Source organism: Micromonospora sp. NPDC023644 (genome assembly GCF_040640115.1).
Classification (GTDB): Bacteria; Actinomycetota; Actinomycetes; order Mycobacteriales; family Micromonosporaceae; genus Micromonospora.
Genome location: NZ_JBFABA010000031.1, coordinates 1 through 57064, shown reverse-complemented (window position 1 = coordinate 57064; position 57064 = coordinate 1). Strand labels below are relative to the sequence as shown.

48 protein-coding genes and 4 pseudogenes (1 of these 52 cut by a window edge) are annotated in these 57064 nt (G+C 73.6%); 29 read left to right on the top strand and 23 right to left on the bottom strand.

Annotated features, from left to right (window positions below):
* Positions 1–2111, top strand: partial view of a pullulanase-type alpha-1,6-glucosidase gene (pulA, locus tag AB0G08_RS20815; protein ID WP_358090321.1) — the end only. It extends 3382 nt beyond the left edge of the window; 2111 of the gene's 5493 nt are visible here — the last part of the coding sequence; the start codon falls outside the window, past its left edge; its stop codon occupies positions 2109–2111.
* A 98-nt stretch (positions 2112–2209) separates the two neighbouring features.
* Here the strand turns inward: pulA and AB0G08_RS20810 are convergent, their stop codons facing one another.
* From AB0G08_RS20810 to AB0G08_RS20800, 3 genes are all read right to left on the bottom strand, one after another.
* The gene (locus AB0G08_RS20810; RefSeq protein WP_358090318.1) at positions 2210–3778 is read right to left on the bottom strand and encodes a hypothetical protein; all 1569 of its coding nucleotides are present in this window, start codon (positions 3776–3778) and stop codon (positions 2210–2212) included.
* A 427-nt stretch (positions 3779–4205) separates the two neighbouring features.
* A complete protein-coding gene (locus AB0G08_RS20805) occupies positions 4206–5792 on the bottom strand; it encodes a hypothetical protein (protein WP_358090315.1) in 1587 nt (528 codons plus the stop codon).
* Positions 5793–6089: 297 nt separating this feature from the next.
* A complete protein-coding gene (locus tag AB0G08_RS20800) occupies positions 6090–7571 on the bottom strand; it encodes an aminopeptidase P family protein (protein ID WP_358090313.1) in 1482 nt (493 codons plus the stop codon).
* A gap of 227 nt (positions 7572–7798) precedes the next feature.
* Here AB0G08_RS20800 and asnB point away from each other — a divergent pair, with 227 nt between their 5' ends.
* The gene (asnB, locus tag AB0G08_RS20795; protein ID WP_358090310.1) at positions 7799–9760 is read left to right on the top strand and encodes an asparagine synthase (glutamine-hydrolyzing); all 1962 of its coding nucleotides are present in this window, start codon (positions 7799–7801) and stop codon (positions 9758–9760) included.
* 156 nt (positions 9761–9916) lie between these two features.
* Here asnB and AB0G08_RS20790 read toward each other — a convergent pair whose 3' ends face one another.
* Positions 9917–11044 carry a lytic polysaccharide monooxygenase gene (locus AB0G08_RS20790; protein ID WP_358090307.1) on the bottom strand — a complete coding sequence of 376 codons (1128 nt, stop codon included), beginning with the start codon at positions 11042–11044 and terminating at the stop codon, positions 9917–9919.
* A 275-nt stretch (positions 11045–11319) separates the two neighbouring features.
* Positions 11320–11694 carry a nuclear transport factor 2 family protein gene (locus tag AB0G08_RS20785; protein WP_358090304.1) on the bottom strand — a complete coding sequence of 125 codons (375 nt, stop codon included), beginning with the start codon at positions 11692–11694 and terminating at the stop codon, positions 11320–11322.
* A 65-nt stretch (positions 11695–11759) separates the two neighbouring features.
* Here AB0G08_RS20785 and AB0G08_RS20780 point away from each other — a divergent pair, with 65 nt between their 5' ends.
* Positions 11760–12695, top strand: coding sequence for a PfkB family carbohydrate kinase (locus AB0G08_RS20780; RefSeq protein ID WP_358090301.1), 936 nt, complete (start codon positions 11760–11762; stop codon positions 12693–12695).
* Here the strand turns inward: AB0G08_RS20780 and AB0G08_RS20775 are convergent.
* The 3 genes from AB0G08_RS20775 to AB0G08_RS20765 form a co-directional block, all read right to left on the bottom strand.
* Positions 12692–13624, bottom strand: a complete 933-nt coding sequence (locus tag AB0G08_RS20775) for a MerR family transcriptional regulator (RefSeq protein WP_358090298.1) — start codon at positions 13622–13624, stop codon at positions 12692–12694. The genes AB0G08_RS20780 and AB0G08_RS20775 overlap by 4 nt on opposite strands.
* A gap of 130 nt (positions 13625–13754) precedes the next feature.
* The gene (locus AB0G08_RS20770) at positions 13755–14582 is read right to left on the bottom strand and encodes an MBL fold metallo-hydrolase (protein ID WP_358090295.1); all 828 of its coding nucleotides are present in this window, start codon (positions 14580–14582) and stop codon (positions 13755–13757) included.
* Positions 14582–14983 (bottom strand): hotdog domain-containing protein, encoded by a 402-nt coding sequence (locus AB0G08_RS20765; RefSeq protein ID WP_358090292.1) that lies wholly within the window; start codon positions 14981–14983, stop codon positions 14582–14584. Before AB0G08_RS20765 ends, AB0G08_RS20770 begins: the two co-directional genes overlap by 1 nt.
* Before the next feature lie 100 nt (positions 14984–15083).
* On the opposite strand from AB0G08_RS20765, the gene AB0G08_RS20760 reads away from it, so the two are divergent.
* On the top strand, positions 15084–16115 hold the full coding sequence (locus AB0G08_RS20760) for a phosphatase PAP2 family protein (RefSeq protein ID WP_358090289.1): 1032 nt from the start codon (positions 15084–15086) through the stop codon (positions 16113–16115).
* 15 nt (positions 16116–16130) lie between these two features.
* Here the strand turns inward: AB0G08_RS20760 and AB0G08_RS20755 are convergent, their stop codons facing one another.
* The 3 genes from AB0G08_RS20755 to AB0G08_RS20745 form a co-directional block, all read right to left on the bottom strand.
* On the bottom strand, positions 16131–17456 hold the full coding sequence (locus AB0G08_RS20755) for a PH domain-containing protein (protein WP_358090344.1): 1326 nt from the start codon (positions 17454–17456) through the stop codon (positions 16131–16133).
* A 269-nt stretch (positions 17457–17725) separates the two neighbouring features.
* Positions 17726–18265 (bottom strand): PH domain-containing protein, encoded by a 540-nt coding sequence (locus tag AB0G08_RS20750; protein WP_358090287.1) that lies wholly within the window; start codon positions 18263–18265, stop codon positions 17726–17728.
* 22 nt (positions 18266–18287) lie between these two features.
* A complete protein-coding gene (locus AB0G08_RS20745) occupies positions 18288–18518 on the bottom strand; it encodes a hypothetical protein (RefSeq protein ID WP_358090284.1) in 231 nt (76 codons plus the stop codon).
* A 279-nt stretch (positions 18519–18797) separates the two neighbouring features.
* Here AB0G08_RS20745 and AB0G08_RS20740 point away from each other — a divergent pair, with 279 nt between their 5' ends.
* The 10 genes from AB0G08_RS20740 (at position 18798) to AB0G08_RS20695 (ending at position 28359) form a co-directional block, all read left to right on the top strand.
* Positions 18798–19904 (top strand): MoxR family ATPase, encoded by a 1107-nt coding sequence (locus tag AB0G08_RS20740; RefSeq protein WP_358090281.1) that lies wholly within the window; start codon positions 18798–18800, stop codon positions 19902–19904.
* The gene (locus AB0G08_RS20735; protein WP_358090278.1) at positions 19883–20884 is read left to right on the top strand and encodes a DUF58 domain-containing protein; all 1002 of its coding nucleotides are present in this window, start codon (positions 19883–19885) and stop codon (positions 20882–20884) included. Before AB0G08_RS20740 ends, AB0G08_RS20735 begins: the two co-directional genes overlap by 22 nt.
* On the top strand, positions 20881–21831 hold the full coding sequence (locus tag AB0G08_RS20730) for a VWA domain-containing protein (protein ID WP_358090275.1): 951 nt from the start codon (positions 20881–20883) through the stop codon (positions 21829–21831). The genes AB0G08_RS20735 and AB0G08_RS20730 overlap by 4 nt, the downstream gene beginning before the upstream one ends.
* 702 nt (positions 21832–22533) lie before the next feature.
* Positions 22534–23238, top strand: a complete 705-nt coding sequence (locus AB0G08_RS20725; RefSeq protein ID WP_358090273.1) for a beta-ketoacyl-ACP reductase — start codon at positions 22534–22536, stop codon at positions 23236–23238.
* Positions 23239–23273: 35 nt separating this feature from the next.
* A complete protein-coding gene (gene fabI / locus AB0G08_RS20720; RefSeq protein ID WP_358090270.1) occupies positions 23274–24041 on the top strand; it encodes an enoyl-ACP reductase FabI in 768 nt (255 codons plus the stop codon).
* A 111-nt stretch (positions 24042–24152) separates the two neighbouring features.
* Positions 24153–25217, top strand: a complete 1065-nt coding sequence (locus AB0G08_RS20715) for a ferrochelatase (RefSeq protein WP_358090267.1) — start codon at positions 24153–24155, stop codon at positions 25215–25217.
* A gap of 192 nt (positions 25218–25409) precedes the next feature.
* Positions 25410–25952 (top strand): hypothetical protein, encoded by a 543-nt coding sequence (locus tag AB0G08_RS20710; protein WP_358090264.1) that lies wholly within the window; start codon positions 25410–25412, stop codon positions 25950–25952.
* Positions 25945–26502, top strand: a complete 558-nt coding sequence (locus tag AB0G08_RS20705) for a hypothetical protein (RefSeq protein WP_358090261.1) — start codon at positions 25945–25947, stop codon at positions 26500–26502. Before AB0G08_RS20710 ends, AB0G08_RS20705 begins: the two co-directional genes overlap by 8 nt.
* A gap of 16 nt (positions 26503–26518) precedes the next feature.
* Positions 26519–27745, top strand: a complete 1227-nt coding sequence (locus AB0G08_RS20700; RefSeq protein ID WP_358090258.1) for an MAB_1171c family putative transporter — start codon at positions 26519–26521, stop codon at positions 27743–27745.
* Positions 27742–28359 (top strand): hypothetical protein, encoded by a 618-nt coding sequence (locus AB0G08_RS20695; RefSeq protein WP_358090255.1) that lies wholly within the window; start codon positions 27742–27744, stop codon positions 28357–28359. The genes AB0G08_RS20700 and AB0G08_RS20695 overlap by 4 nt, the downstream gene beginning before the upstream one ends.
* A gap of 153 nt (positions 28360–28512) precedes the next feature.
* On the opposite strand, the gene AB0G08_RS20690 is transcribed toward AB0G08_RS20695, so the two are convergent.
* Positions 28513–29307: a hypothetical protein gene (locus tag AB0G08_RS20690; RefSeq protein WP_132238744.1), complete on the bottom strand. Its 795-nt coding sequence runs from the start codon at positions 29305–29307 to the stop codon at positions 28513–28515.
* Positions 29308–29560: 253 nt separating this feature from the next.
* Here AB0G08_RS20690 and AB0G08_RS20685 point away from each other — a divergent pair, with 253 nt between their 5' ends.
* Positions 29561–30373: a DUF3097 domain-containing protein gene (locus tag AB0G08_RS20685; protein ID WP_357878835.1), complete on the top strand. Its 813-nt coding sequence runs from the start codon at positions 29561–29563 to the stop codon at positions 30371–30373.
* A 163-nt stretch (positions 30374–30536) separates the two neighbouring features.
* On the opposite strand, the gene AB0G08_RS20680 is transcribed toward AB0G08_RS20685, so the two are convergent.
* Positions 30537–31853 carry a serine hydrolase domain-containing protein gene (locus AB0G08_RS20680; protein ID WP_358090252.1) on the bottom strand — a complete coding sequence of 439 codons (1317 nt, stop codon included), beginning with the start codon at positions 31851–31853 and terminating at the stop codon, positions 30537–30539.
* 110 nt (positions 31854–31963) lie between these two features.
* Between AB0G08_RS20680 and AB0G08_RS20675 the strand changes: the two genes are divergently transcribed.
* From AB0G08_RS20675 to AB0G08_RS20660, 4 genes are all read left to right on the top strand, one after another.
* Entirely contained in the window at positions 31964–32437 is a 474-nt protein-coding gene (locus AB0G08_RS20675) for an NfeD family protein (protein ID WP_358090249.1), read from the top strand.
* A gap of 4 nt (positions 32438–32441) precedes the next feature.
* On the top strand, positions 32442–33548 hold the full coding sequence (locus AB0G08_RS20670; protein ID WP_358090246.1) for an SPFH domain-containing protein: 1107 nt from the start codon (positions 32442–32444) through the stop codon (positions 33546–33548).
* Positions 33549–33696: 148 nt separating this feature from the next.
* Positions 33697–34491: a hypothetical protein gene (locus tag AB0G08_RS20665; RefSeq protein WP_358090243.1), complete on the top strand. Its 795-nt coding sequence runs from the start codon at positions 33697–33699 to the stop codon at positions 34489–34491.
* Between the two features lie 243 nt (positions 34492–34734).
* On the top strand, positions 34735–36969 hold the full coding sequence (locus AB0G08_RS20660; protein WP_358090240.1) for a transglycosylase domain-containing protein: 2235 nt from the start codon (positions 34735–34737) through the stop codon (positions 36967–36969).
* Between the two features lie 555 nt (positions 36970–37524).
* Here AB0G08_RS20660 and AB0G08_RS20655 read toward each other — a convergent pair.
* Positions 37525–38127 carry a thymidylate kinase gene (locus AB0G08_RS20655; protein ID WP_358090237.1) on the bottom strand — a complete coding sequence of 201 codons (603 nt, stop codon included), beginning with the start codon at positions 38125–38127 and terminating at the stop codon, positions 37525–37527.
* 142 nt (positions 38128–38269) lie between these two features.
* Here AB0G08_RS20655 and AB0G08_RS20650 point away from each other — a divergent pair, with 142 nt between their 5' ends.
* Positions 38270–38833 (top strand): dihydrofolate reductase family protein, encoded by a 564-nt coding sequence (locus tag AB0G08_RS20650; protein WP_358090235.1) that lies wholly within the window; start codon positions 38270–38272, stop codon positions 38831–38833.
* 80 nt (positions 38834–38913) lie between these two features.
* Here AB0G08_RS20650 and AB0G08_RS20645 read toward each other — a convergent pair.
* A pseudogene (locus tag AB0G08_RS20645) lies at positions 38914–39243 on the bottom strand (thiamine pyrophosphate-requiring protein); the annotation flags it as partial.
* A 255-nt stretch (positions 39244–39498) separates the two neighbouring features.
* On the opposite strand from AB0G08_RS20645, the gene AB0G08_RS20640 reads away from it, so the two are divergent.
* Genes AB0G08_RS20640 through argG form a run of 3 tightly spaced genes read left to right on the top strand, consistent with a single transcriptional unit; the run spans position 39499 to position 43031 of the window.
* Positions 39499–40335: an RNA methyltransferase gene (locus AB0G08_RS20640; protein WP_358090341.1), complete on the top strand. Its 837-nt coding sequence runs from the start codon at positions 39499–39501 to the stop codon at positions 40333–40335.
* 7 nt (positions 40336–40342) lie between these two features.
* Positions 40343–41521: an epoxide hydrolase gene (locus AB0G08_RS20635; protein WP_358090338.1), complete on the top strand. Its 1179-nt coding sequence runs from the start codon at positions 40343–40345 to the stop codon at positions 41519–41521.
* A 58-nt stretch (positions 41522–41579) separates the two neighbouring features.
* On the top strand, positions 41580–43031 hold the full coding sequence (argG, locus tag AB0G08_RS20630; protein ID WP_358090233.1) for an argininosuccinate synthase: 1452 nt from the start codon (positions 41580–41582) through the stop codon (positions 43029–43031).
* 26 nt (positions 43032–43057) lie between these two features.
* On the opposite strand, the gene AB0G08_RS20625 is transcribed toward argG, so the two are convergent.
* Complete coding sequence (locus tag AB0G08_RS20625) at positions 43058–43831, bottom strand: MerR family transcriptional regulator (protein WP_358090231.1); 774 nt, start codon at positions 43829–43831, stop codon at positions 43058–43060.
* Positions 43832–43836: 5 nt separating this feature from the next.
* The gene (locus AB0G08_RS20620) at positions 43837–44640 is read right to left on the bottom strand and encodes an alpha/beta hydrolase (RefSeq protein ID WP_358090228.1); all 804 of its coding nucleotides are present in this window, start codon (positions 44638–44640) and stop codon (positions 43837–43839) included.
* Positions 44641–44826: 186 nt separating this feature from the next.
* Between AB0G08_RS20620 and AB0G08_RS20615 the strand changes: the two are divergent.
* Positions 44827–46119: pseudogene (locus tag AB0G08_RS20615) on the top strand (PucR family transcriptional regulator ligand-binding domain-containing protein); the annotation flags it as partial.
* A 153-nt stretch (positions 46120–46272) separates the two neighbouring features.
* Positions 46273–46776 (top strand): annotated as a pseudogene (locus AB0G08_RS20610) (helix-turn-helix domain-containing protein); the annotation flags it as partial.
* Between the two features lie 132 nt (positions 46777–46908).
* Here AB0G08_RS20610 and AB0G08_RS20605 read toward each other — a convergent pair.
* On the bottom strand, positions 46909–48258 hold the full coding sequence (locus AB0G08_RS20605) for a hypothetical protein (protein ID WP_358090225.1): 1350 nt from the start codon (positions 48256–48258) through the stop codon (positions 46909–46911).
* Positions 48259–48347: 89 nt separating this feature from the next.
* On the opposite strand from AB0G08_RS20605, the gene murD reads away from it, so the two are divergent.
* Positions 48348–49694 carry a UDP-N-acetylmuramoyl-L-alanine--D-glutamate ligase gene (murD, locus tag AB0G08_RS20600; protein ID WP_358090222.1) on the top strand — a complete coding sequence of 449 codons (1347 nt, stop codon included), beginning with the start codon at positions 48348–48350 and terminating at the stop codon, positions 49692–49694.
* 1 nt (position 49695) lies between these two features.
* Here the strand turns inward: murD and AB0G08_RS20595 are convergent, their stop codons facing one another.
* From AB0G08_RS20595 to AB0G08_RS20585, 3 genes are all read right to left on the bottom strand, one after another.
* On the bottom strand, positions 49696–50226 hold the full coding sequence (locus AB0G08_RS20595; RefSeq protein WP_358090220.1) for a DUF6114 domain-containing protein: 531 nt from the start codon (positions 50224–50226) through the stop codon (positions 49696–49698).
* 1 nt (position 50227) lies between these two features.
* Positions 50228–50857: a DUF6230 family protein gene (locus tag AB0G08_RS20590; RefSeq protein WP_358090217.1), complete on the bottom strand. Its 630-nt coding sequence runs from the start codon at positions 50855–50857 to the stop codon at positions 50228–50230.
* Positions 50858–51032: 175 nt separating this feature from the next.
* Positions 51033–51818, bottom strand: coding sequence for a TetR/AcrR family transcriptional regulator (locus tag AB0G08_RS20585; RefSeq protein WP_358090213.1), 786 nt, complete (start codon positions 51816–51818; stop codon positions 51033–51035).
* Positions 51819–52179: 361 nt separating this feature from the next.
* Between AB0G08_RS20585 and AB0G08_RS20580 the strand changes: the two genes are divergently transcribed.
* Positions 52180–52857, top strand: a complete 678-nt coding sequence (locus AB0G08_RS20580) for a Tat pathway signal sequence domain protein (RefSeq protein WP_358090211.1) — start codon at positions 52180–52182, stop codon at positions 52855–52857.
* Here the strand turns inward: AB0G08_RS20580 and AB0G08_RS20575 are convergent.
* On the bottom strand, positions 52845–53897 hold the full coding sequence (locus AB0G08_RS20575; protein ID WP_358090209.1) for a hypothetical protein: 1053 nt from the start codon (positions 53895–53897) through the stop codon (positions 52845–52847). The two genes, AB0G08_RS20580 and AB0G08_RS20575, sit on opposite strands and share 13 nt — an antisense overlap.
* A 162-nt stretch (positions 53898–54059) precedes the next feature.
* Here AB0G08_RS20575 and AB0G08_RS20570 point away from each other — a divergent pair, with 162 nt between their 5' ends.
* On the top strand, positions 54060–55367 hold the full coding sequence (locus tag AB0G08_RS20570) for an aminotransferase class III-fold pyridoxal phosphate-dependent enzyme (protein ID WP_358090206.1): 1308 nt from the start codon (positions 54060–54062) through the stop codon (positions 55365–55367).
* Positions 55368–55384: 17 nt separating this feature from the next.
* The gene (locus AB0G08_RS20565) at positions 55385–56875 is read left to right on the top strand and encodes a CoA-acylating methylmalonate-semialdehyde dehydrogenase (RefSeq protein WP_358090335.1); all 1491 of its coding nucleotides are present in this window, start codon (positions 55385–55387) and stop codon (positions 56873–56875) included.
* Here AB0G08_RS20565 and AB0G08_RS20560 read toward each other — a convergent pair.
* A pseudogene (locus tag AB0G08_RS20560) lies at positions 56847–57064 on the bottom strand (acyltransferase); the annotation flags it as partial. The gene AB0G08_RS20565 and the pseudogene AB0G08_RS20560 overlap by 29 nt on opposite strands.

Genomic DNA, 57064 nt, shown 5'->3' with positions numbered 1-57064 from the left:
ACCGCACCGGCGTCTGGTCGGTGCGCGGCGCCCGCGACTGGACCGGCAGGTACTACCGGTACCAGGTCGAGGCGTGGCAGCCGGCGGTGCAGAAGGTGGTCGCCGCCGCCGTGACCGACCCGTACTCGCTGGCGCTGGCGCCCGACTCCACGCACAGCCAGATCGTGGACCTCGCCGACCCGGCGTTCGCGCCGGCCGGTTGGGCGTCGCTGCGCAAGCCGGCGGCGGTGCCGTCGACGAAGGTGCAGATCTCCGAGCTCTCCGTGCGGGACTTCTCGATCGCCGACAGCACGGTGCCGGCCGAGCGGCGGGGCACCTACCTCGCCTTCACCGACCCGGGCACCGCCGGCATGAAGCACCTGAAGGCGCTCGGCGACGCCGGGGTGACCCACCTGCACCTGCTGCCCGCGTTCGACTTCGCCACGATCCCCGAGCGACGCGCCGACCAGCGGCAGCCGGCCTGCGACCTGGCCGCGCTGCCGCCGGACTCCGAGCAGCAGCAGAAGTGCGTCGCGGCCGTGGCGGACACCGACGGCTACAACTGGGGGTACGACCCGCTGCACTACACCGTGCCGGAGGGCGGCTACGCCGTCGACCCGGCCGGGGCGCGGCGCACCACCGAGTTCCGGCAGATGGTGGCCGGCGTCAACGGCTCCGGGCTGCGCGTGGTGATGGACGTCGTCTACAACCACACCTCGGCGGCGGGCGCCGACCCGAAGTCGGTGCTCGACCAGATCGTGCCCGGCTACTACCACCGGTTGCTCGACGACGGCAGCGTCGCCAACTCGACCTGCTGCGCCAACACCGCCCCCGAGCACGCCATGATGGGCAAGCTCGTGGTGGACTCGCTGGTCACCTGGGCCCGCGCGTACAAGGTGGACGGTTTCCGGTTCGACCTGATGGGCCACCACCCGAAGGCGAACATCCTGGCCGTGCGCGAGGCGCTCGACGCGCTGACCGTCGCCCGCGACGGCGTGGACGGCAAGAAGATCCTGCTCTACGGGGAGGGCTGGAACTTCGGCGAGGTCGCCGACGACGCCCGGTTCGTGCAGGCCACCCAGGCCAACATGGCCGGCACCGGGATCGGCACCTTCAACGACCGGCTCCGCGACGCGGTGCGCGGGGGCGGGCCGTTCGACGCCAACCCCCGGGTGCAGGGCTTCGCCTCCGGCCTGTTCACCGACCCCAACGGCGACGCCGTGAACGGGTCCACGGCCGAGCAGCGGGCCCGCCTGCTGCACCAGCACGACCTGATCAAGGTGGGGCTCACCGGCAACCTGCGCGGGTACCGGTTCACGGACTCGTCGGGCCGGCGGGTGACCGGAGCGCAGGTCGACTACAACGGCTCGCCCGCCGGCTACACCGCCGCGCCGGGGGAGGCGGTCACCTACGTCGACGCGCACGACAACGAGATCCTGTACGACGCGCTGGCGTACAAGCTGCCGCAGGAGACCCCGGCGGCGGACCGGGCCCGGATGCAGGTGCTGGCGCTGAGCACGGTGGTGATGGGGCAGGGGCCCGGGTTCGTCACCACCGGCACCGAGCGGCTGCGCTCGAAGTCGCTGGACCGCAACTCGTACAACTCCGGCGACTGGTTCAACCAGATCCGCTGGGACTGCGCCCAGGGCAACGGCTTCGGCGCCGGCCTGCCGCCCGAGCAGGACAACCGGGACAAGTGGCCGTACGCCAAGCCGCTGCTGGCCGACCCGGCGCTGGTGCCGGACTGCGCGGCGATCAACCTGGCCGACGCCCGCTACGCCGAGCTGCTGAAGATCCGGGGCTCCTCGCCGGTCTTCGGGCTGACCACGGCGGAGCAGGTGCAGAAGCGGGTCGCCTTCCCGCTCTCCGGCGCGGCGGAGACCCCCGGCGTGCTCACCATGACGCTGGACGGCCGAGGCCTCGACGGGCGGTGGAAGTCGGTGACGGTGGTCTTCAACGCCACCGCCGAGACGGCGGAGCAGCGGCTGACCGGGCTGCGCGGGGCGGACGTCGCGCTGCACCCGGTGCTGCGGACCTCGGCCGACGAGACGCTGCGTACGGCCTCGTTCGACCGGGCCAGCGGCACGTTCACCGTGCCGGCCCGCAGCGTGGCGGTCTTCGTCCAGCAGTAGGTGTCACACGTGTCCGGCCCCCTTCCGCCCAGCGGAAGGGGGCCGGACCGTCCCTGGCGTCAGCCGACGCCGTTGCGGCCGATGTCGCGTGACTGTCGTCAGTTGGCGCAGCCGGGGACGTTGGTGCAGTTGCGGGGTTCGTTCTTCTTGATGATGGTCTTGTTGTCGAGGTTGACGGTGGCGTTGTTGGCGTTGAAGATGCCGCCCGCGCCGGCGGTTTCGGCGGCGAAGTTGCCGACGATCTTGCTGTCGCGGATGGTGAGGACGGCGTTGTTGTCGTTGTAGATGGCGCCGCCCTGTTCGGCGTGGTTGCCCTTGAACTCGCTGTCGTAGAGGTTCAGGGTGTCGCCGTTGAACAGGCCGCCGCCGTTGTCGCCGGCGGTGTTGTCGGCGAAGAGGGTGTGCTTGATGGTGGCGATGTTGTCGCTGTCGTGGAAGACGCCGCCGCCGTCGTCGGTGGCCTTGTTTCCGGCGATGATGACGTATTCCAGCAGCATGGTGGAGTCGCCGTCGTTGTGGATGCCGCCGCCGTTGTCGCAGGCGGTGTTGTGGGCGATCTTGGTGCGGGTGACGGTGAGGCGGGCGTCGTCTTCGCTGTGGATGCCGCCGCCGTCGTTGCTGGACTTGTTGTTGGTGATCTGGCTGTAGGCGATGGTGGTGATGCCGTTGTCGCGGTTGGCGATGCCGCCGCCGTCGCCGCCGCTGTTGCCGGTGCCGGTGGCGGTGTTGTTGTCGATGCGGGAGTCGTGGACGGTCAGTTCGCCTTCGTTGTAGATGGCGCCGCCGTTGCCGCCGTTCTCGCCGTTGCCGCGGGCGTGGTTGTCGGCGAGGGTGCTGTCGTGGATCTCGACCTCGCCGAGGTTGTAGATGGCGCCGCCGTTGCCGCCGTTGCCGGTGCCGGTGGCCCGGTTGTCGACCAGCTTGGTGTGCTTGAGGGTGGCTTCGCCGCCCTCCTGCACGAGCAGGGCGCCGCCGTTGGCGCGGCTGGGCAGCTGCGGTGGGGCGGTCACCTGGCCGCCCTTGAGGGTGAGGTCCTTGAGGGTCAGCTCACCGCCGGAGGCGACCTCGAAGAACCGGAACAACTCGCTGCCGTCGTGGAAGAACGTCGAGTTGTTGCCCAGGATGGTGATGCGCTGGTCGATGACGGGGAAGGCGTTGTTGGCGGTCTGCTCGGTGAACTTGTAGGTGCAGTCCTTGGCCAGCTTGAACGCTCCGCCGTTGTCCTCGTTGGCCCGGTTGACCGCCTCGATGAGCACGTCGGTGTCACACGGCAGTTCCCTGGCGTCCTTGCCGTCGCGACCGTCCTTGCCATCCTTGCCGTCGCGACCGTCCTGGCCCTTCTTGCCCTGCCAGTCCTTGCCGTCCTTGCCCTGCCAGTCCTTGTCCTGCCAGCCGTCCTGGCCACCGCGGGCGTCCTGCCCCTCCTGGCCCTTGCCGGTCTCGCCCGCACGGTCGTCGCGGCCGGCGGCGTCGTCCCTGGCGACCTGCTCGGCCGTGGACCACTTCAGGTCGGCGAGCTGGTCGACCCCGACGGCGCCCGCGCTCGCGGCGGTGACGCCGGCGAGGCTGACCACGCCGGTCAACCCGGCGACGCCGGTGGCGAGCCACAGCTTGCGCCGGCTCTTCGGCGCGGTGTTCTCGGCGTTCTTGCGAAGGTAGTTGGACATCGGAGCTCTCTGCTCTCTCCTCGTACCAGACAGGGCGGCTCCGCCACCGCGGGCTGCCCTGGCTACAAATCGGTTGTAGCTACTGAGGCCCACCGTATGAGAATCTTTTTCTCTTCACGGTCATATCCGAAAGGAACCCACGTTAGGGGTAACACGGTCCACGGGGGGACGGTCCGGACGCCGAGGAGTGCGGCCCGCAGTCGTGCCGAACCGGCGGCTTGCGCCACGCGTCGCCTCAACCGGTCCGGAAACCCACCACGGGGCGACACCGTGCCAGCAGCGGGTCGCCTCGACCGGTCCGGAAACCCGCCACAGGCCGGCGCCGTGCCAGCAGCCTCCGGGGCGGGATCGTCCCGGACCGGCGCCCGCACGGAAGGGATCCCTTCCCCCGGGCCCGGGGGAAGGGATCCCTTCGTTATGTGGTGGTTCAGTTGGCGCAGCCGGGGACGTTGGTGCAGTTGCGGGGTTCGTTCTTCTTGATGATGGTCTTGTTGTCGAGGTTGACGGTGGCGTTGTTGGCGTTGAAGATGCCGCCCGCGCCGGCGGTTTCGGCGGCGAAGTTGCCGACGATCTTGCTGTCGCGGATGGTGAGGACGGCGTTGTTGTCGTTGTAGATGGCGCCGCCCTGTTCGGCGTGGTTGCCCTTGAACTCGCTGTCGTAGAGGTTCAGGGTGTCGCCGTTGAACAGGCCGCCGCCGTTGTCGCCGGCGGTGTTGTCGGCGAAGAGGGTGTGCTTGATGGTGGCGATGTTGTCGCTGTCGTGGAAGACGCCGCCGCCGTCGTCGGTGGCCTTGTTTCCGGCGATGATGACGTATTCCAGCAGCATGGTGGAGTCGCCGTCGTTGTGGATGCCGCCGCCGTTGTCGCAGGCGGTGTTGTGGGCGATCTTGGTGCGGGTGACGGTGAGGCGGGCGTCGTCTTCGCTGTGGATGCCGCCGCCGTCGTTGCTGGACTTGTTGTTGGTGATCTGGCTGTAGGCGATGGTGGTGATGCCGTTGTCGCGGTTGGCGATGCCGCCGCCGTCGCCGCCGCTGTTGCCGGTGCCGGTGGCGGTGTTGTTGTCGATGCGGGAGTCGTGGACGGTCAGTTCGCCTTCGTTGTAGATGGCGCCGCCGTTGCCGCCGTTCTCGCCGTTGCCGCGGGCGTGGTTGTCGGCGAGGGTGCTGTCGTGGATCTCGACCTCGCCGAGGTTGTAGATGGCGCCGCCGTTGCCGCCGTTGCCGGTGCCGGTGGCCCGGTTGTCGACCAGCTTGGTGTGCTTGAGGGTGGCTTCGCCGCCCTCCTGCACGAGCAGGGCGCCGCCGTTGGCGCGGCTGGGCAGCTGCGGTGGGGCGGTCACCTGGCCGCCCTTGAGGGTGAGGTCCTTGAGGGTCAGCTCACCGCCGGAGGCGACCTCGAAGAACCGGAACAACTCGCTGCCGTCGTGGAAGAACGTCGAGTTGTTGCCCAGGATGGTGATGCGCTGGTCGATGACGGGGAAGGCGTTGTTGGCGGTCTGCTCGGTGAACTTGTAGGTGCAGTCCTTGGCCAGCTTGAACGCTCCGCCGTTGTCCTCGTTGGCCCGGTTGACCGCCTCGATGAGCACGTCGGTGTCACACGGCAGTTCCCTGGCGTCCTTGCCGTCGCGACCGTCCTTGCCATCCTTGCCGTCGCGACCGTCCTGGCCCTTCTTGCCCTGCCAGTCCTTGCCGTCCTTGCCCTGCCAGTCCTTGTCCTGCCAGCCGTCCTGGCCACCGCGGGCGTCCTGGCCGCCCTTCTTGTCGTCTTCCTCGCCGGAGCCCGGGTCGGCCGTTTCGGCGTCGCTGACGTGCTGCTTCGGGGCTGACGACTGCGCGTCCGAGAGCCGGTCCGCGCCGCCGGACTTGTCGTCGCGAGCGGCCAGGCCGCCCAGTGCCGCCAGGCCGACCACGCCGGTCAGTCCGGCGACGCCCGCAGCCACCCAGAGTTTGCGCCGCCCTCGGGTCGGTGCGCCCGTGGGGGCGCCACCGTCGGGAGTCGTTACGTCATTGGACATCAGAGCCTTCCGCCCTTTCCTGCTGCCAGACGGGGTCGCACCACCCGAAGCGGCGCGACCAGCTACAAATGGGTTTGTAGCCTCTGATAGCCACCGTATGAGAAGGTTCCTCGCGAGAGGCGCGAATCCGAGAAAAGCCCGCATTCCCCTCACATGGGATGCGACGCGTCAACCCGGCGGGTCCGGGCAGGAAGGGCGTGCGCGGCGCTGACGCCGACGGGCCCCGCCGCCGGTCGCGTCGACGTCGGAACGTCGCGACCGGCGGCGGGGCCCGTCGGGTGGTCGTACCCCCTCAGATCAGCCCGGCAGGCGCGGACCGGCCTCCCGCTGCTCGGCCAGCCAGGTCTCCACCTCGTCGGCGGCCCGCGGCAGCCCGGCGGAGAGGTTCACCGCGCCGGTCGCGGTGACCAGGATGTCGTCCTCGATCCGGATGCCGATCCCGCGCAGCTCCTCGGGGACCAGCTCGTCCTCCGGCTGGAAGTAGAGCCCGGGCTCGACGGTGAGCACGTAGCCCTCGCCCAGCGTGCCGTCCCGGTACTTCTCCTTGCGGGCGTTCGCGCAGTCGTGCACGTCGATGCCGAGCATGTGGCTGGTGCCGTGCAGCGTCCAGCGCCGGTAGACCGTCGACTCCCCGTCCATCGCCTCGTCGACGCTCACCGGCAGCAGGCCCAGGTCGGACAGCGCCTGGGCGAGCACCCGCATCGCGGTGAGGTGGACCTCGCGGAACGCCACGCCGGGCCGGATGGCGTTGATGCCGGCCTGCTGCGCGGCGTGGACGGCCTCGTAGACCTCGCGCTGGAGCGGGGTGAAGCGGCCGTCGACCGGCAGCACCCGCGTGACGTCGGCGGTGTAGAGGTGGCGGTTCTCCACGCCCATGTCCATCAGCAGCAGCTCGCCCGGCCGGGTGGTGCCGTGGTTGTGCACCCAGTGCAGGATCGTGGCGTGCTCGCCCGCGCCGACGATCGAGCCGTAGCCGACGTCGTTGCCGTCGTGCCGGGCGCGCAGCGCGAAGATCCCCTCCAGCAGGCGCTCCGACACGCCCCGGTCCGCGGGCAGGGCCCGGGCCACGTCCTCGAACCCCCGCACGGTCGCGTCGACCGCCTCCTGGAGCTGGGCGATCTCCCACTCGTCCTTGACCAGCTTCAGTTCCGAGATGGCGATCGCCAGCTCCCGGTCGCGGGCCGGCTGGCCCCCGGCGCGGTGGCCGTCGTACGGGCGCACGGCCGCGTCCACCCGCGCGTCGAAGCCACGCAGCACCCGGGTACGCCCCGGCGCGAGGTCGGCCAGCGTCGCGTCCAGCTCGGTCAGGTCCGCCGTGGGCAGGCCCAGCTCGGTCGACTTCTCGGCCAGGGTGTGCCGCCGGCCGACCCACAGCTCGCCGTGCCGGCTGCGGAAGAACTCGTCGGTCAGCCGCGACGACCGGGGCCGCATGTACAGCGTGGCGTCGTGGCCCGACCCGTTCGGCCGCAGCACGAGCACACCGTCCGGGTCGTGGTCGCCGGTCAGGTAGGCGAAGTCGCTGCCCGGCCGGAACGGGTGGTCGGTGTCGTTGGCGCGTACCTTCTCGCCGCCGGTCGGGATCACCAGGGTCTCGCCCGGGAAGGCCGCCGAGAGCGCGGCCCGCCGCTTGGCGTGGTTCGGCACCTCGGGCCGCGGGCCGACCGGCAGGGTGGTGTCCCGCCAGCCCTGCCGCATGAACGCCAGGAACGCCTCGGGGAAGTCCGGGTCGTGCGACTCGGTGCCGTCCGCCGGCCTGCTGTCGGTACGTCCCTCGGTCATGCCTGCTCCCTCCGCGTCGTTGCAGGTCAGACGGTACCGCGCGCCGTCGGGGCCCGGCCGGGCCGGGACCGCCGGGAGCGCCGTGGGCGACGGATGCCGCCCGTCCGCGGCGCCCGCCGCCCCTCGCCGGGTCCCGACGCGGGCCGGGCCGGCCGCGGAGCGTCGCGGCGGGGTAGAGCCCAGCGGTGCCGCGACGCCCGCTCGGGCCGCGTGGAAAGATGACCACCATGTGCGGACTCCTGGCCTTCTTCAGCGCGCGCGGCGACGCCGCCGCCCACCGCGACAACATCGCCGGGGCGTTGGAATGCCTGCACCACCGCGGACCGGACGAAACCGGTGTCGAGGTGGTCGGCGACGCCTCCGGCCGGTACGCGGACGGGGTGTTCGCGCACAAGCGGCTGGCGATCATCGACGTGGCCTCCAGCCAAGAGCCCCTGTCCTACGCGAACGGGCGCTACCTGCTCACCTTCAACGGCGAGATCTACAACTACATCGAGCTGCGCGAGGAGCTGATCCGGACCTTCGGCGCGCAGTTCGCCACCGCCGGTGACGGTGAGGTGATCGTCGCCGGCTACCACTTCTGGGGCGAGCAGGTGCTCACCCGGCTGCGCGGCATGTTCGCCTTCGTCATCTGGGACCGCCAGGAGCGCCGCGCGTTCGGCGGCCGGGACTACTTCGGCATCAAGCCGCTGCACTACCTGGAGACCGCCGACGGCCTCTACCTGGCCTCGGAGAAGAAGGCGCTGCTGCCCTTCGCGCACTCCTACTACCAGGGCGACGCCGGCATCGACACGGCCAACCTCAGCCACTACCTGACGTTGCAGTACGTGCCCGAGCCCGGCACCCTGCACAAGGGCATCAGCCGGATCGGCTCCGGCGAGTACCTGACCTGGGCCCCGGGCGCGCGGATCGACGTGCGCCGGTGGTACCGGCCGGTGTTCCGCCCGACCCCGGTCGACGACGAGCAGCGGCTCTACCACGAGATCCGGGAGACGCTGCGGGAGAGCGTCCGGATGCACATGCGCTCCGACGTGCCGGTCGGCTCGTTCCTCTCCAGCGGCATCGACTCGACCGCCGTGGTGGCGCTGGCCCGGGAGTTCAACCCGAACATCCTCACCTTCACCGTCGGCTACGACGTCCCGGGCTACTCGGAGATCGACGTCGCCCAGGACTCGGCCCGGCACCTCGACGTCACCACCATCCCGACCAAGATCGGGCCGTACGACATGATCGAGGCGCTGCCGAAGATCATCTGGCACCTGGACGACCCGGTGGCCGACCCGGCCCTGGTGCCCCTCTACTTCGTGGCCAAGAAGGCCGCCGAGCACGTCACCGTGGTGCTCTCCGGCGAGGGCGCCGACGAGTTCTTCGGCGGCTACACGATCTACCGCGAGCCGCTGTCGTTGAGCTCGGTCAACGGGCTGCCGGACGGGGTGCAGAAGGGGCTGCGGGCGGTCTCCAAGGCCATTCCGCAGGGGGTGAAGGGCAAGAGCTTCCTGGAGCGCGGCACCACCCCGATCGAGCAGCGCTACTACGGCAACGCCCGGATGTTCACCGAGGAGGAGAAGCAGCACCTGCTGCGCCGCTACGACCCCTCGGTCCGCTACACCGACGTCACCGCGCCCATCTACGCCGAGTGCACGGAACTCGACGACGTCACCAAGATGCAGTACGTCGACCTCTACACCTGGCTGCGCGGCGACATCCTGGTCAAGGCCGACCGCATCTCGATGGCCCACTCGCTCGAGGTGCGGGTGCCCTTCCTGGACCGGGCGGTCTTCGACGTGGCGTCGAGGATCCCGGTGGACCTCAAGCTCCCGCCGCGCTCCGACGCCACCAAGTACGCGATGCGCCAGGCGCTCCAGGGCGTGGTGCCGCCGGCCATCGTCAACCGCAGGAAGCTGGGCTTCCCGACCCCCACCCGGGTCTGGCTGCGCGGCGAGATGTACGAGTGGGCCCGGCACGTGCTCTCCACCTCCGGCGCCGGTGACCTGCTTGACCTGTCGTACGCGATGCGGCTGCTGGAGGAGCACAAGCGGGAGGAGGCCGACCACTCCCGCAAGGTGTGGACGGTGCTGATCTTCTGCATCTGGCACGCCATCTTCGTCGCCAAGACCCTCGACCCGGGCATCCAGCGCAACCAGTCCGCCCTGCTCACCAAGCCCGTGGTCGGCTCCATGGTCCGCTGACCCACCCGGACCCCGGCCGTGCCCCACCCCGGGGCCCGGCCGGCGACCGCTTCGTAGATCAAGAGGTTTGCGTCCCCGGAGCCCTTCCCGGAGGACGCAAACCTCTTGATCATTTCAGGGCCGGGCACCCGGGGCCGGGCAGCGGGGGCGGGTGGGTCAGCGGCCGGAGCAGGTGACCGTGGGCAGGGTGTTGGTGCCGTTGGTGGTGGCGACGAAGCCGAAGGTCGTGGTGCCCTCCGGGGTGATCGTGCCGTTGTACGGCGCGTTGGTCACGGTGACCGAGGAACCGGAACCGCTCAGCGTGCCGCTCCACAGGCTGTTGATGGTCTGCCCGCTGGGCCAGATCCAGTTGGCCGTCCAGCCCGACCAGGTCGACGCGCTGTGATTCATGATCATGACTTCGCCCTGGAAGCCGCCGTTCCAGGAGCCGACCACCTTGTAGACCGCCATGCAGTCACCGCCGTGCGGCGGCGGCGTGGTCGGGTTCGGCGGGGGAGTCGTCGGGTTCGGCGGTGGGGTGCTCGGGTTGGGCGGCGGGGTCGTCGGGTTGGACGTCGGCGGGGGCAGCGTGCCGCCCGGGCCGACGCCGGTCACCTCGCCGTTGCCGCCGTCGAAGGTGACGTCCGAGCAGCCGAAGAAGTTCTCCTGGCTGTCGGAGCGGACCCAGCGGGAGTAGATGAGGTGCCGGCCGCTCTTGTTGGTGGGCAGGTTGCCGCTGAAGTAGTAGTGCCCGTCGTTGGTGCCGCTCGAGCCGCGCTGCGGCGGGTTGTTCACCGTCAGGAACGGCTCCTCCAGGTCGCTCCAGGCCAGCGGCCGGTCCGGGCTCCAGCTGTCCTTCGTGACGTAGAAGTAGAACGTGCCCGGGTGGTGGGCCCAGTTGCTGTAGCGGAACTCCATCCGGGCGCCGGCCGTCAGGTGGGTCAGCGGCCAGTCGGTGCGGGCCAGGTCGTAGCCGGCGAAGCCGGGATTGCCGCCGCTGCACAGCTTGCCGTCCGGGATGAAGCCGACGGTCCGGCCGCCGGCGTCGGAGCGCAGCACGCTGAACCAGTTGTAGAGCGAGTTGGTCCCGCTCTGGGCCACGGCGGCGGAGCAGGCGGGATTGTTCGGCTTGATCTCGCCGGTGCTGGTGAGGCCGTCCTTCCAGCAGAGGTAGGTGCGGCTGCCGGGGGTCATCGGGGTGCCGTGCGCGGCGGCGGGGTCGGGCCCCGCCGTCAGGGCGACGGCGCCCACGAGAAGGGTCGCGGCCGCGGTGAGCAACGCGGCCGTACGCGATCGGTGGGACACGGGTTCTCCTCACTCGCGGGACGCGGGCGCCCCACGGGCAACGCGCGGGGACGGCAGCACCGGCCGCCCCGCTGAAACGCGGATACGACGGTCGCGGCGGACGTGCCCCGGCGTGGATGGCCGGCGTACGTGCGCCGTCGGCGGCCCGACTCGCGGGCCGCTGCCCTCGCGTGGATGTGAACCCGGCGCCGGTGGCGCGGCAGCCCCCGCACCTCCCGGCAAGCGCCATCCCACCACGCGACGCCGACGTCGCGCAATAGCCGTTGCTCGATGTGTCAGTAGCGCTCGGCGAGGTGCTCGCGGCCGGGCGGCGGCGCGTAGGGCTCCGGCCAGAACTCGGTGACCTCGCGGACGAGACCGGCCTCGTCGAGGTCGAAGAAGCTGGTGGCCGCGAGCTGCGCGCCCTGGTGGGCGCAGGTGATCCAGGTGGCGGCGTGCCGGCCCGAGGCGACCGCCCGCGTCACCGTCAGGTGCCAGCCGTCGGGGTACTCCCGGTTGAACCGCACGACCGCGGACCGGCCGGTGATCCGCTCGCGGGTCTGCGGCAGGTGGTAGACCACGTCGTCGGCGAGCAGCCGGCCGAAGGCGTCCCAGTCCCGCGCCTCGCACGCCGCCCAGTAGGCCAATACGGTGGCTTCAGCGCTCGTCATGGCGCGTACTGTGCCAGCCTGGTGCGACAAGATCGGTCGGCGCGCGGCGTGGACGGAGGACCGGAATGGGATACGCGGTGGTGCTCGGCGAGGCGCTGCTCGACCTACTCGACACCGAGCGCGACGGCGAGCCGGTCTACCGGCAGGCCGTCGGCGGCGGGCCGCTGAACGTGGCGGTCGCCGTCGCCCGGCTCGGCGGCGCGGTGCAGTTCGTCGGCTCGCTCGGCGACGACGTCCTGGCCGGGCGGATCCGCGACTTCCTGACCCGGGCGGGCGTCGGCCTGGCCGGGGCGGTCACCGTCCCCGCCCCGACCGCGCTGGCGGTGGCCACCTTCGCCGGCCCGGAACCCGACTTCCGGTTCTACGGCGAGCCGCCCTCCTACGGCCTGCTCGGCCCCGACGACCTCGACGCCGGGCTGGTGGCGGGCGCCGACGTCGTCTACTGCGGGTCGATCGTGCTGCTCCACCCGCCGGTGCTCGCCGCCGCGCGCCGGGCCTGGGGGCTCGCCTCCGGGCTGCGGGTCTTCGACCCGAACGTCCGCCCCCGGCTGCTCGACGGCCCGGCCGCCCTCGCCGGGCTGCGCGAGGTGGTGGCCGAGTTCGCCGCCGGCGCCCACCTCGTCAAGCTGAGCGCCGCCGACGCGAAGCTGCTCTATCCGGGCGAACCCGAGGAGGGCGTGGCGGCGTACCTGCGGGAGCTCGGCGCCGGCACCGTGGTGCTCACCCTCGGCGCCGCCGGCGCGGTGCTCGCCGCCGCCGGTGCCGATCCGGTACGCGTACCCGCGCCGAAGGTCGACGCGGTGGACGCCACCGGCGCCGGCGACTCGGTGATGGGCGCGCTCGTGGCGGACCTGCTGGTGGACGGCGCGCCCACCGACCCGGCGGGCTGGCCGGAGCGGGTGGCGTTCGCGCTGCGGGTCGCCGGCCTGGTCTGCGAGTCGCCCGGTGGCGCGACCGCCATGCCCACCCGCGCCGAGGTCCTCGCCCGCTTCGCCCGCTAGGCCGGTGTGCGGGCCCGCAGGGCCCGGACGGACCAGTCGAGCGTCGGCGCCAGGCTGTCGGGTGCCGGCCAGCCGTTGACCACGGACAGCAGGCGCAGATAACGCTCCCTGCGCGGATCGCTCGCGGATTCCAGCCGGGCCAGCAGCCGGCGCCGGAGGTCGACGTCGTCGGGGCGACCGCAGAGGTCCGCGTACCCGGACATGACGGTGGCGACGACCGGGTCGGCCTGGGGCGAGGCCGGATCGATCCCAGCGCGCCGGACCGGCTCGGTCTGGTCACGGACCATCGCGACGGGGTCGCGGCGTACGCCCTCGACGCGGTTGGCGTGGTCGGCCGCGTGCTGCTCGGCCACCCGTCGCATGCTCGCCCGGAAGTCCTGGTCCCGGGACAGCTCGGCCAGCTCCACCCAGGCTGCGACCTGCTCGGCGTCGGCGTCGTCGGGCAGTTCGGGAGTCAGCGAGCGCATGATCCCGGGGAACCCGGGGTCGTCGAGCCCGCCGAAGGCCGCGTCGAGGAACTCGGCGACCAGGAGGTGCCGTTCGTGTTCGGAAAGTCTCGCGAGCTGGTGCATGAGGTCCATCTCCTCGGGGTCGGAACCCCGCCGGGCCACCGCCGTCCACACCGCGCGCCGCAGGCGCAGCGTCCGGATCTGCGCCCCCAGCGCCTCGGCATGCACTGCGGCGACCTCGGTGAGGGATATCTCCCGGTCCACGATCCTGCGGACGGTGGCGAGGTCGAGCCCCAGCTCGCGCAGCGTCCGTACCAGGTCCAGACGTGCGACGGCGTCGGCGCCGTAGCGGCGGTGGCCGGTCGGGCCACGGTCGGTCGGCGGCACGATGCCCCGGTCGGAGTAGAACCGGATGGTCTTGACCGTCAGGCCGGTGCGTCGGGCCAGCTCCCCGATCGAGTAGAGCGTGTCGCCGTTCATGCCCTCACCCTCGCGCCTCCCCCTGGTGGAGCCGCAAGGGGTGGCCATCGGGTCGGTCGGTCAGCCGTACGCCGTGGACCCGGCGTCGACGTGGCCCGCACCGGGTCGTAGCCGACCCACCCGTCCTTCGTCAGGCGGTGCCGTCGAGTTCGGCGTAGCCGCGGCGGGCCGCGTGCAGGGCGGGGCGGACGCCGAAGGGCGCCTCGGCGGCCACCCGCTCGGGCGGCGCGCCGCCCGCGTGCCCGGCGCGGATGAGCCGCGCCAGCTCGACGAGCTGGGCGTGCTGCGCGCGGACGAACCCGACGTCCACCGGCTCGCCGTGCCCCGGCACGACCACGGTCGCCGGGGTGGTCGTCCGCAGCAGCTCCGCCACCGCGTCGGGCCACTGCAACGGGTACGACTCCTCGAAGGCGGGCGGGCCGCTCTGTTCCACCAGGTCCCCCGCGACCAGCACGTCGGCGTCCGGCACGTGCACCACCAGGTCGCCGGCGGTGTGCCCCCGGCCGGGATGGCGCAGCACCACCCGCCGGCCGCCCACGTCGAGCACGGTCTCGCCGCGCACGGTGTGCGTCGGCGCGAGCAGCACGGTGGCGGCCACCTCCCCGGCCAGCGCGGGATGCTCGTCGCGCAGCTCCGCGTACGCCTCCCGGCGCAGCCGGTCCGGCTCGCGCATCGCCTCGGCGGCGATCTCGTGCGCGTACACCGGGCGGGGCGGGTCGGCGGCGAGGGTCGCGTTGCCGAAGCAGTGGTCGAAGTGGTGGTGGGTGTTCACCAGCGTCCACGGGGCGGTGGTGACCGCCCGGGCGGCGTCCGCCAGCGCGGCGGCCTGCCCGGCGGTGGAGAGCGTGTCGACGATCAGCGCGGCCCCGTCGCCGACGACGAGGGTGACGTTGACGTGCAGCAACGGCTCGCGCAGCACGTGCACCCGGTCGGCGACCTCCACGAAGCGGGCGGCCACTACGACCGCGCGGCGCGTGCCACGAAGCGCTGCCGGTCGACCAGCACCCGCTCCACCCGGCCCTCGGCGACCGTCTCGTCGCCGTCGCTGACGCTCACCTCGAAGCGCAGCCGCCGCCCCTCGACGGCGGTCAGCCGCGCCTGCGCCACCACCGTCCGCCCCACCGGGGTGGCCGCGAGGTGGTCGAGCTCGACCCGGGTGCCGACGGTCGTCGACCCGTCGGGCATGCGGGTGGCGGTGGCCGCCACCGTGGCCGCCTCGGCGAGGGCGAGCACCCGGGGCGTGCCCAGGACGGGCACGTCCCCGGAGCCGACCGCCTGGGCGGTGTCGGTGTCGGTGACGGTCAGCTCCACCCGGGCGCTCAGGCCCGGGGTCAGCGCGGACTCCGGCTGCTCCTGCATGGCCAGAGCCTAGACGAGGCGGCGCCGGGCGGCGGGCCGCCCGCGAGGGACCGGTGGTCGGCGTCGGTCGATGCCGCGCGCGCCGTTAACCTTGACCGCGATGTCTGTCGCGACCGACCCCCAGCCCCCCGCCCGGACCGAGCCGCCCGCCTCGCCCGACGGCGGGCGTCGCCGTGTGGTCGCGATGACGGTGTGGGGGGTCGCCTTCGTCGCCGGCTGGCTCGGCATCGGCCTGCCGACCGACCCGGCGTACGCGTTCCTGTGGATCTGGGCGGCGACGGTCGCCTGGAACAGCAGCCGGCCGTGGCGCAGCCACCTGCGCTTCGCGCGGGACTGGGTGCCGGTGGTGCTGCTGCTCGCCGTCTACAACCTCTCCCGGGGCTTCGCCGACAACGGCGCCACCCCGCACGCGTACGAGCTGATCGTCGCCGACCGGGTGATGTTCGGCTGGGCCACCGGCGGGCAGGTGCCGACGACCTGGCTCCAGGAGCACCTCTACCGGCCCGAGGTGCACTGGTGGGACGTCGCCGTCAGCTGGGTCTACTTCTCCCACTTCGTGGTGGCGCTGGCCGCCGCGGCGGTGCTCTGGCTACGCGACCGGGGGCGGTGGGCGGCCTTCATGCGCCGCTGGGGCTTCCTGTGCGCCACCGGCCTGATCACCTACTTCCTCTACCCGGCCGCCCCGCCCTGGTGGGCGGCGCAGAACGGGCTGCTGGAGGAGGTCGCCCGCATCTCCACGCGCGGGTGGAAGGCGTTCGGCATGCACGGCGCCGGCAACCTGCTCAACGCCGGGCAGATCGCCTCCAACCCGGTGGCCGCGATGCCCTCGCTGCACACCGCGTTCGCGCTCTTCGTGGTGTTGTTCTTCCTGCGGCAGACCCGCCGCCGCTGGTGGCCGCTGCTGCTGGCGTACCCGCTGGCGATGACGTTCACCCTGGTCTACTCGGGCGAGCACTACGTCATCGACGTGCTGGTCGGCTGGGCGTACGTCGGGATGACCTTGCTCGCGGTCGGCCTGGCGGAGCGCTGGTGGGCGGCCCGCAGGGCCCGCCGGGCCCCGGCGGAGCCCGACCCCACGCCGACCGACCCGCCGGCGTCGGCCGAGCCGCCGCCGGTGACCGCGGCCCACTGACCGGTCCGGGCGGGGTCAGCCCGCCTGGCGGGCGGCGTGCGCGCGGGCCGTCAGCTCCGCCGCCAGGGCCCACGCCTCGGCGACGTCCCGGTCCCGGGCGGCCGCGCCAGCGCCGCCGGCGGTGTCGGCGTGCACCGTCGCCAGCCGCAGCCGCCGCTGCGCCGGCCCCTGCACGACCCGCACGCTCTGGATCCGGGCGTACGGCACCAGCGCCAGCTGCCGGGTGAGCAGGCCGGACCGGACGGCGAAGACCCGGGCGTCGAGCCCGGCGCCGAGCACGCCCCGGCTCAGCGGGTTGAGCCAGCGGGCCCGCGTCGGCGGCGGGCTCAACGGCAGCGCGGCCAGCCGCACCCCGGGCAGCACCTCGGCCACGATCGCCTCGCCGGTCGCCAGGTCGCCGACGGGGAGCAGGCGGTCCGGCCGGTTGCGCTCGTCGGCCTCGCCGGCGGAGTAGCCGGCCACCTCCAGCCGCAGCCGCAGCCAGCCCTTGACCCGCCACAGCAGCGGCCAGGTCACCCCGACGGCCTGCACCCGGTCCAGCGGCACGGTCTGCGCGCGGGTCTCCAGCAGCCCGTTGCGGATCCGCAGCGTGCCCTCGTCCCGGGCGAGCCGGAAGTTCCAGTCGTCGAGCACCCGCCGCACCGGTTGCAGCAGCACGCCCGCCATGGCGGTGAGGGTGCTCGCCACCGCGATGAACGACCAGGAGTCCTCGGAGAGGAACTGCGCCACCACGAACGCGACGCCGAACGGGATCATGAACGCCTGCGGGGTCAGCAGCTGGCTGACCAGCAGGTCGTTGTTCCGCACGGCGTGCAGCGGCCGGCCGGGCGGTGGCGCCGGCGTGCCCGTCGGGCCCGCGGCCACCTCGGCCGGCGACGGCGCGCCCGGCTCGGCCGCGACCCGCCCGGCGAGGGCGAGCAGCCGCCGGCGCAGCGCGGTCGCCTCGGCGACGCTCAGGTAGGCCAGCGGCGCCTCCGTCTTGCCCCCGCCCACCACCTCCAGCCGCAGCTCGGCCAGGCCGGTGAGCTGGGCGAGCAGCGGGCGGACCACCTCGACGGCCTGGAGCCGCTCCAGCGGGATCGCCCGGGTGCGCCGCCAGATCAGCCCCTCGTACACCCGCAGCTCGCGGCCGACCACGTGGTAGCCGGTGTAGTACCAGCTCACCACGGCCAGCACGGTGGCGCCCAGGGCCAGCACGACCGCCATCAGGGCGAACCAGCCGAAGCCGACCCGCGACAGCGTCGACCAGGACAGGCCGGCGATCACCACGACCAGGGACTTGGCGCCGTGCAGGGCGGGGCTGAGCGGGTGCAGCCGCTGCCGCGGCTCCGCGCCCCCCAGCGGCCCGGGGGTAGCGGTGGCTTCCGCCGCGACGGGCCGGGCCGTCTCCGGCGGGGCGCCGTGTCCCGCGACGGGGCCGGTCGTTACCGGTGGAACGCCGTGCTCCGCGACGGGCCGGCCCGTCTCCGGCGGCACGCCGTGCTCCGCGACGGGCCGGGCCGTCTCCGGCGGCACGCCGTGCTCCGCGACGGGGCCGGCCGTTACCGGTGGGGCACCGGGCTCCGCCGGAGCCGGGCCGGGACGGTCCGTGCCCCGGCCGGCCGGGTCGCTCACAGTCCCTCCGCCCGGTCCTCGCCCAACGCGGTGAGCCGGTCGCGCAGCCGGGACGCCTCCGCAGGGCGCAGCCCCGGCACCCGGGCGTCGCTGGCCGCCGCGGCCGTGTGCAACTGCACGGTGGCGAGCGCGAACGCGCGCTCCAGCGGCCCCGCGCTGACGTCCACGAACTGCATCCGCGAGTACGGCACGATGGAGAGCCGCCGCACCAGCAGCCCGTGCCGGACCAGCAGGTCGTCCTCGCGCTCCGCGTAGCCCCAGGCCCGTACGGCGCGGACGATCGTCATGCTCCGCAGGACGCCGAACAGCAGCAGCACGCCGAGCGCCGCGCCGAGGAAACCGCTGCCGCTGAGCGCCCAGCCGACGCCCAGCCCGAGGGCGAGGACGACCAGCACCATCGCCAGGCGGATGAGCTCCACCCAGATCAGGTCGGACGAGACCGACTGCCAGCGGACGGTGTCCGGCCACGGCTCCAGGGGGCCCGCCGGCGGGAGGGGCGACGCCGGCGGCGGGCCGGCGGACCCGTCACCGCTCACCGGGGAAATCCGTTGTGCGCGCTCACCCTTCGAGCGTAGGCGATCCGGGGGCCGGTACGACCTCCCGCAGGAAGCCACGGGCGTCGAGGAAGTCGCCGAGGGTGGCGCGGTGCTCGGTGCACGCGAGCCAGGTCTTGCGCCGGTCGGCGTCGTGCAGCCGGGGGTTGTTCCACCTGAGTGCCCAATGGGCGGGGGAGCGACAGCCGCGGGACGAGCAGACCAGCGGCTCGTCGGCGGGGAGGGAGGTGCTCATCCCGGCCAGTCTAGGGCGGTGGCGGCACCGGGAAGTTTGAGCGCCGGGCGGCCACGGGGGGAGCCGCCCGGCGACGGGGTGAATGGTACACGCGCCGGGCCCGTCCGTGTCCACCCGTGATCGGCGATTCCGCGCCGCGCGACGGCGTGGCGGGCCCGCGACACGACCCCGGGGACGGCGCGGCGAAAATCGGCTTCTCCCCACCTCGGCACTCAGCCGGGCATGCGAGTCTTGATACGCACCACGCCGCGCGACAACCGATCATGCTGTGGAGGACCGGTGGCCCAGCCGACCACGCCCGACGCCCCGACGCCGAACGGGACGGGCCCGGAGACACCCGACCCGGTGACCACGCCGGCCGAGGACGCGACCCTTGTCGAGCGGGCGCTGTTCGAGATCAAACGGGTGATCGTCGGGCAGGACCGGATGGTGGAGCGGATGTTCGTCGCGCTGCTCGCCCGGGGCCACTGCCTGCTGGAGGGCGTGCCCGGGGTGGCGAAGACCCTCGCGGTGGAGACCCTCGCGAGGGTGGTCGGCGGCTCCTTCGCCCGGGTGCAGTTCACCCCCGACCTGGTGCCCGCCGACATCATGGGCACCCGCATCTACCGGCAGTCGAGCGAGAAGTTCGACGTCGAGCTGGGCCCGGTGTTCGTCAACTTCCTGCTCGCCGACGAGATCAACCGGGCGCCGGCCAAGGTGCAGTCGGCGCTGCTGGAGGTGATGAGCGAGCGGCAGGTCTCCATCGGCGGCGAGACCCACCGGGTGCCCGACCCGTTCCTGGTGATGGCGACGCAGAACCCGATCGAGCAGGAGGGCGTCTACCCGCTGCCCGAGGCCCAGCGGGACCGCTTCCTCATGAAGATCGTCGTCGGCTACCCGACCGACGCCGAGGAACGGGAGATCGTCTACCGGATGGGGGTCGCCCCGCCGCAACCGGCGCCGGTCTTCACCACCGGTGACCTGATCGCCCTGCAACGCAAGGCGGACCAGGTCTTCGTGCACAACGCCCTGGTCGACTACGCGGTCCGGCTGGTGCTGGCCACCCGCACCCCGGCGGAGCACGGGATGCCGGACGTGGCCCAGCTCATCCAGTACGGCGCCAGCCCGCGCGCCTCGCTCGGCCTGGTCCGGGCCACCCGCGCGCTGGCGCTGCTGCGCGGCCGGGACTACGCCCTGCCGCAGGACGTGCAGGACATCGCGCCGGACATCCTGCGCCACCGGCTCGTGCTCAGCTACGACGCGCTCGCCGACGACGTGCCCGCCGACCACGTGGTGCACCGGGTGATGTCCACCATCCCGCTGCCCTCGGTCGCGCCCCGGCAGCAGGCCACCCCCACGCCGACCGCCGCGCCGCCGGGCGCCGGTTGGCCCGGGCAGCGCCCGTGACCTCACCCGACCGTCGGCCCGCCGACGTCCCCTCCGACCGCACCGAAGCCGTCCTGTCGCGGCTGCAACTCATGGTCACCCGCAAACTCGACGGCCTGCTCCAGGGCGACTACGCCGGTCTGCTGCCCGGGCCGGGCAGCGAGGCGGGGGAGTCCCGGGAGTACCGCCCCGGCGACGACGTACGCCGGATGGACTGGCCGGTCACCGCCCGCACGACGACGCCGCACGTGCGGCGTACGGTGGCCGACCGGGAGCTGGAGACGTGGCTGGCGGTGGACCTCTCGGCGAGCCTGGACTTCGGCACCGGCCGGTGGCTCAAGCGCGACGTGGTGGTGGCCGCCGCGGCGGCGCTGGCCCACCTGACCGTCCGGGGCGGCAACCGGATCGGCGCGGTGATCGGCAGCGGCGGCGCCGCGAGCGCGCCGGCCCGCCCGTGGCGCGCGGCGCCGGTCGCCGGCCCGGACGTCTACACCCGGCTGCCCGCGCGCTCCGGCCGCAAGGAGGCCCAGGCGCTGCTGCGGGCGATCGCCGGCACCGAGATCCGCCCCGGCCGCAGCGACCTGGGCGCCCTGGTCGACATGCTCAACCGCCCGCCCCGGCGGCGCGGCGTGGCGGTGGTCATCTCCGACTTCCTCGCCCCGCCGGACCGGTGGGCCCGACCGCTGCGTAAGCTGCGCGTCCGGCACGACGTGGTGGCGATCGAGGTGGTCGATCCCCGGGAGCTGGAGCTGCCCGACGTCGGGGTGCTGCCCGTGGTCGACCCGGAGACCGGCGAGCTGCACGAGGTGCAGACCGCCGACCCGCGGCTGCGCCACCGCTACGCCGAGGCGGCGGCCGCCCAGCGGGCGGAAATCTCCACGGCGTTGCGCGGCGCGGGTGCGGCCCACCTGCGACTGCGTACGGACCGAGACTGGCTGCTCGACATGGTGCGTTTCGTGGCCGCGCAGCGGCACGCGCGCACCAGGGGGACGACACGATGATCCGCTTTCTGCAACCGTGGTGGCTGCTGGCCGTGCTGCCGGTGCTCGCCCTCGCCGCGCTCTACGTCTGGCGGCAGCTGCACCGCCGGGCGTACGCGCTGCGGTTCACCAACGTGGACCTGCTGCGCACCCTGGCGCCGAAGGGGCTGGGCTGGCGGCGGCACGTCCCGGCGACGGCGTTCCTGCTCTGCCTGCTGGTGCTGGCCACCGCGCTGGCCCGGCCGTCGGTCGACACCCGGGAGCCGCTGGAGCGGGCCACCGTGATGCTCGCCATCGACGTGTCGCTCTCCATGCAGGCCGACGACGTGGCGCCGAACCGGTTGGAGGCGGCGCAGGAGGCGGCCAAGCAGTTCGTCGGCGAGCTGCCGGAGAGCTACAACCTGGGGCTGGTCTCCTTCGCCAAGTCGGCGAACGTGCTGGTGCCGCCGGGCAAGGACCGCAGCGCGGTGACCAGCGCGATCGACGGGCTGGTGCTGGCGGAGGCGACGGCGACCGGGGAGGCGGTCTTCACCTGCCTGGAGGCGATCCGGACGGTTCCGGCCGACGGGGCGGCGGGGATCCCGCCGGCACGCATCGTGCTGCTCTCCGACGGGTACCGCACCTCGGGCCGGTCGGTGGAGGAGGCGGCCACGGCCGCGCAGGCGGCGAACGTGCCGGTCTCCACCATCGCCTTCGGCACCGACTCGGGGCAGGTGGACATCGGCGGTCAGCTGCAACGGGTGCCGGTGGACCGGCTGGCCCTGGCCGACCTGGCCGAGGCCACCGAGGGCTACTTCTACGAGGCGGCCTCGGTGACCGAGCTGAAGCAGGTCTACCAGGACATGGGCAGCTCGATCGGGTTCCGCACGGAACCCCGCGAGGTCACCCACTGGTACGCGGGGGTCGCCCTGCTGCTGGCGCTCTGCGCCGGCGCCCTCAACCTGCTGTGGTCCTCGCGGATGCTCTGACGCGCGGAGGACGGCAGGTGGCGGCCAGCGTGGGGGACGGCCGGTGGCGGTCAGCGTGGGGGACGGCCGGTGGCGGTCAGTGGGCGCCGCCGCCGGCCAGGACGAAGACGACGGCCACCCAGACGGCGGCGAGGGTGAAGCCCAGCGGGGCGACGTAGCGGCTCATGGACGGCTCCGGGTGGCGACTGGACGGTCCGCGCGTGCGGGGGCGGACCGCAGGGGGTGGATCAGGACGCGCACACGAAGTCGTGACCGGGCGGCTCCCGGCGGGCCGCCCGGGTCGGCGGGCGGCGCGGCACGGTCACCCGGCGTGAAGCCGGTGACCGGGCGGAGGCGGGGAGCGGAGCTGGGTCAGCTCACCTGCTGAGTCGTGGCTCAGCGGGGCTGACGATCGGCCCGGCCACGACTGGGAGGATCGCTATCTCGCACAGCGATCACCTCCTGCGGTCGGCGGGGCCCGGAACGCGGACCATGCGGCCCGCAAACGCGGATCATCGTACACCCGCCGGGCTCCGTTCCCGCACTCGGCCGAGCGGCCGGACAGGCCTCCTCCAACGGGCCCGCCGCGTCGCCGCCGGGGCGCGCGAAAGGCCGGCGGCGGGCGACGCCCCGCCGGCCCGGACGTGCGCGGCGTTAGCGCTTACCTGCCGGTAACGCCTAGGCTCCGACCGACCGGGAGATCACTGAACTACAGGGGGAAACGTGGCCCGCACCGTCCTGGTGACCGGCGGCAACCGGGGGATCGGCCTCGCCATCGCGCAGGCCTTCGCCACGCAGGGTGACCGGGTGGCGGTGACCCACCGCAGCGGCGAGCCCCCCGAGGGGCTGTTCGGGGTGCGCTGCGACGTGACCGACTCGGCCTCGGTCGACGCGGCGTTCACCGCGGTCGAGGCCGAGCTCGGGCCGGTGGAGGTGCTCGTCGCCAACGCCGGGATCACCGACGACACGCTGCTGCTGCGGATGTCCGAGGAGCAGTTCACCCGCGTGCTGGACACCAACCTGACGGGCGCGTTCCGGTGCGCCAAGCGCGCCTCGGGGAAGATGCTGCGCGCCAAGTGGGGCCGCATGATCTTCATCTCCTCGGTGGTCGGCCTCTACGGCGGCCCCGGCCAGGTCAACTACGCGGCGAGCAAGGCCGGCCTGGTGGGCGTGGCCCGCTCGATCACCCGCGAGCTGGGCAGCCGCAACATCACGGCGAACGTGGTCGCGCCCGGCTACGTGGAGACCGACATGACCGCCGGCCTGCCCGAGGACCGCAGGAGCGAGTACCGCAAGCTCATCCCCGCCAACCGGTTCGCCCAGCCGGACGAGATCGCGGGCGTGGTCACCTGGCTGGCCGGCGACACCGCCGGCTACGTCTCCGGCGCCGTCATCCCCGTCGACGGCGGCCTCGGCATGGGTCACTGACAAGCGGTCACTGAGAACTACGGAGGAAACCCTGCATGTCCGGACTGCTCGCCGGTAAGCGGCTGCTGGTCACCGGCGTCATCACCGACGCCTCGATCGCCTTCTCGGTGGCGAAGCTCGCCCAGGAGAACGGGGCGCAGGTCGTGCTCACCGGCTACGGCCGGCTCTCCCTGGTGGAGCGGATCGCCAGGCGGCTGCCCGAGCCCGCCCCGGTGATCGAGCTGGACGTGACCGACGCCGACCACCTCGCCGGGCTCGGCGACCGCGTGCGCGAGCACGTCGACGGCCTGGACGGGGTGGTGCACTCGATCGGCTTCGCCCCGCAGAGCTGCCTCGGCGGCGGCTTCCTCGACGCCCCCTGGGAGGACGTGGCGACCGCGCTGCACGTCTCCACGTACTCCTACAAGTCGCTGGCCATGGCGGCCCTGCCGCTGATGTCCGCGGGCGGCGCGGTGGTCGGCCTGACCTTCGACGCCACGAAGGCGTGGCCCGTCTACGACTGGATGGGCGTGGCCAAGGCCGGGCTGGAGTCCACCTCCCGCTACCTGGCGCTGCACCTGGGCAAGCAGGGCATCCGCAGCAACCTGGTGGCCGCCGGGCCGCTGCGCACGATCGCCGCCAAGTCGATCCCCGGCTTCGAGCAGTTCGAACAGGCCTGGGCCGAGCGCGCGCCGCTGGGCTGGAGCCTCACCGACCAGGAGCCGGCCGCGCGGGCCTGCCTGGCGCTGCTGTCCGACTGGTTCCCGGCCACCACCGGCGAGATCGTGCACGTCGACGGCGGCTACCACGCCATCGGCGCCTGACGCCTCACCGAAGGGCCCCTGCCGCGCCGAGGGCGTCGGCAGGGGCCCTTCGGTGCCCCGGGATCAGGGGGCCTCGCCCGGCGGCGACGGCGACCGGGGGAGAATGGGGTCATGGCGTACGACGCGGTGGTCCTGGTGTCCTTCGGCGGACCGGAACGGCCCGAGGACGTGATGCCGTTCCTGCAGAACGTGACCCGGGGGCGGGGCGTGCCGCCGGAGCGGCTGGCGGAGGTCGCCGAGCACTACCAGCACTTCGGTGGCGTCTCCCCGATCAACCAGCAGTGCCGGGAACTGCTCGCGGCGGTCCGCGAGGACTTCGCCGCCAGCGGCGTCGACCTGCCCGTCTACTGGGGCAACCGGAACTGGGACCCGATGCTCGCCGACACGGTGGCGCAGATGCGCGACGACGGCGTCACCCACGCCCTGGCGTTCGTGACCAGCGCCTTCGGTGGCTACTCCTCCTGCCGGCAGTACCAGGAGGACATCGCCGCCGCCCGCGCGGCGGTCGGCCCGGACGCCCCGCTGATCGACAAGCTCCGCCAGTTCTGGGACCACCCCGGCTTCGTCGAGCCGCACGTCGACGCGGTGCGGGCGGCGCTGGGCCGGCTCGACCCGGCGAAGCGGGACACCACCCGGCTGGTGTTCACCGCGCACTCGATCCCGAACTCGATGGCCGCGAACGCCGGCCCGCACGGCGGCCGGTACGAGGCGCAGCTCGCCGAGGTCGCCCGGCTGGTGCACGCCGCCGCGGCCCCGGACCTGCCCTGGGACCTGGTCTGGCAGAGCCGCTCCGGCCCGCCGCAGGTGCCGTGGCTGGAGCCGGACGTCAACGACCACCTGCGCGCGCTGGCCGAGGCCGGCACCACCGCCGTGGTGGTCAGCCCGATCGGGTTCGTCTCCGACCACCTCGAGGTGGTGTGGGACCTGGACACCGAGGCGCGCCAGACGGCCGGGCAGCTCGGGCTGGACTTCGTCCGGGCCGCCACCCCCGGCACCGACCCGCGGTTCGTGGCGATGGTCCGCGAGCTGGTCCGGGAGCGGACCGACCCGGCCGGGGTGGGCCTGCGCCGCCGCCTCGGCGAGCTGCCGATGTGGGACACCTGCCCGACGGTGTGCTGCGTCCCGGCCCGCCGCCCGACCGCCGCCACCCCGGCCCCCGGGAACCCGACCTCCTGACCGCGGCGCCGGCCCGGCCGGCGACCTCCGACGCGCCCGGAGGTGGGAGCTGTGCCGCTGCAAGCCCCCGTGAACTTGCAACGGCGAGTGATCTTATGTTCACGCATACGATATTTGTCAACAGTCATTACGGTGACGCGCGTCTTTATTCATCGCTGTTAAGCTCGCCCGAGCGATGACGAGAGGTGGCCGATGCCGACACCCGACGGGCCGCCGGCCCCCCGCCCCGACTTCCGCGAGCGACTCAACCGGTTGTTCGACGAGCGACGCGACGCGGCCGGCAAGCCGTACACCAACGCCCGGGTCGTGCAGTTGGTCAACGGCTCGGGCCTGGCCACCGTCACCGAGGCCTACATGTCCAACCTCCGCCACGGCAAGGGGCCGGAACCTCGGCTCAACCTGGTGGAGGCGATCGCCCGCGCCTTCGAGGTGCCGACCACCTACTTTCTCGCGAGCCCGGGGAACGGCAGCGACATCGAGGCCCAACTGCGCGCGCTCGTGGCCGACAACCCGGCGCTCGCCGACCAGGTCGAGCTGCTGCTGACCATGGCGCAGGTCGGAGTGACCAGGATCGGCGCGCGCGGCACCCAGTTCACCGACCGCGGCCGCCGCGCCCTCACCCGGCTCATCCGGGCGGCGGGCAAGCTGTCCGAGACCGAGGTCGACGCGGTGCTCCGCGTCGCCGAGGTCATGGCGGCGGACGAGGGGCCCGACCGTTCCGTCCACGATGGATGACGTCCTGCGGGCCGAGTGCGAGGAACGGCTCGCCGAGATCGAGGCCCTGATCCCCGTCCCGTGGGAGACGGCGGAGTTCCTCCGCAGGCTCGGCAGGGCGCGCGGCCGGAGCATCGTCATCCGGACCGTCGAGGCCGACCCCGACGCGCCCTGCGGGGTCTATCTGGCCGTCGGCGACGTCGACACCCTCATCGTCCCCGCGCACACCGATCCCTACCACCGCGATCACGTCCTCGCCCACGAGATCGCCCACATGCTGTTCGACCTGGAGCCGGACCCCGACGGGGACGCGTCCGACGGAAGCTCGGCCATCGACCGCGAGTACGCCCGGTCGCTCTTCCCCGACATCCCGCCCGAGCTCATCAAGGCCCTGCTGGGGCGGCGCGGCTACGGCAACCGGGTGGAGCGGCGGGCCGAGGTCTTCGCCGAGCTGCTGCTGGAGCGGGTGCGGGAACGCCAGTCCACGGCGGAGCAGGACCAGGGCACCGGACTGACGCGGGACCAGCAGGCGATCGCGGAGCGACTCAGCAGGGCGCTCGAGCACCACTAGCACCGGAGGCGACGGCATGCTCGTCAACGTCGTGATGGTCACCGCCGCGTCGGCGTCGATCATCGCAGCCGCGTACAAGGCGCGTGGCCTACGCGCGAACCCGCGCAACCCGAGCCTGCGGGCGTTGGTCTCCGGCCTGTTCGTCCTCGGCCTCTCGATCGCGACGGCGGCGCCGGTCGTCTACACGCCCGTCAACGAGGCCATCGGCATCCCGAACCTGCTGCGGGTCACCACCCACCTCGGCATGATCGCGTTCAGCGTGGCCATCACGGTCATGCGCCTGCACGTGGCGTACCCCGCCGAGGAGGCGACCCCGAGAGCCCGCCGCAGGGTCGTCGCCTACGTCGCCGCCGGCGTCACCATGGCGGTCCTCTTCGTGGCGGCGCCCGTCGACGAGGACCGTGTCGACTGGACCGTCCACTACGGCGACGAGCCGATCGTGCAGCTCTACCTCCTGGTCTACCTGCTGACGTTCGGCAGCGCCATCTTCGAGATCGCCCGGCTGTCCCATCGCACGGCGAAGTTCCTGCCCGCCGCGCCCCTGCGCACAGGCATGCGCTTCACCGCGATCGGCGCGAGCCTCGGATTCGCGTACGCCGTCTACAAGGCCGCGTACGTCGCCTGGTCGGCCCTCGGCCTGCGCATGCCCGGACCGCTGGCGTGGCTCGACCGGGAGGACCTGGTGTCGCCGCTGCTGGCCACGCCCGGCGCCCTCCTCATGGTCATCGGGCTCACGTTGCCGTCCTGGCTGCCCACGCTGCGAACGGGCTGGACGGCCATCGGCCTGCGCCGCACCTACCGCCACCTCTACCAGCTGTGGCTGCCGCTCTACCACGCCGAACCCGAGATCCTGTTCGGCCCGATGCCCCCGGCGCGGCCGGGTCTTCGGCCGGGCAGGCTGGCGAAACTCGTCGAACGCCGCGCCATCGAGATCCCCGACGCAATGCTGCGGCTCGCCGCCTACTACGATCCGGCCGTGCAAGCCGCCGCCGAAGCCAGCGCGACCAGGGCCGGCCTGACCGGGGACGAAGCCCGCGCCGAGATCGCCGCGGCGTGCATCAGGGACGCCCTCGACGCCGTACGCACCGGCCGCAAGCCCGACACACCCGCCGTCCTCGAACTGGCCGGCGCGACCACGCTGGCCGACGAGATCAGCTGGCTCGAGCTGGTCGCCAGGGCGTACCGCCGGCACGCCACCGCGACCCCGCGGGCCAGGGGCGCGCAGGCGGTGGCCGCGCCGTGACCGCCGCGCCCCCGGCCGCCGGGCCCGCGTCCACGAGGGCCCGCCTCGTCGCCCGGGCACTGTCCGAACTGCTCTCGCCGCCCATCCTGCTGGCCGTCGTCGGCGTCGTGGTCGCCGTGCAGACCGCGACGACCCTGCCGCGAGGGCTGCTGGCCGGTGCCACGGCCCTGTTGTTCGGCGGCGTCCTGCCCATGGCGTGGATCCTGACGGCCGTACGCCGCGGCGGCCTCACCGACCACCACATCACCAAGGTCCGGCGGCAGCGTCACCTGCCCCTCGCCGTGTCCCTCGCGTGCGTGCTCGCCGGCGCCGGTCTGCTGGCGGCGATGGGGGCCCGGCCCGTCGCCGCGCTGTTCCTGCTGACGGCGGCCACCCTGGTGCCGTCCATGGTGGTGACCGTGTGGTGGCAGGTGTCCATCCACTCCTCGGTCGCCGCGGCGACCGCGCTGTTCCTGATCGCGCTCTGGGGACCGTGGGCAGCGGGCGGTGTCGCCGTGGTGGTCGCGCTCGGCTGGTCGCGGTTGGAGTTGCGCGCCCACACCCTGGCGCAGGTGGTCGTCGGGATGGCCCTCGGCGTGGCCGTCGGCGCCGGGGCCTGGCCGCTGCTCGCCTGACCGGCCGCAGCGCGCGGCGGCGCGGAATCACCGCTGCCGGACCGCGGCGGTCAGCGCGATGGGGGCGCCCGGCGGTCGGCGCGGTCCGGTCCCGGCGCACGCGGGAGACCGGCGATGCGTGCCCGACGGTTGGCGCGGCGGCGCGGCCCGACGTCAGGGGCGCAGCGGGGCGTTGCAGGCGGCCACCAGGGCCTGCCGGCAGGCGGTGGTGAGCGGGCGCAGCGCGGCGTCGCGCTGCTGGGCCTCGTAGTTGTTGATCGCGCCGCCGGGCGCGGCGTGCCCGGCCAGCGCGAGCACGCGGTCGAGCACGGCGGCCCGGGCGAAGAGCCGCCGGGCCCGCGGGTCGAACCCGGGCGGCAGGTCGGTGGCGCCGTCCGGTCGGCGCAGCGCCTCCAGCGCCCCGGCCAGCTCGGGTCGCCACTGGGCGACGTCCAGCCGGGTCAGCGCGGCGGTCGTGTCGGCCAGGGCCACCGCCAGCTCCGCCTCCGCCTCGGCCGCGCCGGGCAACGCGAGGGAGGCGGCCGGGGCGTCGGCCGGCAGCGGGTAGACCCGCCAGAGCACCGTCTCGAACGTGTCGCCGGAGCCGGACGTGTGCGTGCGTACGTGCGGGATCAGCCCGAGGCCCCCGGCGACGACCGCCTCACCGGCGACCAGCGCCGCGCCGGCGAAGTCGCCCGGACCGGGCAGCCCGCGCGGGTCGCCCGGGGCGGGCAGCACGAGCCGGATCTCGTCGGGCGAGAGCTTCGCGAGGGTGGGCAGCGCCTGCGGCAGGGGCACGTCGGTCCAGGTGCCGGGCGCGTCGGCGACCAGGTGCTCCTCGTCGCCGGCGATGGCGTCGGCGACCTCGTCGAAGGGCACCAGCCCGGCGCGCCAGGCGCGTACCCAGGCAACGAACCGGCTGGACCGGCGCGGTGTGAGAGTGGCCGCGCCCGCTGCGGGGGTGGACATGCCGAAAGGGTACGTGGTCACCGCCGCCCCTGTCTCGACTGCCGCTCCGACCACCCGCAACCCCGTCGCCCACGCCCCGCCGCCCCGTCGCCCACGCCCCGCCGCCCGTCGATCATGCAGTGGTGGTGGGCGGATCGTCGATCTCTGCCCCTTTTGCGGGGCACCACGACTGCATGATCGCCGGAGAGGGGTGGGCAGGGGTGGGCCGGCGTGTCGGGTGCGGGGGGCGGGGTGGGGGGTTAGCTTGATCGGCATGGGGCGGCGGTATGGAAACGATGTGCTGGCCGGGGACTGGCGGCGGCGGAAGGTCACGCCGGAGGTGGACGCCGAGCCGGACCTCGTGGTCGAGGACGCCGACTCCGGCTTCTGCGGCGCGGTGGTCGGCTTCGAGGCCGGCGCGGTGGTGCTGGAGGACCGGCACGGACGCCGGCGCAACTTCCCGCTGCTGCCGGCCGCGTTCCTGCTCGACGGGCGGCCGGTGACGCTGCGCCGCCCGACCCGCGCCCCGGCACCGGCCGCCCGCCGGCGCACCGCCTCCGGCTCGATCGCCGTCGACGGCGTACGCGCCCAGGTCGCCAAGGCCAGCCGGATCTGGGTGGAGGGCATCCACGACGCCGCCCTGGTCGAGCGGATCTGGGGCGACGACCTGCGCGTCGAGGGCGTGGTGGTGGAGCCGCTGGACGGCATCGACGCGCTGGACGCCGAGGTGCGCGACTTCGCCCCCGGCCCCGGCCGCCGCCTCGGCGTGCTCGTCGACCACCTGGTCGCCGGCTCGAAGGAGAGCCGGATCGTCGCGAAGGTGACCTCCCCGCACGTGCTGGTCACCGGGCACCCGTACGTCGACGTGTGGCAGGCGGTGAAGCCGGCGGCGCTGGGCATCCCCGCGTGGCCGGTGGTGCCGCCGGGGCAGCCGTGGAAGGAGGGCGTCTGCGCGGCGCTCGGGGTCGCCACGCCGGCGGACATGTGGCGGCACATCCTGTCCCGGGTCGACAGCTTCGCCGACGTGGAGACCCCGCTGATCAACGCGATGGAACGCCTGATCGACTTCGTCACCGAGCCGGCCTGAGCACCGTTCCCGTAGCCGTAGCCGTAGCCGTAGCCGTAGCCGGAGCCGTAGCCGTAGCCGGAGCCGCGGAGCGCCGGGCCGCCGGAGCGCCGTGCCCGCCCCGGCCCAGCCCAGCCCGCCCCGCGTCAGGGTCGTCGCCTGCCGCGGGGCGGAACGTGGGCGGTCAGGGCTCCTGGTCGGGGGTGCGGGTGAAGACGAAGGTGGCGATGTCCAGGGCCACGGCCCGTCCCGCCTCGTCGCGCAGCACCGACAGGATCTCGCCGTTCTCCGGGCCGGAGCGACCCCGCCAGCGGTCGGGCCCCTCGGGGACGAACACGCTCACCCGCTCGCCGCGCACGTACGCGACCAGCTCACCCGCGGCCGCGTCCCAGGTGACGTCGAGCGAGGCTCCCATCCACCACCAACGGCCGGTCACCTCGTCGACCTCGGCGGGCGGGGGAGTGGCGGCCGGCCGCCAGGGCTGCGGGAACGCGGGCTCGGCCTCCAGCACGGTGGTGAGGACCCGTAGCGCGAGCCCGCCGATCCCGCCGCTGCGGAAGCCGTACGAGTTGGCGAAGCCGACCACGCCGGTGCGCGACGGGCGGTGCACCGCGAGGGCGGCCACGTAGCCGGGCATCGAGCCGCCGTGCCCGACGTACACCCGCTCGCCCTGCCGGTAGAGCTCCAGCCCCAGGCCGTGCCCGCCGGTCCACGAGTCGAGGTCGCTGATCGCCACCGGGACGCACATCTCGGTCAGCGTGTCCGCGGCCAGCACCTCCGGCGCCGGGTCGGCCAGGAAGGCCGCCCACCGGGCCAGGTCCTCGGCGGTGGACCAGAGCTGCCCGGCCGGGGCCATCGCCCCGGTGTCGGTACGCGGCTCCTCCCGCAGCGTGTCGTGCCAGGGGTGCACGACGTAGCCGCGGGCGAACGGCTCGGTCGCCGCGTACGTGGTGCGGCGCATGCCGAGCGGCTCCAGCACGCGCTGGCGGAGCAGCTCGGCCCAGGGGGTGCCGGTGATCCGTTCCAGCACGCCGCCGAGCAGCCCGTACGCCAGGTTGGAGTAGTGGTACGAGCGGTGCGGGGGGTAGGCGATCTTCTCGGCGCTCACCCCGGCCAGCAGGGTGGTCAGGTCCCCGACCTCGGCGCGCTCCCACCACTGCCCGTCCGGCTCGCGGCGCAGGCCGCTCGCGTGGCCGAGCAGCTGCCGCAGGGTGAGCGTGCCCACACCGGTGCCCGGCAGGTGCCTCTCCAGCGGGTCGTCCAGCGCCAGCCGGCCGGCGTCGCGCTCCTGCATGACCAGGGTGGCGGTCATGGTCTTGCTGATCGACCCGAGGCGGTACTGGAGGTCGGCGTCGGGGCGCGGGTGCTCGCCGGCGGTGGCGAGGTGCGTCAGCGTGCCGTCGCGCACCACGCCGATCAGCAGCGACGGCGTACGACCGGCGGACTGCGCCCCGGCGACGAGGGCATCGACCTGGCGGGCGGTCTCGGGCAGCAGGGACACGGGCTCTCCTCGTGGAATTGCGGCACCGTCGGGCGGGCCGCCGGCGTGCCGCCGAGCTTACTGATCTTCGCCGGTGGGCTCCACGTGCTTTGACGTGTCACGATCGGGGGGTGGACGCCGTGTTGTGGATCGTGCTGGGTGTCGTTCTGGCGGTCGCCGAGATCTTCACGACGACGCTGTTTCTGATCATGTTCGCGGTCGGGGCCCTGGCCGCCGCGGGAGCGGCGGCGCTCGGCGCCCCGGTCGAGGTGCAGGCGATCGTCTTCGCCGGGGTGTCGGCGCTGACGGTGCTGGGCGTGCGGCCGACGCTGCGCAGGCACCGGCGCTCGGCGCTCGAGAGCGGCGAGCAGGCCTTCGGCGTGGAGGCGATCGAGGGCAGCACGGCGCTGGTGCTGGAGCAGGTCGACGCCGGGCAGGGCATGGTGAAGATCGACGGTGAGCTGTGGCAGGCCCGCTCCTACGACGCGAGCCAGCACTTCGCCCCGGGCGAACGGGTGCAGGTGATCCAGGTGCGGGGCGCCACCGCCCTGGTGTGGCGGGACGACATTTCCCCTTCCGGCGAGCTACCCGAAGCGAAAAGGTGAGTACATGGAACTTGTGATCCCGGTCCTACTGATCGCCATCGCGCTGATCGGGGTGATCACCCTGGCGAAGGCGGTGCGGATCGTGCCGCAGCAGCGCCAGGACGTGGTGGAACGGCTCGGCAAGTACAAGCGCACCCTCAACCCGGGGCTCAACATCCTGGTGCCGTTCGTCGACGCGGTGCGCACCAAGGTCGACATGCGCGAGCAGGTGGTCAGCTTCCCGCCGCAGCCGGTGATCACCTCCGACAACCTGGTCGTCTCGATCGACACGGTCCTCTACTTCAAGGTGGTCGACGCGGTCCGGGCGACCTACGAGATCTCGAACTTCCTCCAGGCCATCGAGCAGCTCACCGTCACCACGCTGCGCAACGTGATCGGTTCGCTCGACCTGGAGCGCGCGCTGACCAGCCGCGAGGAGATCAACCGCCACCTGTCGGGCGTGCTGGACGAGACCACCGGCCGGTGGGGCATCAAGGTCACCCGCGTCGAGATCAAGGCGATCGAGCCGCCGGCGAGCATCCGGGACTCGATGGAGAAGCAGATGCGCGCCGAGCGGGACCGTCGCGCGGCGATCCTCACCGCCGAGGGGCACAAGCAGTCGCAGATCCTCACGGCCGAGGGCGAGAAGCAGTCCGCCGTGCTGCGGGCCGACGGTGACCGGCAGGCCCGGATCCTCCAGGCCGAGGGCCAGGCGAAGGCGATCCGGACCGTGTTCGACGCGATCCACCAGGCGAACCCGAGCCAGAAGGTGCTCGCCTACCAGTACCTCCAGGCCCTGCCGCAGATCGCCAACGGCACCGCGAACAAGGTCTGGATCGTGCCGGCCGAGCTGACCAAGGCGCTGGAGGGCATGGGCGGCGCGCTCGGCGGGCTGAGCCGGATGGTCGGCGACGAGCCGGCGCCGGAGGCGGCCGACAGCGCGAGCGCGGTGGAGCGCGAGGCGGCCGAGGCCGCGCAGGCCGCGGCGGCCGCTGCGCAGCAGATCCACGACGAGGTACGCGTCGCCGAGGCGCAGGTCTCCGGCGGCAAGCCGCAGGGGCTGCCGGCGCCGGAGCCGGTCTCCCCGGCGAGCCTGCTCCGCGACCCGGCCGACCAGCGCGAACGCGGCTGACCGGCCCGGGCGCAGGCCGCCCGAGAATGCGAGAAAGACTCATGGGGCGCTCCGTCGCCTGCCACCATCGGTCCTAGGACGGGCGGTGAGCAGGCATCGGGGCGCCCCGGCGCGTCCCGCGCCGCTCGTCGGACGAGCGAGGTGACGCATGAACGATCCGGCGAAGCGGGTGCGGTCCTCGGCCCCGGTCCCCGGCGCGCACGATCCCACCGGGCCGCTCGGGAGTCGGCGTACCGGCGGGGGATTCGGCGTACTGCCCTTCGTCGAGCCGACGCCGATCGGGCCGGCCACGAACGCCACCTGGGCCTGGTCGCTGCGGCGGCTCGCCCGGGGCGCGGTGTGGCTGCTCCCCGCGTACGCCATCCTCTACGCCGTCGTGGCGATGGGCAGCGACGGCGGGGTGGGCAACGACCCGTACCCGGCCGACGGCCGGCCCCTCTACCTGGTGGGCTGGGTGGCGGCGGTGTGGCTCGGGCTGCTCGCCCTGCTGGCGCTGACCGGGCTGCTGGCGGCGACCCGCAGCCGCCGCGCGGCCGTCGCCGGCCTGCTCGTCTCCATCGCCGGCACGGTGCTCATGCTGCCGTTCGCGGGGCTGGTGGAGCAGACCCCGGTCTTCGGCACCACCGCGCGGACGCTCGTGCTGGTGGGAGCCACCTGCTACAGCCTGGGTTGGCTGCTCACCGGCTGGTCGGTGGCCCGCTCCGGGACGTTCAGCATCGGCGACGGCGCCATGCTGATGATCGCCGCCCCGCTGCTGGGCGTCGGCGGCGCGCTGATCGGCTCGCTGCAGACCTTCGGCGCGATCTTCGTACTGGTCGCCGGCATGGGCATCGGCTACCGCTCCGGCCGCCTGGTGCCCCGGGACATCGCCCGCGACGCCGCGAGCGCGAGCCTCGCCGCCGCCCCGGCCGCTCCCGGCCCGAACGGCCCGCTGCCCACCTGACCCGTCGCGCCGCCTCCGACGGCCACCGGAACCGGCGGGCGCCACCGGACCGGGCAGGCGCCGCCGGACCGGGCGGGCGCCGCCGGGGCGGGCGGGCGCCGCCGGGGCGGGTGGTGCCCACGGGGCGGGCGGCGGCTCAGGGGGCGGGTGGGATGGGAAGTCGCTGGTCACGGGCGGTGAAATTGCTGACAACCGGGCTGCGGGAGTGGTCGATCGGCCCGTCGCGTGGCAACCCTGGGGACCATGGCCCCACCCCGCCCGCCGCTGTCGCGGCTGTTCACCGTGCTGCTCGCCGGCGTGCTCGCCGGCCTCGTCCTGGCGGTCGCCGCGCTGCCGGGAAACCTGCTGCTCGGGTTCGCCGCCAAGGCCGCGGTCGGGTCGTACGCCGCGCTGCCCGAGGCGCTGCGCACCCCGGTCACGCCGCAACGCTCCTACCTCTACGCCAACGACGGCAAGACGCTGATCACCACGTTCTACGACGTGAACCGCACCGACGTGCCGCTCGCCGAGATCGCCCCGGTGATGCGGCAGGCGATCGTGGCGGCCGAGGACCGGCGCTTCTACGACCACGGCGGCGCCGACCTGCGCGGGCTGCTGCGGGCCGTGGTGTCGAACGTCTCCGGCGGCGGCCAGCAGGGCGGCTCCACGCTGACCATGCAGTACGTCCGCAACGTGCTCAAGACCGATCCCGGCCGCACCGCCGAGGAGCGCGCCGCGGCCACCGAGCAGACCGTCGGGCGCAAGATCCAGGAGATCCGGTACGCCACGGCGCTGGAGCAGCGCCTGGGCAAGGACGAGATCCTCAACCGGTACCTGAACATCGCGTACTTCGGCTCCGGGGCGTACGGCATCGCGGCGGCCAGCCAGCGCTACTTCGCCAAGTCCCCGGCGGAGCTGACCCTCGGCGAGGCGGCCCTGCTCGCCGGCCTGGTGCAGTCGCCGGAGGCGTACAGCCCGATCGACGGCGACGCGGAGGCCGCGCTGGCCCGCCGCGGCTACGTGCTGGACTCGATGCTCTCCACCGGCGCGATCAGCGCCGAGGAGGCCGCGCGGGCCAGGGCCGAGAAGCTGACGCTGCGCCCCACCGCCCAGCCCAACGGGTGCACCGCCGTCGCGCAGGGGCACGACGACTGGGGCTTCTTCTGTGACTACCTGCGGCAGTGGTGGCTCGCGCAGCCCGAGTTCGGGGCCAGCGTCGAGGAGCGCGAGCAGGCGCTGCGCCGCGGCGGCTACACCGTGGTGACCTCGCTCGACCCGAAGATCCAGGCCACCGCGCAGAAGCAGGCCACCGGCGTCTACTCCTACGACGACAAGCGCGCCCTGCCGATCGCCGCCGTCGAGCCGGGCACCGGTCGGGTGCTGGCGATGGCGGTCAACCGGCACTACAGCCTCGACGCCAACCCGGACGGGCAGGCCAACCGCCCCAACACCGTCAACCCGCTCGTCTCCGGTGGCGACAGCGTGGACGGCTACCAGGCCGGCTCGACGTTCAAGCTCTTTACCATGCTCACGGCGCTGGAGGCCGGCAAGCCGCTCTCCACGGGCTTCGACGCGCCCAGCCGGCTGCCCACCCGGTACGCCGCCGAGAGCGAGGGCAGCTGCGACGGCCGGTGGTGCCCGGCCAACGCAAACCCGGAGTGGATGGACGGCTACCGGATGATGTGGGACGGCTTCGGCCGCTCGGTGAACACCTACTTCGTCTGGCTGGCCGAGCAGGTCGGGCAGGAGAAGGTGGTCGAGATGGCGAAGCGCCTCGGCATCACCTTCCGGGCCGACGCCGACGCCACCTTCGCCGAGAACGACGCCGCCGACTGGGGCTCGTTCACCCTGGGCGTGACCGCCACCACCCCGCTCGACCTGGCCAACGCGTACGCCACCGTGGCCGCCGAGGGCACGTACTGCGCCCCGCTGCCGGTGGTCTCGGTGACCGCCGCCGACGGCCAGCGGGTGCCGGTCGGCGACCCGTCCTGCCGCCGGGTGCTCGACGCCGACGTGGCCCGGGCCGCCACCGACGCGGCCCGCTGCCCGGTCGGCCAGCAGTCCGCGTCCGGGCAGTGCAACGGGGGCACGGCCACCTCGGTGAACCGGATCCTCGACGGCCGGCCGGTGGCCGGCAAGACCGGCAGCTCGGAGAGGAACGCCACCGAGACCTTCGTCGGCTTCACCCCGCAGGTCGCGGTCGCCGGCATCGCCGCCAACCCGGACGACCCGACCGACTCGGTGGGCGCGGCGGTGCAGGCGAGGGTGATCGACGCGGTCGCCCGGGTCATCGGCACCGCCGTCGCAGGCGAGCCGGAGAAGGCCTTCGCCGCGCCGAGCCGGGAGCTGGTCGGCGACCCGCGCCGCCCGGTGGAGCGTCCGCCGGTCGAGCCGCGCCGCCCGTCCGAGGAGCGGCGACCGTCCGAGGAGCGGCGGCCGTCGCCCGCCGAGGATGAGCGCCTGTCGGACCTGCGACGCTGGCTGGAGCGCCGCGGCTGACGCCCACGGTTCTCCCACGGCTGCCGTCGGCCGGCACGCGGGAGCGGGTTGCGTCGAGGGGCGTTCCTTCCACGGCTGACGGCCCACGGCTGGCCGTCGGAGTCCCCGCCGCTGGCCGTCGGTCCGCACTCCGGTGCGGTCGTCGGCTTTCGGTGCTCTGCCAGGGAAGACCCTGCGCGCGCTGTCGAGCTGCCCCACCCATGAGACCGCCCGGCGGACGATCCGGGGATGGATCCGGCGGGCGAATCGTGGCGGCCCGGACAGGGCGAGCCGAGGGCCGCCAGCATGGACATGGTGTCGCTGACGTTGACGCCGCTGACGATCCTCGACGGCCTGGCCCGCTGGGACGGGCGCAGCGGTGGCCAGGGCGTTTCAGCCGGCGGTGAGGTCGCGTCCCCTCGCGGACCCGCCGCTCCGCGGACTGCCCCATCTGTGCGGGCAGCTCGACAGGGCGCGACCGGGGCTGTCGGCCGGTGGTGCCGCCGACGGTCCCGGTTGCCACTGGGGAGCGAGCCGGGCAACCAGCCTGGCAGCCGGCCGGCCGGGGACGGGAGGTCAGCGAGCGAGGGCGGCCCGGACCACCCGGTCGAGGGCCGCGCCGACCTCGGCCGGGTCGCCGTTCGCGTCGATGACGGTGAACGTGCCGAACTCCGGCAGTCCCCGGTAGCCGGCGTCCAGGGCACGCAGGTGGGCCAGCTCCTCGGTGTCGATGCCCCGGGCCAGCACCCGTTGTTGGGCCCGTTCGGGCGAGACCGCCAGGAAACAGACGAGACCGGGTCGCGGGAAGATCGCGTACGCCAGCCGGGCCAGCCTCCCGCCCCGGTCGCCGCGGACCCGCATCACCACGTACTGGCACCAGGACCAGCGGTCCATGACCGCCGTCCGGCCGGTCAGCCGGGCGACCAGCACCGCCCGGGCGATGGCGAGCCAGCGCACGGTCGCCTCGATGGTCACGTAGCCGGTGCGGCCGAACAGGTGCGGCCCGTCGCGGTGACCCAGCGCCTGCGCGAGCCGGTTCCAGAGCGGCCGGCCGCCGGCGTTCTCGAAGTAGCTGGCCGGCACACCGGCAGAGGTGAGCCGGTCGGCCAGCGCCCTCGCCTGGGTGGTCTTCCCAGCTCCGTCGACCCCGACCAGGGCGATGATCGTCGCGCGGCGCATGAGCGGCACGATAGCGGCGCCGGACAAGCCGTGGAAAAAACCTTGGAAGAGTCGTCCCGGGCTGTCGGATCCGGGCGATGCCGCTCCGACCACTTGGCGAGAACGCCCGCGAGGGGCGACCGAGGCCAGGAGGAGCAGCGGCATGCGGAAGATCGTCTACGGGGTGCACCAGTCGCTCGACGGGTTCATCGAGGGGCCGAACGGCGAGTTCGACTGGCCGGAGATGGGCCCGGAGCTGTCCGCGTACTCGCTGGAGCAGTGCGGCCGGGCCGGCGCGTTCCTCTACGGCCGCCGGGTCTGGGAGATGATGGCCGGCTACTGGCCGCAGGCGGAGTCGATCTCCGACCACCCGCACGACCTCGCGTTCGTGCCGATCTGGCGGCGGACACCAAAGGTGGTGCTCTCGCGCACGCTCACCGCGGCCGAGCACGGCGCCCGGGTGGTCGGCGGCGACGACCTCGCCACGGAGGTCACCGCGCTCAAGGAGCAGCCGGGCGGTGACCTGCTGCTCAACGGCGGCGCCGAGGCCGCCGCCGCGCTGACCGACCTCGGCCTGATCGACGAGTACCAGATCTTCGTCCACCCGGTGGTGCTGGGCGGCGGCAAGCCGGTCTTCACCGCCACCGAGCGGATGGGGCTGCGCCTGGCGGAGTCGCGGACCTTCGACGGTAGGTCCGTGCTGCTGCGGTACCACCGGGCCGGCTGACGTCGGCCCGGTGGGGCGAGGGCTGCGCCCGCCGGCGCCCGTCGCGCCGGCCCGGATCCGGCGGAGTCCGGGCCGCCCCGTCAGCCCCGGCCGCGCCCCGGCCGGAGGGTGGCGACCGCCGTGGGCAGGCCCCGCCGGATGATGCCCGCCCAGTCCGTGTCGCCGCGCAGCACGGCCGCGGCGGTGTTGCGGGCCTGCTCGGCGGTGAAGTGCGGTGGCAGCGTCAGCTCGGCCGGGTCGACGAGCGCGTTGACGACCACGGGCCGGTCGGCGCTCAGCGCCCGCTCCCAGACGCCCGGCACCTGCTCCGGCGCGTCGACCAGCTCGCCGTGCAGGCCCAGCACCTCCGCCCACCGGTGGTAGCCGATGTCGGGCAGCTGCTGGCTGTCCGGGAACATCGGCGTCCCCTCGCGGCCGACCAGGGCGACCACCGGCTGGTGGTCCAGCTTGGCGTCGTACAGGCCGTTGAGCAGGTGGATCGCGCCAGGGGGCCCAGGTCGACGCGCCATCCGTCCGGGTGGTCGGCCCGGGCCGGCCCCGGCGTGCCCATGGGACGTGCGTTCACCCGGCTGTCCTTCCGTCGGCCCGCCGCTCCGGCCCGCCATTCCCCTTCTTACCCGGACAAAACACCTCACCTTGCCCCGGCGTCGGGCGGCCCGGGGCGGCTGCGGCGCGTCCGGCAGAATCGGCGGGTGCCCATCCACCCGATCACCGACCCCGACGACGACCGGATCGCCGACTACCGGGCGCTGACCGACGTCGAGCTGCGCACCCGCTGGGAGCCGCCGCACGGCCTGTTCATCGCCGAGGGCGAGCTGGTGCTGCGCCGGGCGCTGCGGGCCGGCTACCCGGCCCGGTCGTACCTGGTGGACGCCAAGCGGGTCGACCAGCTCGCCGACCTGGACACCGGCGACGTCCCCGTCTACGCCGCCACCCAGGACGTGCTGCAACGGGCCACCGGCTTCCACGTGCACCGGGGCGTGCTGGCGTCGTTCCGGCGCAAGCCGCTGCCGGCCGCCGCCGACGTGCTGGCGGCTGCCCGGCGGGTGGTGGTCCTCGAGGACGTGAACAACCACACGAACCTCGGCGCGGTCTTCCGGGGCGCGGCCGCGCTCGGCATCGACGCGGTGCTCCTGTCGCCGACCTGCGCCGACCCGCTGTACCGGCGCAGCGTGCGGGTCAGCATGGGGGAGGTCTTCGCGGTTCCGTACGCCAAGCTCGAACGGTGGCCGGCGGGCCTGGACCAGGTGCGGGAGGCGGGCTTCAGCCTGCTCGCCATGACGCCGGCGCCGGACGCCGTGCCGATCCAGCGGCTCACCGCGGCGCAGCGCGAGCGGGCGGCGCTGCTCCTCGGGGCCGAGGGCCCCGGCCTCACCGCGGCGGCCCAGTCCGCCAGCGACGTGCGGGTGGTCATCCCGATGCGGCGCGGGGTGGACTCGCTGAACGTGGCGGCCGCGGCCGCGGTCGCCTTCTGGGAACTGGGCCGTGACGACTTCGCCTGACGCGGGCATCCGATCGTTCCGGGTCGACGTCCCGCAGCGCGATCTCGACGATCTGCACGAGCGGCTCGATCGCACCAGGTGGCCCGACCAGCTGCCCGGGGTGGGCTGGGAGTACGGCGTCCCGCGCGACTACCTGATGGACCTGGCACGGTACTGGCGGCACGAGTACGACTGGCGTGCCGCGGAGGCCAGACTCAACGAGTGGCCGCAGTTCACCACCACGATCGACGGGGCGGACATCCACTTCGCGCACGTCCGGTCGCCGGAACCGGGCGCGACTCCGCTGCTCGTCACGCACGGCTGGCCGGGCTCGATCGTGGAGTTCACCGAGGTCGCCGGGCCGCTGGCGGATCCGCGAGCCCACGGCGGCGACCCCGCCGACGCCTTCCACCTCGTCATGCCGAGCATCCCGGGGTTCGGGTTCTCCGGGCCGACGCGGGAGACCGGCTGGGAGTTCCGGCGGGTGGCCGCCGCGTTCGCCGAACTGATGCGACGTCTCCGCTATCAGCGGTACGGCGTGCAGGGCGGTGACTGGGGTTCGGCCATCTCCCGCGAACTCGGCCGTACGCGGACCGACCACGTCGTCGGCGTACACCTGAATCTGCTGCCGGGCTCGTCCGTGACGGAGGAGCCGGACGCCCGTCTGCTCGCCACGTTGAGCCCGGCGGAACGGGAGCGGACGCTGGCCTCGTGGCGGCGCACCCGACGGTGGGACCGCGACAGCGCCGGCTACGCGGCCATCCAGTCCACACGACCGCAGACGCTCGCCTACGGCCTGACGGATTCTCCGGTCGGCCAGCTGGCCTGGATCGCGGAGAAGTTCAAGGAGTGGACGGACTCGTCGACCCGCCCGGAGGACGCCGTCGACCGCGACCACCTGCTCACCAACGTCATGCTCTACTGGCTCACCGGAACCGCCGGCTCCTCCGCCCGCATCTACTACGAACGGGCGCATTCGGACTACTGGGGGTCGCCGCCGGAGCCCTCGACCGCACCGACCGCTCTGGCCGCCTTTCCGCGGGACAACTTCATTCCGTTGCGGCACATCGCCGAACGGACGAACAACATCGTGCGGTGGACGGAGTACGACCGAGGCGGGCACTTCGCTGCGATGGAGACACCCGACCTGCTGGTGGCCGACATCCGGGCGTTCTTCCGGCAGCTCCGCGCGGAGCCGACCGACTGATCCGGCGGGGCCGACCGGCCATTTGCATGCCCATGCGGGCTGGTGCATAATCTTCCCTGTGTCCAAGGTTCTCACCTCCCTGCCCATCGGTGAACGTGTCGGCATCGCCTTCTCCGGCGGCCTCGACACCTCGGTCGCGGTCGCGTGGATGCGCGACAAGGGCGCCGTTCCCTGCGCCTACACCGCCGACATCGGCCAGTACGACGAGCCCGACATCGCCTCGGTGCCGGGGCGCGCGCTCAGCTACGGCGCCGAGGTCGCCCGGCTGGTCGACTGCCGCGCCGCCCTGGTCGAGGAGGGGCTGGCGGCGCTGACCTGTGGGGCCTTCCACATCCGCTCGGGCGGGCGGGCGTACTTCAACACCACCCCGCTGGGCCGGGCTGTCACCGGGACCCTGCTGGTCCGGGCGATGATCTCCGACGACGTCCAGATCTGGGGCGACGGCTCGACCTTCAAGGGCAACGACATCGAGCGGTTCTACCGGTACGGCCTGCTGGCCAACCCGCAGCTGCGCATCTACAAGCCGTGGCTCGACACCGACTTCGTCACCGAACTGGGCGGGCGCAAGGAGATGTCGGAGTGGCTGCTCGAACGCGGCCTGCCGTACCGGGACAGCACCGAGAAGGCGTACTCCACCGACGCCAACATCTGGGGCGCCACGCACGAGGCGAAGACCCTCGAGCACCTCGACACCGGCATCGAGACGGTCAACCCGATCATGGGGGTCCGGTTCTGGGACCCGTCGGTGGAGATCCCGACCGAGGACGTCACGATCGGCTTCGACCAGGGTCGTCCCGTGACGATCAACGGTAAGGAGTTCGGCAGCCCCGTCGACCTGGTGCTGGAGGCCAACGCCATCGGCGGCCGGCACGGCATGGGCATGTCGGACCAGATCGAGAACCGGATCATCGAGGCCAAGAGCCGGGGCATCTACGAGGCACCCGGCATGGCGCTGCTGCACGCCGCGTACGAGCGGCTGGTCAACGCCATCCACAACGAGGACACCCTGGCGAACTACCACACCGAGGGCCGCCGCCTCGGTCGCCTGATGTACGAGGGGCGCTGGCTGGACCCGCAGGCGCTGATGCTGCGCGAGTCGTTGCAGCGCTGGGTCGGCACGGCGGTCACCGGGGAGGTGACGCTGCGGCTGCGCCGGGGCGAGGACTACTCGATCCTCGACACCACCGGTCCGGCGTTCAGCTACCACCCCGACAAGCTGTCGATGGAGCGCACCGAGGACTCGGCGTTCGGCCCGTCGGACCGGATCGGCCAGCTCACCATGCGCAACCTGGACATCGCCGACTCGCGGGCGAAGCTGGAGCAGTACGCGACCCTCGGCATGGTTGGCGGCGCGGCCCCGCAGCGGATGGTCGGCGCCGCGCAGGCGGCCTCGACCGGGCTGATCGGTGCGATGCCGCAGGGCGGCGCGGAGGCCATCGCCTCCCGGGGCGTCTCCTCCGCCGACGACGAGGCGCTCGACCGCGCCGCGATGGAGTTCGGCGTCGACTGAGCGACGCGCCGTCAGGCTGGAAAGGCTCATTGGTATGGGATGTCCACGCCGGCGGAGCGCAGTTTCGTCTCGACCAGCGTGGTCAGCCGGGCCATGGCCGGTGCCTGATCTTCGCCGTGGTGGTTTAGCAGGCCGTACCGGGTGGCGTCAGTGCGGGCCTGGAAACCGTCCGAGATCGCGAGCAACGCGGGGTTGGCGAGGAAGCGGTCGGCCATGGCGGTCGCGAGTTCCTCGATGCGGGGGTCGTCGGGTTCCCAGTCCTTGGCGGCCCAGCATCGCTTGTTCAAGGCGACGAACCGGGTGTCGTCCAGAGCGTGCTCGGCACCGGTGAGATAGTCGTCAAACCCGTCGGGGACCAGGGCCCTGGCCAGCACCATGCCCTCGCGGTGGGCTGCCACCTCGTCCGGGGTGAAGCCGAGGTCGGTGGCCCGGTCCAACAGCGCGCAGGCCCGGTCGGGCAACAGGGCCCGGTCACCGTTGGCCAGCCGGTCCAGCAGGTCGCGGCGTGCGGTCAGCTCCTCGATCCGCTCGGTCAGCCGCCGTTTGACCTCGGCCAGGTCGGCGGCGTACCGCTGCGGATCGGCGCCGAGCAGGGCGCCGATCTCGGCCAGCGGTACGCCGGACTCGGCCAGCGTCCGGACCTGGACCAGCCGCAGCAGGTCGGACGACCCGTATCGGCGATAGCCGGAACCGTCACGGCGCGGTTCGTCGACCAGGCCAAGCCGGTGGTAGTGGCGAATGGTCTTGATCGTGACGCCGACGAAGGCTGCCGCCTGGCTGATCGTGACGCCGCTGGTCATGGTCGTCAGCGACTTTCGCGGGTAAGGGCGGCGAGCTCGCGGGTGGCCCCGGCGATGGCGCGGAAATCCTTGCGCACGATCGTGCCGTGGTTGCTGGCGACCTTCGCGCTTATCGTGAGGTTCGGGTTGCGGGCAAGCACCGGGTTGATGGTGGTGCGCATCCGTTCCTGCTCATCATTCCTGCTTCCCAGGGCCTCGCCCGAGGCGACCACGTATCGGACCGGGACGGTCAGGCTGTCGAGGACCGGTTCGAGGGCGGCGTGGATTTTGTGGGCCTCGATGGCGATGTCGGCATGCTGTTCGGCACTCATCCGCGCGGCGTTGCCGACGAGGCGCGCCAGCGGCATCGCCCACCGGAGCCTACGGAACAGCCGCCGGATGCGTTCGTGGTCGGCGTCGTCGGTCCAGCCGACCGGGTAAGGGCCGTCGACCCCGACCACGCCGGCGACGCGGCCCGGATTCCGAGCGGCCCAGTGCACCCCGAGCAGCGCGCCGTAGGACCAGCCCACCAGGAGCGGCCGCTCCACCCCTCTGGCTTTCAGAACGGCGTCGAGATCCCGGACGACGGCTTCGAAGGAGTAGTCCGCCGACCTCTCCGACTTGCCGCGAGCCCGCTCGTCGTAGGTGATGTGTCGCCACCCCGGCCCCAGGTCGTCGATGACAGGCCGCCAGTGCCGCTGGCTGGCGTAGGAACCGTTCAGGTAGACCACGGGGGTGCCTGTCCCGCCGGTGTCGGTCACGGCCAGCGCGGTGTCTTCCACCGGCAACATGCCACTCCAGGCCGAGAAAGTCGCGGTTGAGTTCGTCATGCCACCAGCGTCGCCCCTGACCCAAGGTCAAGGTCAAGTCGCGGTGAGGTCGGGGGCCGCGCCAGCCGGTCCCGCCGGTGCCGGAGCGGCACGGGCCCGAGAGTGAGCGGCGCGGGCCCGAGACTGAGCGACACGGGTCCGAGACCGAGCGGCTGCCTGTGCGGAATCGACGTCACGGACGGTAGCGTGTCGCCCGTGTTCCCTACCGTCCGTGAGGTTCTCGCGCTGGACCCGGTCCGCCACGGCGCCCCGCGCCTGGTCGCCGGGGAGGCCGGCCTCGACCGTCCGGTGCGCTGGGTGCACGTGACCGAGGTGCCCGACATCGCCCCCCTGCTCGGCGGTGGCGAGCTGGTGCTCACCACCGGGATCGGGCTGCCCGCCGACGACGCCGGGCTGCGCGTCTTCATCGGCGACCTGGCGGACGTGGGCGTCTCCGGCCTGGTCGTCGAGCTGGGCCGCAGGTACGTCAGCGGGGTGCCCCGGGTGATGGCCGCCGCCGCCGAGCGGCGCGGGCTGCCCCTGGTCGAGCTGCGGCGGGCCACCCCGTTCGTCCGGATCACCGAGGCGGTGCACGCGCTGATCGTCGACGCCCAGCTGACCGAGCTGCGGGCCACGGAGGAGATCCACCAGCGCTTCACGGAGCTGTCGGTGGAGGGCGCCGGCCCCGGCGAGGTGGTGCGGCAGGCCGCCGACCTCTCCGGCTGCCCGGTGGTGCTGGAGAACCTCTCCCGGCAGGTACTCGCGTACGACCCGGCGGGGGAGAGCGCCGAGCTGCTGCTGGACTGCTGGGAGCAGCACTCGCGGCGGATCCGGCCGGCCGGGCGGACCGCGTACGACGGCGACAACGGGTGGCTGGTGACCACGGTGGGCGCCCGGGGACAGGACTGGGGGCGGCTGCTGCTGCGCTGGCCCGGCGGGGGCGACCTGGCGGCGGGCCAGCGCGTGTTCGACCCCGCCGAGGAGGGCGGCGCGCCCGTCGGCGTCGCCGCGCCGCCCGTGGTCCCGCCCACCCGGCTGACCATCCTCGTCGAGCGGGCCGCCTCGACGCTGGCCCTGGGCCGGCTGATCCGGCGCGACGCCGAGGGCCTGGAGCGGCAGATCCACCGGACGCTGCTCACCGCCCTGCTCGACCACTCCCTGCCGGTGGACGAGGTCGCCCTGCGGGCCAGGGCGCTCGGCGTGGTGCTGGAGCGCCGGCACCTGGTCGGGGTGGTGGTCCGGCACCGGGCCGACGACCCGGCGGGGGAGGGCGGCCCGGCCCCGGATCAGGGGCACCCGGGCGGTCCGGAGGCCGGCCCGGCACGGCTGCGTGATCTCGCCGAGGCGGTCGGGCAGGCGTTGCACGAGGCGAAGCTGACCGGGCTGTCCAGCGCCATCGACGACCACGCCGTCGGCGTGCTGCTCGCCCTGCCGGAGCCGGCGGCCGAGGAGCGGTCGCTGGCCGCGTTCGCCACCGCGCTGCACCGCACCCGTCCGGACACCCCCGCCCGCCCGGACGGCCAGGTCCGCCCGGACAGTCATCCCCGTCTGGGCGGCTCCGCTCGTTCCGAGTTGCCCGCGCAGGGCCGCCGGGACCTTCGCCAGGTCCCGCCGGTCGACGGCCAGGTCCGCCCGGGCGGCCCTGTCCGTGGTGACGGAGCGGCCCGGTCCAACGGCCGGACGAACGGCGTGGCCCGGCCGGCAGGCGGCGGCCTGCTCATCGCGGCCGGTTCCGGCGTGCCCGGCCTGCGGGAGGCGCGTCGGTCGCTGATCGAGGCCCGGCAGGTCGCCGATGCCGCCCGGCGGGACCGGCGGGATCTGCCGGTCTTCCGGCTGCCGCACGTCGGGCTGGCGGGGCTGCTGCACCTGCTGCGCGACGAGCCCCGGTTGCAGACCTTCGTCGAGCGGGAACTCGGCGCACTGCTGACCCACGACGCGCAGCACCCGCGGGAGCAGTTGCTGGGCACCCTGCGGGCGTACCTGGAGCAGGGCCGCAACAAGTCGGCGGCGGCCGGGGCGGCGCACCTGTCCCGACCGGCCTTCTACGAGCGGCTGGCCCGGATCCGCCGCGTCCTGGACGTGGACCTCGACTCCGTGGAGGCCTGCCTCTCCCTGCACGTCGCCCTGCTGGCCCTCGACGCCATCCGCACCCCCTGACCCCGCCAGCTCCCGCCGCCAGCTGCTGTCCGCTGTCGATCATGAGGTTGGCGGGGAGGAATCGCCCGAACCGCGCCGCCAACCTCATGATCGACGCCAGGGCGGGCCAGGGCCGGGCGGGTGGGGTGGGGGTCAGGTCAGGGCGGCGAGGGCCTTCGCGTAGGGCGGGGGGACGTGGTTCGGGCCGCCCGGGGTGAAGACGTCGGAGTCGGCGGCGGCCGACCAGGCCGTGTCGGGTACGGCGTCGACGAGGGCGCGTACGACCGGGGCGTCGCGCCACTGGTCCTGCTCGGCGAGCAGGCTCAACGCCACCACCGACTCCTCCACCTCGCCGACGCACTCGAACGGCTTGTGCCCGTCCACGCCGAGCAGCTCCCGGTAGCCGGGGATCTGCGCGGGGTCGGCGAGCAGGTCGCCGCCGAAGATGTGGGTGATCCGCTCGCGCGACATGAACGGCGCCATGGCCAGGAAGACGAACCGGCACTTCGGGCAGTTGCGGCACCAGCGCTCACTGGCGTCGCGCAGCTTGAACGCGGCGTTGCAGCTCGTCACCACGTCGTCGTAGCGGTCGATCTCGGCGAACGACCGGGCGATGTGCAGCTCCGACAGCGAGCGCAGCAGCGAGAAGTACGGCTCGGTCAGCCCGGCGTGCTCGGCCAGCGCCGCCCGCAGCAGCCCCTCCGCCTCCACGCCCTTGGACCACTGGTGGTTGATCTCGTGGCCGTTCCAGACCAGGTTCGGGTCCGACGCCGACCGCTCGTTGGACATCACCACCGGCCCGAGGCCGTGCAGCACCGCCGTGGCGACGGCGATCAGCGAGTTGATCGCGGTGACCGGGATGTGGCCGTTGCGCGCCCCGGCGGCGTTCAGCTCGAACAGCACCGGGTCGATGCGCCGCCGGGCGGCGAGCGGGGCCAGGCCGGACGCCTCGTTCACCGCGACGATCACGTGGTTCGGGTTGACCGAGAACGGCACCGGGTCGAGGCCGGCCCGGCGCAGCGCCTCCAGGCTGACGATGGAGTCCTTGCCGCCGCCCACCGCCGACAGCGGGCGCCGGTCGGAGTCGTCGTACTCCCGCGCGGGGGAGACCGTGCCGGGCGGCACCTCCGGGCGCAGCTGGAGCACGTGCGGCAGCTCGTTGCGGTACGCGTACTCCGCGAGACCCTTGGTGTAGACGGCGGTGACCAGCTCCGCGGCGGCCGTGCCCAGCGGCGCCGGCAGCACCAGGCGGGGCGGCGCGGCGGCCTTGTAGTAGCTCACCCCGGCGACGACGTGCAGCAGCTCCAGCACCCGGCCGAGGGTGGCCACGGTCTCGTCGGACGGCGGCGCGTCCGGCAGCGGGAGGGTGACCACCTCGGTGAACCGCTGCTCGCCGTCGGGGCCGGTGAGGGCGTAGTCGAACAACACCTCTCCGGTGGAGAGGTCGATCGAGTAGGACGGGAAGGTGAAGGCGTCCATCCGCCGCAGCTGCTCATTGGGCACACGCCATACTAGGCCCTGGTTCGTCCGGCCGTGCCCGGCTGCGTCGGACCCACCCCTGCCCCGCCGTCGACACCCCCTGAGGAGAGCCAGTGCGCCTGTCTGACCTGCGCGGACGTACCGTCGCCGTCTGGGGGGCCGGCCGGGAGGGCCGGGCCGCGGTGACCGCGATCGCCGCGCACGGCCCGGCCGAGCTGGTCGCCGTCGACGACAGCGCCAACTTCCTCAGCCTGCCCTGGGAGGGGCCGCTGGCCGAGGCGGCGCCGCTGGTCACCGGCGAGGAGGGCTTCGCCCGGCTGGCCGCCGCCGACGTGGTGGTCCGCTCGCCCGGCGTGCCGCAGACCCACCCGTGGCTGGTGGAACTGCGCCGGCGCGGCGCGACCGTCACCCAGGGCACCGCCCTGTGGATGGCCGACCACGCCGCCCGCACCGTCGGCGTCACCGGCAGCAAGGGCAAGAGCACCACCTCCAGCCTCATCAGCCACCTGCTCGCCGCCGTCGACCGGCCGAACGTCTTCGGCGGCAACATCGGCGTGCCGACACTGGACCTGCCGGACGCGGAGCTGTACGTGCTGGAGCTCTCCAGCTACCAGTGCAGCGACCTGACCGACTCGCCCCGGGTCGCGGTCGTCACCGCGCTCTTCCCCGAGCACCTCGACGCGCACGGCGGCGAGCGCGAGTACTACCGGGACAAGCTCAACCTGCTGGCGCACGGGCCGCGGACCGTGGTGGTCAACGGCGCCGACCCCAGGCTCGCCCTCGAACTGGGCGACCGCGCGGCGGTGCGCGCCGGCCTGCCGGACACCGCCCACGTGGCCGGCGGCGCGGACGGCACGCCCTGGTTCCACCTCGGCGACCAGCCGCTGTTCCCGCGCGCGGTGCTGCCCCTGGTGGGTCGGCACAACGAGGGCAACCTCTGCGTCGCCCTCGCCGTGCTCGACGCGCTCGGCGTCGACGTGGTGGCCCGCAGGGACGCCCTGGCCGTGGCGGTCGCCGAGTTCCAGGGGCTGGCCCACCGGCTCACCGAGATCGCCGACCCGTCCGGCCTGACCTTCGTCGACGACACCCTCGCCACCAGCCCGTACGCGGCCATGCACGCCATCGACGCGTACGAGGGGCGGCCGTTGACGGTGATCGTCGGCGGCACCGACCGGGGCCTGGACTACGCGCCGCTGCGCGAGCACCTCGCGGAGCGCGAGCTCACCGTGCTCGGCATCCCCGACAGCGGCCCCCGGATCGTCGAGGCGCTCGCCGGGCTGCCCAAGGTGCGTACCGAGGTGGTCGACGACCTGGTCGCCGCCGTCCGGCGGGCCCGCGAGCTGACCCCCGCCGACGGGGTGGTGCTGCTCTCCCCGGCGGCGCCCAGCTACGGGCGGTTCCGCAACTTCGAGCACCGCTCCGAGGTCTTCGCCCAGGCGGTACGCGACACCGCCGGCTGACTCAGCCCCGCTCGGCGGGCGTCGGGTCCGGCGTGTGCGCCCCCGGCAGCAGCGAGCCGCCGTCCTCGTCCTTGTCCTCGGGTTCGGCCTCGTCCTCGGCCTCCGGGCCCGGTGCTCCGGGCGTCCCGGTGGCACCGGTCGGTGGGCGCCGCTTGTCGGGCGTCCAGGCGAAGGCGAGCGCCCCGCCGACCAGGGCCAGCAGCATCCCGACCAGGAAGCCGCCCAGGTTCGAGGTCAGCCAGGAGACCAGCCCGAGCAGGAGCGAGAGCACGGCGTAGAAGACCCGCTGCTGCGGCGTGGCGACCAGCAGCACCCCGCAGAGCACCAGGACGGCCGGCACCAGGTACGCGGCGAGCCCCTGCGGCCCGACGTGCAGCAGCACCCCGAGCGGCGCGCGCAGGGTCACGAGCATCTCCAGGCCGCCGAGCGCGATCAGCACCCCGGCGGTGAACGGGCGGCCCCGCCGCCAGCGGCGCCAGCGGCCGGCGGGTCGGCGGCCGGCTGGCGCCGGGTGGTCTCGTCCGGTGGTCACGTCAGCATCCGTCGGAGGTGAACGCCATGCGCAGGTTGGGCAGGTTGAAGACGGCCGCCGTGGTGGCGTAGTTGTTCTGCCGCAGGTTGGTGATGGTCACCGTGTCCGCCTGTTGGGCGAAGACGCCGGGGTTGCCCTTCACGCCGGGCACCTGGTCGAGGGTACTGGCGTCCTGCCCGACGTTGATGTTCCGGAACGAGGCGTTGCCGGCGACCTCGTCGCCGTCGACGACCAGGGTGCGGGCGGTGACCGGTCTGCCGTCGCCGCCGGCGGTGATCTTCAGGTAGACGCCGCCCAGGTTGATGCTCTGGCAGAGGTTGGTCAACTCGGCCTTGTCGATCGCCGACACGATCACCAGGACCTGTCCGCCGGTGTCGCCCTGGTTGGGGCTGTCCGGGATCATCTGGTCGAGGGTGGCGAACTGCTCGAACCCCGTGCCGGTGAGCCGGTCGGCGGTGACGGTGAACGGCATGCCGGAGATGGCGAACTGCGCGCCCAGCACGCCCTGGGCGGTCAGCACGACCATGCCGGCGGCACCCGCCACGACGGTGCCCAGCGTGACGGCGAACCGGCGCCAGCGCACGCCGCTGCGCGGCGGATCGGGTTCGATCGGTGCGATCTGCTCCGACATGGCGGCTCCCTTTCGAGATCGATTCATCGGCGACAATGGGAAATCGGCTGAAGGGTCTGCGCAGGCTGAAGTTACCGCCGGGTAAATGGCGGGTCAACGGCAGGTGGGGGCTGGTTGAGGCGGTATCTGCCAAATGCGGCCAAAGTGAAAAACCGCTGCGGTTTCCGACCGCGCGTCAGGGGATGGTGGCGGCCTCGCCGGCCGGCGCGCACGGCGCGGTCGTGCCCGGGCCGTCGGCCGGGCGTGCCAGCCGCGTCGCCCGGGTCGCGTCGTCGGTGCCGAGGAAGGGCGCGGTGGCCGCGTAGGTGAGCACCGGCAGCAGTTGCGGCAGCTCCGTCGCCCGGCCCTGGGCCACCCGGCTGCGGACGGTGGCGTGGATCCCGCCGACCACGGTGGACACCAGCGCGTCCCGGTCCACGCCCGCGGCCGCCGGGCCGGGGCCGGCGTCGGCGAAGAACCGGCGGAAGCTGCCGAGCAGGGCGTCGCGCTCCCGGCGCGCGTCCGGGCCCGCCGCGTCCACCTCGACGAGCGCCATCCGGGCGAAGGCGGGCACGCTCGCGAGCACCTCCAACAGGGTGCGCAGCGCGGCGCGGGCGGCGTCCGCCCACGTCGGTCCGGCCTCCCGGTAGGCGCTCTCCATGAGCTGCGACAGCACGGCGATGCCGTGCCGGTACGCGGCGAGGAAGGCGTCCTCCTTGCCGCTGAAGAGGGCGTAGAAGGCCGGCCGGGTCACCCCGGCGGCGTGGCAGATGTCGGTGACCCGGGCGTTGTCGTAGCCCTTCGTCGCCACCTCCCGCACGAGCCCGTCGAAGAGGCGGTCGCGCTGGGTCGCGGCCACCGCCTCGGCGGAGAGCCGGCGCGGGCCACGTTTGATCGCACGATCGGGGTCGCGGCCCGGGCGTGCGCCCGGCAGGGGTGCCTGCGCCGGTTGCGGACGGCGCTGCATGGTCAACGTGTCCACCTCTCGATTCGATTGACTTTGCGACCCTCCGGGGTTTATAACTTTCTGCACGCTCAGTCGGGATCCCATCACCCTGGGTGATCTTCCGGACGGTCACCCGTCGACTCATCGAGGGAGGGCTCGATGGCTGCCATTATCGCGGAACATCAGCGCCCTCCCAAGGCCGCGAAGACGCAGGTGACGCCGCTGCGCCGCGGCGCGCCACGCCGGCCTGCCCGCTGACCTCGCTGCACCACCGCCGTCCGGCCCCGACGGCCGCCCGGCACCCTCCACCGCCGTCCGCCACGCGACGGCCCCGATCGCCGCGCGGACACCCCCGCCCGCGCGCCCTGGTCGCCCCCGTCCCCCGAAAGGAAGAACCATGCTCAGGTACGGACGAATCGGCGTGGGTCTCGCCACCCTCGCGCTGCTGACCGGCCTCGCCGCCGCCCCGGGCTCCGCCGCCCCGGCACCGCTCGCCAACAACGTGCTGACCTACCCGACGCCGGGCGGCACCGCCGTCGCCGTCAACGACGTGATCCGGGCCAGCCTCAGGACCGGCACCAACGCCACCTTCTACTCCTCCGCCACGGGCACCACCGGCGTGAAGTGCGCCGCGTCCACCTTCAGCGCCAAGGTGCTGAGCAACCCGGCGGCCCCGGGCACCGCTACCGAGAGCCTGACCGCGCAGTCCTTCACCAGCTGCACCACCAACATCGTCGGCACCACCGGCGTGCAGAGCGTGACCGTGCAGAACCTGCCGTACGCCACCTCGGTCACCAGCGCCGGCGTGGTCAGGATCAGCGGCACGGCGACGGCGCCGATCCAGAGCAGCGTCGTGCTGAACTCGCTGCTCGGCCCGATCACCTGCGTCTACCGGACCAGCACCAACAGCCTGACCGGCACGGCGAGCAACGCCGACAACTCGATCACCTTCACCAACCAGACGCTGACGAAGTTCTCCGGCCCCAGCCTCTGCTTCGGCACGGCGTACTTCTCCGCGGCGTACTCGCCCGTGCAGGACGCCACCAAGGGCAACAGCCCCGTCTACGTCAACTGACCGCGGTCCACAGGGCCGGCGTGCGGCGATCCGTCGTGCGTCGGCCCCCGGTCGTGCGCCGGCCAGCCGTCGCCGAGGGCGGCGTGCAGGGCGCGCATCGACCGGATCGCCGAGCGGACCTCCTGCAGGTAGCGGCCCGGGGTGAGCGCCGGCTCGGGCAGCCCGGCCAGGTCGGGCAGGGCCGGGTCGACGCCGACGGTCTCGATCGCGCAGCCGTACGGCACGGCGAGGGTGCGCAGCGCGTCGCAGTGCTGGAACGGCACGTAGACCGGCGCGGTGACCATCAGCACCGGCTCGCCCGCGCGCAGGCGGACGTGCTCGGCCCAGAACCGCTGGGTGTCGGCGGTGTGCGCGCGCCGCCGCCCGGGGTCGCCGGACGGGGCGGCGAGCACCCGGATCGGCGGGCCGCCCGTGGGCCGGTAGGTGCGCGACGACCAGGAGTGGTGCGGGTGCCCGGCGTCGTGGCCGTCCTCCTCGGCCGGGGCGGCCACCGCGAACTCGCGCCGCACCGCCGCGTCCAGCGCCGCCACCTCGGTGTCGCAGGGCGCGACGCCGGCCGCGTCCAGGGCCCGGCCCTCCACGTCGGACAGCGGGCGGAAGCTGCCCAGCACCGCCACCTCGCCGGTGACCCGGGTGCCGGCGCGCAGCAGGTGCGCCGCGTACGCGACCCGGCGCCGGCAGGCGTGCGCCAACCCGCCGAGCACGACCAGGTGGGCGTACCGCGACCGGGTCGGGGCCGCCGGACGGACCATGCCGAGCGCGGCGGCGGCGGCGAGCACCAGCCGCGCGGTGGCCGGGTCGAAGGCCGGTTCCCGGGCGTCCGGGCGCTCCCGGCCGCCCCGGAAGTCCCAGTGCCGGGCGGAGAAGGCGTCGAGGCCGGCCAGCACCGCCGCCAGGTCGCCGTCCGGCCAGTCGCCGCCGAAGTGCCCGACCAGGGCGCGCAGCGGCGCCGAGCCCGCCCAGGCCCGTACGCCGGCCGCGATCCCCTCGACGTCCGTGCCCGCCGCGCCCGTCGGCAGCGCCACCTCACCGGTCCGCACCGCCGGATCGTACCGGCGGCCGAGGCGGACGGCGGCGAACGACCGGGCCGGGCCGACGGGGACGTCATGGGCCCCCGGCACCGCGCAGACAGTGGCTCTTGTCCGCGCCGCCCGGTGGTGGCAGCGTGCGGTTACCGCGAACGCCGCTGAGAGGGTGCGACGATGACCACCGACGATCTGCTGGCCCGGCACCGGGCCGCGCTCCCGTCCTGGATGCCGCTCTACTACGACGAGCCGATCGAGCTGGTCCGCGGCTCCGGCCGCCGGGTCACCGACGCCCGGGGACGCACCTACCTCGACTTCTTCGGCGGCGTGCTGACGAACATGCTCGGCTACGACGTCCCGGAGGTCCGGGAGGCGGTCGAGCGGCAGCTGCGCACCGGCATCGTGCACAGCTCCACCCTCTACCTGATCCGGCAGCAGGTCGAGCTGGCCGAGAAGGTCGCCCGGCTCTCCGGCATCCCCGATGCGCGGGTCTTCTTCACCAACTCGGGCACGGAGGCGAACGAGGCCGCGCTGCTGGCCGCCACCAACCACCGCCGCTCGCACCAGATCCTCGCCGTGCGCAACAGCTACCACGGCCGGTCGTACGCGACGATGGGCGTGACCGGCAACCGGGGCTGGTCCGCCAGCGCGCTCAACCCGCTCCAGGTGGCCTGGCTGCACTCCGGCGAGCGGCTGCGCGGCCTGCTGGCCCGGCTCGGCGAGGCCGAGCGGATCGAGGCCGCCGTGGAGGACCTGCACGAGGTGCTCGCCACCCAGACCGCCGGCGACGTGGCCTGTCTGATCGCCGAGCCGGTCCAGGGGGTGGGCGGCTTCGTGCACCCGCCGGACGGGCTCTTCGCCGCCTGGAAGAAGGTCCTCGACGCCCACGGCATCCTGTTCGTCTCCGACGAGGTGCAGACCGGTTGGGGGCGCACCGGGGAGCACTTCTGGGGTTACCAGGCGCACGGCGTCACCCCGGATCTGCTCACCTTCGCCAAGGGCATCGGCAACGGCTTCGCCCTGGCCGGCGTGGTCGGCCGCGCGGACGTGCTGGAGTCGGTGCCGGCGATCAGCTTCTCCACCTTCGGTGGCAACCCGGTCTCGACGGCCGCCGGCAACGCCGTGCTCGACTACCTGCTCGACCACGACCTCCAGGCCAACGCGGCCCGCACCGGCGCGATCCTCGCCGACGGGCTGCGCGCCGCCGTGGGCGCTCTCGACGGCGTCGCGGAGGTACGCGGCAAGGGGCTGATGCTCGGCGTCGAGTTCGTCCGGCCGGGCACCGCCGAGCCGGACCCGGCCCTGACCGCCCGGGTCTTCGAGGCGTGCCGGGCCGGCGGACTGCTCACCGGCAGGGGCGGCCTGTACGGCAACGTGCTGCGGATGGGCCCGCCACTGACGTTGACCGAGGACGAGGCCCGCGAGGGCCTGGCCATCCTCGTCGACGCCATCCGCTCCTGCGTGGCGGCGGAGGTGGCGGCGTGAGCGCGGCGGAGCACGACGTGCGCGTCATCGGCCACCTCGTCGACGGCAAGCCGTTCAGCGGTTCGTCCGGGCGGCACGGGGACGTCTTCGACCCGGCGACCGGCCGGCGTACCGCCCGGGTGGAGCTGGCCTCGGCGGCGGACGTCGCGGTCGCGGTGGAGGCCGCCGGGCGCGCGGCCCGGCTCTGGCGCGACGCGTCGCTGGCCAGACGGACGGCGGTGCTGTTCGCCTTCCGGGAGCTGGTGCACGCGCGGCGGGACCGGCTCGCCGAGGTGATCACCGCCGAGCACGGTAAGGTGCTCGCCGACGCCGCCGGCGAGGTGCAGCGCGGCCTGGAGATCATCGAGTACGCCTGCGGCATCCCCTCGGCGCTGCGCGGCGGGTTCAGCGAGAACGTCTCCACCGAGGTCGACTCCTACAGCCTGCGGCAGCCGCTCGGCGTCGTCGCGGTGATCACCCCGTTCAACTTCCCGGCGATGGTGCCGCTGTGGTTCCTGCCGATCGCGGTGGCCTGCGGCAACGCGGTGGTGCTCAAGCCGAGCGAGAAGGACCCCGGCGCGGCGCTGCTGCTGGCGGAGTGGTTCGCCGAGGCGGGCCTGCCCGACGGGGTGCTCAACGTCGTCAACGGCGACGCCGAGGCCGTGGACGCGCTGCTGGAGCACCCGGGCGTGAAGGCGGTGTCGTTCGTCGGCTCCACCCCGGTCGCCCGGCACGTCCACCAGCGCGGCACCGCCGCCGGCAAGCGGGTGCAGGCGTTGGGCGGGGCGAAGAACCACATGGTGGTGCTCCCCGACGCCGACCTGGACCTGGCCGCCGACGCGGCGGTCAACGCGGGGTTCGGCTCGGCGGGGGAGCGGTGCATGGCGATCTCGGCCCTGGTCGCGGTGGAACCGGTCGCCGACGCCCTGGTCGCCCGGATCGCCGAGCGGATGGGCCGGCTGCGCACCGGCGACGGCCGGCGCGGCTGCGACATGGGCCCGCTGGTCACCGCCGCGCACGCCGCCCGGGTGCGCTCGTACGTCGAGGCGGGGGTGGCCGCCGGCGCGGTGCCGGTGGTGGACGGCCGCGACGTCGAGCCGGACGGGGACCCGAACGGGTTCTGGCTGGGCCCGACGCTGTTCGACCGCGTCACCCCGGACATGTCGATCTACACCGACGAGATCTTCGGCCCGGTGCTCGGCGTCGTGCGGGTCGGCTCGTACGACGAGGCGGTGGAACTGGTCAACGCCAACCCGTACGGCAACGGCACGGCGATCTTCACCAACGACGGCGGCGCGGCCCGGCGCTACCAGCACGAGGTGGAGGTCGGCATGGTCGGCGTCAACGTGCCGATCCCGGTGCCGGTGGCGTACTACTCCTTCGGCGGCTGGAAGGCCTCGCTCTTCGGCGACCTGCACGCGTACGGCGAGGACGGGGTGCGCTTCTTCACCCGGGGCAAGGTGGTCACCAGCCGCTGGCTGGACCCCCGGCACGGCGGGGTCAACCTCGGCTTCCCCACCCAGACCTGAGCAGCCGCAGGGTGCCCGCCCCGACCAGGTACGCCACCAGCGCCGCCGCCGGCACCCCCAGCAGCTCGGGCGCCGACCTCGGCGTCTCCGCGTTGACCACCAGGGCGTACACGACGGCGGCGAAACCGGCGGCGGTGAGCGCGGTGCGCGCGGTGGCCCGCCACCCGCGCCCGGCCGGCGCGCGGCCCG

Excerpts from the sequence above, each read along its gene's own strand:
- AB0G08_RS20655 (WP_358090237.1), bottom strand. The coding sequence starts at position 38,127 with ATGCGCCGCGCGACGATCATCGCCCTGGTCGGGGTCGACGGAGCTGGG.
- AB0G08_RS20580 (WP_358090211.1), top strand. The coding sequence starts at position 52,180 with ATGCTCAGGTACGGACGAATCGGCGTGGGTCTCGCCACCCTCGCGCTG.
- AB0G08_RS20705 (WP_358090261.1), top strand. The coding sequence starts at position 25,945 with ATGGATGACGTCCTGCGGGCCGAGTGCGAGGAACGGCTCGCCGAGATC.
- AB0G08_RS20620 (WP_358090228.1), bottom strand. The coding sequence starts at position 44,640 with ATGACGAACTCAACCGCGACTTTCTCGGCCTGGAGTGGCATGTTGCCG.
- AB0G08_RS20670 (WP_358090246.1), top strand. The coding sequence starts at position 32,442 with ATGGAACTTGTGATCCCGGTCCTACTGATCGCCATCGCGCTGATCGGG.
- AB0G08_RS20570 (WP_358090206.1), top strand. The coding sequence starts at position 54,060 with ATGACCACCGACGATCTGCTGGCCCGGCACCGGGCCGCGCTCCCGTCC.
- AB0G08_RS20805 (WP_358090315.1), bottom strand. The coding sequence starts at position 5,792 with ATGTCCAATGACGTAACGACTCCCGACGGTGGCGCCCCCACGGGCGCA.
- AB0G08_RS20625 (WP_358090231.1), bottom strand. The coding sequence starts at position 43,831 with ATGACCAGCGGCGTCACGATCAGCCAGGCGGCAGCCTTCGTCGGCGTC.
- AB0G08_RS20785 (WP_358090304.1), bottom strand. The coding sequence starts at position 11,694 with ATGACGAGCGCTGAAGCCACCGTATTGGCCTACTGGGCGGCGTGCGAG.
- AB0G08_RS20660 (WP_358090240.1), top strand. The coding sequence starts at position 34,735 with ATGGCCCCACCCCGCCCGCCGCTGTCGCGGCTGTTCACCGTGCTGCTC.
- AB0G08_RS20775 (WP_358090298.1), bottom strand. The coding sequence starts at position 13,624 with ATGAACGGCGACACGCTCTACTCGATCGGGGAGCTGGCCCGACGCACC.
- AB0G08_RS20715 (WP_358090267.1), top strand. The coding sequence starts at position 24,153 with ATGGCGTACGACGCGGTGGTCCTGGTGTCCTTCGGCGGACCGGAACGG.
- AB0G08_RS20700 (WP_358090258.1), top strand. The coding sequence starts at position 26,519 with ATGCTCGTCAACGTCGTGATGGTCACCGCCGCGTCGGCGTCGATCATC.
- AB0G08_RS20800 (WP_358090313.1), bottom strand. The coding sequence starts at position 7,571 with ATGACCGAGGGACGTACCGACAGCAGGCCGGCGGACGGCACCGAGTCG.
- AB0G08_RS20765 (WP_358090292.1), bottom strand. The coding sequence starts at position 14,983 with ATGCAGGAGCAGCCGGAGTCCGCGCTGACCCCGGGCCTGAGCGCCCGG.
- AB0G08_RS20650 (WP_358090235.1), top strand. The coding sequence starts at position 38,270 with ATGCGGAAGATCGTCTACGGGGTGCACCAGTCGCTCGACGGGTTCATC.
- AB0G08_RS20685 (WP_357878835.1), top strand. The coding sequence starts at position 29,561 with ATGGGGCGGCGGTATGGAAACGATGTGCTGGCCGGGGACTGGCGGCGG.
- asnB (WP_358090310.1), top strand. The coding sequence starts at position 7,799 with ATGTGCGGACTCCTGGCCTTCTTCAGCGCGCGCGGCGACGCCGCCGCC.
- AB0G08_RS20665 (WP_358090243.1), top strand. The coding sequence starts at position 33,697 with ATGAACGATCCGGCGAAGCGGGTGCGGTCCTCGGCCCCGGTCCCCGGC.
- fabI (WP_358090270.1), top strand. The coding sequence starts at position 23,274 with ATGTCCGGACTGCTCGCCGGTAAGCGGCTGCTGGTCACCGGCGTCATC.
- AB0G08_RS20780 (WP_358090301.1), top strand. The coding sequence starts at position 11,760 with ATGGGATACGCGGTGGTGCTCGGCGAGGCGCTGCTCGACCTACTCGAC.
- AB0G08_RS20690 (WP_132238744.1), bottom strand. The coding sequence starts at position 29,307 with ATGTCCACCCCCGCAGCGGGCGCGGCCACTCTCACACCGCGCCGGTCC.
- AB0G08_RS20745 (WP_358090284.1), bottom strand. The coding sequence starts at position 18,518 with ATGAGCACCTCCCTCCCCGCCGACGAGCCGCTGGTCTGCTCGTCCCGC.
- AB0G08_RS20730 (WP_358090275.1), top strand. The coding sequence starts at position 20,881 with ATGATCCGCTTTCTGCAACCGTGGTGGCTGCTGGCCGTGCTGCCGGTG.
- AB0G08_RS20710 (WP_358090264.1), top strand. The coding sequence starts at position 25,410 with ATGCCGACACCCGACGGGCCGCCGGCCCCCCGCCCCGACTTCCGCGAG.
- AB0G08_RS20810 (WP_358090318.1), bottom strand. The coding sequence starts at position 3,778 with ATGTCCAACTACCTTCGCAAGAACGCCGAGAACACCGCGCCGAAGAGC.
- AB0G08_RS20760 (WP_358090289.1), top strand. The coding sequence starts at position 15,084 with ATGTCTGTCGCGACCGACCCCCAGCCCCCCGCCCGGACCGAGCCGCCC.
- AB0G08_RS20590 (WP_358090217.1), bottom strand. The coding sequence starts at position 50,857 with ATGTCGGAGCAGATCGCACCGATCGAACCCGATCCGCCGCGCAGCGGC.